Source organism: Nonomuraea sp. NPDC050783 (genome assembly GCF_040802095.1).
Lineage (GTDB): Bacteria > Actinomycetota > Actinomycetes > Streptosporangiales > Streptosporangiaceae > Nonomuraea.
This window is the reverse complement of sequence record NZ_JBFAHK010000008.1, coordinates 1-55625: the sequence shown is the minus strand read 5'-3', so window position 1 is coordinate 55625 and position 55625 is coordinate 1. Positions and strand designations below refer to the sequence as shown.

At 70.8% G+C, this 55625-nt stretch carries 56 protein-coding genes, 1 tRNA gene and 4 pseudogenes (1 of these 61 running past the window's edge); 33 read left to right on the top strand and 28 right to left on the bottom strand.

Annotated features, from left to right (window positions below):
- The 4 genes from AB0H75_RS22850 to AB0H75_RS22835 form a co-directional block, all read left to right on the top strand.
- On the top strand, positions 1-372 hold the 3' portion of the coding sequence (locus tag AB0H75_RS22850) for a hypothetical protein (RefSeq protein ID WP_367799725.1). 246 nt of this gene lie to the left of the window's left edge; only the last 372 of its 618 coding nucleotides appear in the window; its start codon lies beyond the left edge, outside the window; the stop codon is at positions 370-372.
- Positions 369-1343, top strand: a complete 975-nt coding sequence (locus tag AB0H75_RS22845; protein ID WP_367799133.1) for an inositol-3-phosphate synthase — start codon at positions 369-371, stop codon at positions 1341-1343. Before AB0H75_RS22850 ends, AB0H75_RS22845 begins: the two co-directional genes overlap by 4 nt.
- Before the next feature lie 25 nt (positions 1344-1368).
- Positions 1369-2181, top strand: coding sequence for an exodeoxyribonuclease III (locus AB0H75_RS22840; protein WP_367799131.1), 813 nt, complete (start codon positions 1369-1371; stop codon positions 2179-2181).
- A gap of 129 nt (positions 2182-2310) precedes the next feature.
- Entirely contained in the window at positions 2311-2499 is a 189-nt protein-coding gene (locus tag AB0H75_RS22835; protein ID WP_367799129.1) for a hypothetical protein, read from the top strand.
- A 134-nt stretch (positions 2500-2633) separates the two neighbouring features.
- Here AB0H75_RS22835 and AB0H75_RS22830 read toward each other — a convergent pair whose 3' ends face one another.
- Positions 2634-3605: a cobalamin biosynthesis protein gene (locus AB0H75_RS22830; RefSeq protein WP_367799127.1), complete on the bottom strand. Its 972-nt coding sequence runs from the start codon at positions 3603-3605 to the stop codon at positions 2634-2636.
- Between the two features lie 154 nt (positions 3606-3759).
- Positions 3760-4542, bottom strand: a complete 783-nt coding sequence (locus AB0H75_RS22825) for a phosphotransferase (RefSeq protein ID WP_367799125.1) — start codon at positions 4540-4542, stop codon at positions 3760-3762.
- 163 nt (positions 4543-4705) lie between these two features.
- On the opposite strand from AB0H75_RS22825, the gene AB0H75_RS22820 reads away from it, so the two are divergent.
- A tRNA-Arg gene (locus AB0H75_RS22820) sits at positions 4706-4779 on the top strand.
- A 222-nt stretch (positions 4780-5001) separates the two neighbouring features.
- Here AB0H75_RS22820 and AB0H75_RS22815 read toward each other — a convergent pair.
- The 8 genes from AB0H75_RS22815 to AB0H75_RS22780 form a co-directional block, all read right to left on the bottom strand.
- Positions 5002-6384, bottom strand: coding sequence for a tyrosine-type recombinase/integrase (locus AB0H75_RS22815; RefSeq protein WP_367799123.1), 1383 nt, complete (start codon positions 6382-6384; stop codon positions 5002-5004).
- A complete protein-coding gene (locus AB0H75_RS22810) occupies positions 6381-6572 on the bottom strand; it encodes a helix-turn-helix domain-containing protein (RefSeq protein ID WP_357629188.1) in 192 nt (63 codons plus the stop codon). The genes AB0H75_RS22815 and AB0H75_RS22810 overlap by 4 nt, the downstream gene beginning before the upstream one ends.
- Positions 6569-8182, bottom strand: coding sequence for a replication initiator (locus AB0H75_RS22805; protein WP_367799121.1), 1614 nt, complete (start codon positions 8180-8182; stop codon positions 6569-6571). The genes AB0H75_RS22810 and AB0H75_RS22805 overlap by 4 nt, the downstream gene beginning before the upstream one ends.
- A complete protein-coding gene (locus AB0H75_RS22800; RefSeq protein ID WP_367799119.1) occupies positions 8179-8382 on the bottom strand; it encodes a hypothetical protein in 204 nt (67 codons plus the stop codon). Before AB0H75_RS22800 ends, AB0H75_RS22805 begins: the two co-directional genes overlap by 4 nt.
- Positions 8379-9806: an FtsK/SpoIIIE domain-containing protein gene (locus AB0H75_RS22795; protein ID WP_367799117.1), complete on the bottom strand. Its 1428-nt coding sequence runs from the start codon at positions 9804-9806 to the stop codon at positions 8379-8381. Before AB0H75_RS22795 ends, AB0H75_RS22800 begins: the two co-directional genes overlap by 4 nt.
- An 89-nt stretch (positions 9807-9895) precedes the next feature.
- Entirely contained in the window at positions 9896-10225 is a 330-nt protein-coding gene (locus tag AB0H75_RS22790) for a hypothetical protein (protein ID WP_367799116.1), read from the bottom strand.
- On the bottom strand, positions 10222-10488 hold the full coding sequence (locus AB0H75_RS22785) for a hypothetical protein (protein WP_367799114.1): 267 nt from the start codon (positions 10486-10488) through the stop codon (positions 10222-10224). The genes AB0H75_RS22790 and AB0H75_RS22785 overlap by 4 nt, the downstream gene beginning before the upstream one ends.
- A complete protein-coding gene (locus AB0H75_RS22780) occupies positions 10488-10910 on the bottom strand; it encodes a plasmid replication, integration and excision activator (protein WP_367799112.1) in 423 nt (140 codons plus the stop codon). The genes AB0H75_RS22785 and AB0H75_RS22780 overlap by 1 nt, the downstream gene beginning before the upstream one ends.
- Positions 10911-11111: 201 nt before the next feature.
- Between AB0H75_RS22780 and AB0H75_RS22775 the strand changes: the two genes are divergently transcribed.
- Positions 11112-11930, top strand: a complete 819-nt coding sequence (locus AB0H75_RS22775; protein ID WP_367799110.1) for a hypothetical protein — start codon at positions 11112-11114, stop codon at positions 11928-11930.
- Between the two features lie 47 nt (positions 11931-11977).
- Here AB0H75_RS22775 and AB0H75_RS22770 read toward each other — a convergent pair whose 3' ends face one another.
- Together AB0H75_RS22770 and AB0H75_RS22765 are read right to left on the bottom strand one after the other, a co-directional pair.
- Positions 11978-12694 (bottom strand): GntR family transcriptional regulator, encoded by a 717-nt coding sequence (locus AB0H75_RS22770; protein ID WP_367799108.1) that lies wholly within the window; start codon positions 12692-12694, stop codon positions 11978-11980.
- Between the two features lie 258 nt (positions 12695-12952).
- Entirely contained in the window at positions 12953-13234 is a 282-nt protein-coding gene (locus AB0H75_RS22765) for a hypothetical protein (RefSeq protein WP_367799106.1), read from the bottom strand.
- Positions 13235-13583: 349 nt separating this feature from the next.
- Here AB0H75_RS22765 and AB0H75_RS22760 point away from each other — a divergent pair, with 349 nt between their 5' ends.
- The 3 genes from AB0H75_RS22760 (at position 13584) to AB0H75_RS22750 (ending at position 16355) form a co-directional block, all read left to right on the top strand.
- Complete coding sequence (locus AB0H75_RS22760; protein ID WP_367799105.1) at positions 13584-14963, top strand: helix-turn-helix domain-containing protein; 1380 nt, start codon at positions 13584-13586, stop codon at positions 14961-14963.
- Positions 14960-15493, top strand: coding sequence for a flavoprotein (locus AB0H75_RS22755; protein WP_367799103.1), 534 nt, complete (start codon positions 14960-14962; stop codon positions 15491-15493). The genes AB0H75_RS22760 and AB0H75_RS22755 overlap by 4 nt, the downstream gene beginning before the upstream one ends.
- A gap of 412 nt (positions 15494-15905) precedes the next feature.
- A complete protein-coding gene (locus AB0H75_RS22750) occupies positions 15906-16355 on the top strand; it encodes a hypothetical protein (protein ID WP_367799101.1) in 450 nt (149 codons plus the stop codon).
- A 312-nt stretch (positions 16356-16667) separates the two neighbouring features.
- Here AB0H75_RS22750 and AB0H75_RS22745 read toward each other — a convergent pair whose 3' ends face one another.
- The 5 genes and pseudogenes from AB0H75_RS22745 to AB0H75_RS22725 all read right to left on the bottom strand — a co-directional run bounded on the left by AB0H75_RS22745 (position 16668) and on the right by AB0H75_RS22725 (position 21317).
- Positions 16668-17162, bottom strand: coding sequence for a hypothetical protein (locus AB0H75_RS22745; protein ID WP_367799099.1), 495 nt, complete (start codon positions 17160-17162; stop codon positions 16668-16670).
- A 294-nt stretch (positions 17163-17456) separates the two neighbouring features.
- Positions 17457-18362, bottom strand: a complete 906-nt coding sequence (locus AB0H75_RS22740) for an ADP-ribosylglycohydrolase family protein (protein ID WP_367799097.1) — start codon at positions 18360-18362, stop codon at positions 17457-17459.
- 290 nt (positions 18363-18652) lie between these two features.
- Positions 18653-19642: pseudogene (locus tag AB0H75_RS22735) on the bottom strand (transposase); the annotation flags it as partial.
- A gap of 14 nt (positions 19643-19656) precedes the next feature.
- Positions 19657-20022, bottom strand: coding sequence for a hypothetical protein (locus AB0H75_RS22730; protein ID WP_367799096.1), 366 nt, complete (start codon positions 20020-20022; stop codon positions 19657-19659).
- Positions 20023-20273: 251 nt separating this feature from the next.
- Positions 20274-21317, bottom strand: a complete 1044-nt coding sequence (locus AB0H75_RS22725) for a hypothetical protein (protein WP_367799095.1) — start codon at positions 21315-21317, stop codon at positions 20274-20276.
- A gap of 310 nt (positions 21318-21627) precedes the next feature.
- On the opposite strand from AB0H75_RS22725, the gene AB0H75_RS22720 reads away from it, so the two are divergent.
- Positions 21628-21756, top strand: coding sequence for a hypothetical protein (locus AB0H75_RS22720; protein WP_367799094.1), 129 nt, complete (start codon positions 21628-21630; stop codon positions 21754-21756).
- Between the two features lie 94 nt (positions 21757-21850).
- Positions 21851-22516, top strand: a pseudogene (locus tag AB0H75_RS22715) (transposase); the annotation flags it as partial.
- 101 nt (positions 22517-22617) lie between these two features.
- Here AB0H75_RS22715 and idi read toward each other — a convergent pair.
- The 5 genes from idi to AB0H75_RS22690 are packed head-to-tail and all read right to left on the bottom strand — an operon-like array spanning position 22618 to position 27305.
- The gene (gene idi / locus AB0H75_RS22710; RefSeq protein ID WP_367799093.1) at positions 22618-23292 is read right to left on the bottom strand and encodes an isopentenyl-diphosphate Delta-isomerase; all 675 of its coding nucleotides are present in this window, start codon (positions 23290-23292) and stop codon (positions 22618-22620) included.
- A gap of 43 nt (positions 23293-23335) precedes the next feature.
- Positions 23336-24259 (bottom strand): UbiA family prenyltransferase, encoded by a 924-nt coding sequence (locus tag AB0H75_RS22705; RefSeq protein ID WP_367799092.1) that lies wholly within the window; start codon positions 24257-24259, stop codon positions 23336-23338.
- A 33-nt stretch (positions 24260-24292) separates the two neighbouring features.
- Positions 24293-25357, bottom strand: coding sequence for a polyprenyl synthetase family protein (locus AB0H75_RS22700; protein ID WP_367799091.1), 1065 nt, complete (start codon positions 25355-25357; stop codon positions 24293-24295).
- On the bottom strand, positions 25347-26234 hold the full coding sequence (locus AB0H75_RS22695) for a cyclopropane-fatty-acyl-phospholipid synthase family protein (protein WP_367799090.1): 888 nt from the start codon (positions 26232-26234) through the stop codon (positions 25347-25349). The genes AB0H75_RS22700 and AB0H75_RS22695 overlap by 11 nt, the downstream gene beginning before the upstream one ends.
- Positions 26235-26273: 39 nt before the next feature.
- Positions 26274-27305 carry a polyprenyl synthetase family protein gene (locus tag AB0H75_RS22690; RefSeq protein WP_367799089.1) on the bottom strand — a complete coding sequence of 344 codons (1032 nt, stop codon included), beginning with the start codon at positions 27303-27305 and terminating at the stop codon, positions 26274-26276.
- Positions 27306-28323: 1018 nt separating this feature from the next.
- Here AB0H75_RS22690 and AB0H75_RS22685 point away from each other — a divergent pair.
- Positions 28324-29445, top strand: a complete 1122-nt coding sequence (locus AB0H75_RS22685; RefSeq protein WP_367799088.1) for a Rieske 2Fe-2S domain-containing protein — start codon at positions 28324-28326, stop codon at positions 29443-29445.
- A gap of 210 nt (positions 29446-29655) precedes the next feature.
- Here AB0H75_RS22685 and AB0H75_RS22680 read toward each other — a convergent pair whose 3' ends face one another.
- Positions 29656-29853 carry a hypothetical protein gene (locus AB0H75_RS22680; protein WP_367799087.1) on the bottom strand — a complete coding sequence of 66 codons (198 nt, stop codon included), beginning with the start codon at positions 29851-29853 and terminating at the stop codon, positions 29656-29658.
- 100 nt (positions 29854-29953) lie between these two features.
- Here AB0H75_RS22680 and AB0H75_RS22675 point away from each other — a divergent pair, with 100 nt between their 5' ends.
- The 11 genes from AB0H75_RS22675 to AB0H75_RS22625 all read left to right on the top strand — a co-directional run bounded on the left by AB0H75_RS22675 (position 29954) and on the right by AB0H75_RS22625 (position 39409).
- Positions 29954-31231 carry an NAD(P)/FAD-dependent oxidoreductase gene (locus AB0H75_RS22675; RefSeq protein ID WP_367799086.1) on the top strand — a complete coding sequence of 426 codons (1278 nt, stop codon included), beginning with the start codon at positions 29954-29956 and terminating at the stop codon, positions 31229-31231.
- Positions 31232-31830: 599 nt separating this feature from the next.
- Entirely contained in the window at positions 31831-31956 is a 126-nt protein-coding gene (locus AB0H75_RS22670; RefSeq protein WP_367799085.1) for a hypothetical protein, read from the top strand.
- 24 nt (positions 31957-31980) lie between these two features.
- Positions 31981-32106, top strand: coding sequence for an ALQxL family class IV lanthipeptide (locus tag AB0H75_RS22665; RefSeq protein ID WP_367799083.1), 126 nt, complete (start codon positions 31981-31983; stop codon positions 32104-32106).
- Positions 32107-32217: 111 nt separating this feature from the next.
- Positions 32218-33300, top strand: coding sequence for a class V lanthionine synthetase subunit LxmK (lxmK, locus tag AB0H75_RS22660; protein ID WP_367799081.1), 1083 nt, complete (start codon positions 32218-32220; stop codon positions 33298-33300).
- Positions 33297-34214, top strand: a complete 918-nt coding sequence (locus AB0H75_RS22655; protein WP_367799080.1) for a T3SS effector HopA1 family protein — start codon at positions 33297-33299, stop codon at positions 34212-34214. The genes lxmK and AB0H75_RS22655 overlap by 4 nt, the downstream gene beginning before the upstream one ends.
- Before the next feature lie 59 nt (positions 34215-34273).
- Positions 34274-34432: an LxmA leader domain family RiPP gene (locus AB0H75_RS22650; protein ID WP_367799079.1), complete on the top strand. Its 159-nt coding sequence runs from the start codon at positions 34274-34276 to the stop codon at positions 34430-34432.
- A gap of 122 nt (positions 34433-34554) precedes the next feature.
- Complete coding sequence (locus tag AB0H75_RS22645; protein ID WP_367799078.1) at positions 34555-35466, top strand: LLM class flavin-dependent oxidoreductase; 912 nt, start codon at positions 34555-34557, stop codon at positions 35464-35466.
- A complete protein-coding gene (locus AB0H75_RS22640) occupies positions 35459-36058 on the top strand; it encodes a flavoprotein (RefSeq protein ID WP_367799077.1) in 600 nt (199 codons plus the stop codon). Before AB0H75_RS22645 ends, AB0H75_RS22640 begins: the two co-directional genes overlap by 8 nt.
- Positions 36055-36966, top strand: coding sequence for a hypothetical protein (locus AB0H75_RS22635; protein WP_367799076.1), 912 nt, complete (start codon positions 36055-36057; stop codon positions 36964-36966). Before AB0H75_RS22640 ends, AB0H75_RS22635 begins: the two co-directional genes overlap by 4 nt.
- The gene (locus AB0H75_RS22630; RefSeq protein ID WP_367799075.1) at positions 36963-38219 is read left to right on the top strand and encodes a M16 family metallopeptidase; all 1257 of its coding nucleotides are present in this window, start codon (positions 36963-36965) and stop codon (positions 38217-38219) included. The genes AB0H75_RS22635 and AB0H75_RS22630 overlap by 4 nt, the downstream gene beginning before the upstream one ends.
- Complete coding sequence (locus tag AB0H75_RS22625) at positions 38216-39409, top strand: M16 family metallopeptidase (protein ID WP_367799074.1); 1194 nt, start codon at positions 38216-38218, stop codon at positions 39407-39409. The genes AB0H75_RS22630 and AB0H75_RS22625 overlap by 4 nt, the downstream gene beginning before the upstream one ends.
- On the opposite strand, the gene AB0H75_RS22620 is transcribed toward AB0H75_RS22625, so the two are convergent.
- Positions 39384-39512: a hypothetical protein gene (locus AB0H75_RS22620; protein ID WP_367799072.1), complete on the bottom strand. Its 129-nt coding sequence runs from the start codon at positions 39510-39512 to the stop codon at positions 39384-39386. The two genes, AB0H75_RS22625 and AB0H75_RS22620, sit on opposite strands and share 26 nt — an antisense overlap.
- 13 nt (positions 39513-39525) lie before the next feature.
- Positions 39526-39654, bottom strand: a complete 129-nt coding sequence (locus tag AB0H75_RS22615) for a hypothetical protein (protein ID WP_367799070.1) — start codon at positions 39652-39654, stop codon at positions 39526-39528.
- 193 nt (positions 39655-39847) lie between these two features.
- On the opposite strand from AB0H75_RS22615, the gene lanL reads away from it, so the two are divergent.
- Genes lanL through AB0H75_RS22585 form a run of 6 tightly spaced genes read left to right on the top strand, consistent with a single transcriptional unit; the run spans position 39848 to position 48990 of the window.
- Positions 39848-42607 carry a class IV lanthionine synthetase LanL gene (gene lanL, locus AB0H75_RS22610; RefSeq protein ID WP_367799069.1) on the top strand — a complete coding sequence of 920 codons (2760 nt, stop codon included), beginning with the start codon at positions 39848-39850 and terminating at the stop codon, positions 42605-42607.
- Positions 42604-44337: an alpha/beta hydrolase family protein gene (locus tag AB0H75_RS22605; RefSeq protein ID WP_367799067.1), complete on the top strand. Its 1734-nt coding sequence runs from the start codon at positions 42604-42606 to the stop codon at positions 44335-44337. Before lanL ends, AB0H75_RS22605 begins: the two co-directional genes overlap by 4 nt.
- Positions 44338-44349: 12 nt before the next feature.
- Positions 44350-44481, top strand: a complete 132-nt coding sequence (locus AB0H75_RS22600; RefSeq protein WP_367799065.1) for a hypothetical protein — start codon at positions 44350-44352, stop codon at positions 44479-44481.
- Entirely contained in the window at positions 44481-46220 is a 1740-nt protein-coding gene (locus AB0H75_RS22595) for an ABC transporter ATP-binding protein (RefSeq protein WP_367799063.1), read from the top strand. The genes AB0H75_RS22600 and AB0H75_RS22595 overlap by 1 nt, the downstream gene beginning before the upstream one ends.
- Complete coding sequence (locus AB0H75_RS22590) at positions 46217-47971, top strand: ATP-binding cassette domain-containing protein (RefSeq protein WP_367799062.1); 1755 nt, start codon at positions 46217-46219, stop codon at positions 47969-47971. Before AB0H75_RS22595 ends, AB0H75_RS22590 begins: the two co-directional genes overlap by 4 nt.
- A complete protein-coding gene (locus AB0H75_RS22585) occupies positions 47968-48990 on the top strand; it encodes a radical SAM protein (protein WP_367799061.1) in 1023 nt (340 codons plus the stop codon). The genes AB0H75_RS22590 and AB0H75_RS22585 overlap by 4 nt, the downstream gene beginning before the upstream one ends.
- 10 nt (positions 48991-49000) lie before the next feature.
- Here AB0H75_RS22585 and AB0H75_RS22580 read toward each other — a convergent pair whose 3' ends face one another.
- The 3 genes and pseudogenes from AB0H75_RS22580 to AB0H75_RS22570 all read right to left on the bottom strand — a co-directional run.
- Positions 49001-52258 carry a BTAD domain-containing putative transcriptional regulator gene (locus tag AB0H75_RS22580; protein WP_367799060.1) on the bottom strand — a complete coding sequence of 1086 codons (3258 nt, stop codon included), beginning with the start codon at positions 52256-52258 and terminating at the stop codon, positions 49001-49003.
- A gap of 258 nt (positions 52259-52516) precedes the next feature.
- Complete coding sequence (locus AB0H75_RS22575) at positions 52517-52879, bottom strand: LamG-like jellyroll fold domain-containing protein (RefSeq protein ID WP_367799059.1); 363 nt, start codon at positions 52877-52879, stop codon at positions 52517-52519.
- A 38-nt stretch (positions 52880-52917) separates the two neighbouring features.
- Positions 52918-53115 (bottom strand): annotated as a pseudogene (locus AB0H75_RS22570) (IS3 family transposase); the annotation flags it as partial.
- Between the two features lie 200 nt (positions 53116-53315).
- On the opposite strand from AB0H75_RS22570, the gene AB0H75_RS22565 reads away from it, so the two are divergent.
- The 4 genes and pseudogenes from AB0H75_RS22565 to AB0H75_RS22550 all read left to right on the top strand — a co-directional run.
- Positions 53316-53489, top strand: a complete 174-nt coding sequence (locus AB0H75_RS22565) for a hypothetical protein (protein ID WP_367799057.1) — start codon at positions 53316-53318, stop codon at positions 53487-53489.
- Positions 53490-53510: 21 nt separating this feature from the next.
- Positions 53511-54350: pseudogene (locus tag AB0H75_RS22560) on the top strand (hypothetical protein); the annotation flags it as partial.
- A gap of 65 nt (positions 54351-54415) precedes the next feature.
- Positions 54416-55330 (top strand): zinc-binding dehydrogenase, encoded by a 915-nt coding sequence (locus tag AB0H75_RS22555; protein WP_367799056.1) that lies wholly within the window; start codon positions 54416-54418, stop codon positions 55328-55330.
- Positions 55331-55497: 167 nt separating this feature from the next.
- Positions 55498-55625: LysR family transcriptional regulator (locus AB0H75_RS22550; RefSeq protein WP_367799723.1), on the top strand; the 128-nt coding region annotated here is incomplete at its 3' end.

Here is a 55625-nt window from a genome sequence, read left to right as displayed (position 1 = left end):
ACGGTGTGGGCCAACAAGTACGGCCAGCGCGCCTGGCTGCGCCAGCTCGAACCCGAGGCCACGCCGGAGATGGAGGACGCCGCCCTGCGCGCGGTCGCCCGGCTGGACGGCACCCCGTTCCCCTCGACCGCCCGGCTGGCCGGCCGCTGGCTGCGCGGACGCGTCCCGTGGCGGGCCCGCACGGGGGCGGCGCTGGAGCGCGCGTACTGCGCGGAGGTCGTGGCGGTCACGTACGAGGAGATGGGCCTGCTGCCCACCGGCCGCCGCCCCAACTGGTACGACCCCGGACGTTTCTGGAGCGGCGACGACCTGGCGCTGCTGACCGGCCGCCGCCTCGGCGGAGAGATCACCATCGGGGTGGAGCGGGCATGAGCACCGTCAACGTGGCCCTCGTCGGCGTGGGCAACTGCGCGTCCTCCCTCGTGCAGGGCGTCGAGTACTACCGCGACGGCGACGCCCCCGGCCTGCCCCACCCCGTGTGCGCCGGCTACGCCGTCTCCCAGGTACGCTTCACCGCCGCCTTCGACGTCAACGCCGCCAAGCTCGGCCGCGACCTGTCCGAGGCCATCTGGACACCGCCCAACAACGCCCGCAGGTTCGCCGACGTGCCGCACCTCGGGGTCCCGGTCGTGGACGGCGTCCTGGCCGACGGCGTGGGCCCCGGCTCGGCCGGCCCCGTGGACCCGCGCGGCGCGGCCACCGCCGGGCAGGTCGCCGCCCACCTGGCCGCGACCGGCACCCACGTCGTGCTCAACTTCCTGCCCACGGGCGCGCAACGCGCCGCCGAGCTGTACGCGCGGGCCGCCCTGGACGCCGGGTGCGCGTTCGTCAACTGCATGCCCGCCGTGCTCGCCCGCTCGCCCGAGTGGCGCTCCCGCTTCGAGGCCGCCGGGCTGCCGCTGATCGGCGACGACCTGAAGAGCACGTTCGGCGCGACGCTGCTGCACCGGGCGCTGGTGGACGCCCTCGCCGGCAGCGGCGTGCGCCTGTCCGGCGGGCACCAGCTCCTCGGCGGCGGCAATATGGACTTCGTCAACCTCTCCGACGGCGAGCGCCTGGCGAGCAAGCGGGCCACCAAGTCCGCCGGGGCGGGCGCGGGCGCGCTGCACGTGGGGGCCCAGTACGTCCCCTTCCTGGAGGACCGCAAGGTCGCCTACATCCGGCTGGACGGCGAGGGCTTCGGCGGCTCGCCGCTGGAGGTGGAGCTGCGCATGGTCGTCGAGGACTCCCCGAGCGCCGCCGGCAACGCCCTGGACGCCGCCCGCCACGCCAAGGCCGCTCTGGACCAGGGGATCGGCGGCCTGCTCCGCGAGCCGTCGGCCGCGTTGATGAAGGCCGTCTGACCACCGTCGATGGCAGGCTAGGAGGATGCGCCTCGCAACCTGGAACGTGAACTCGGTCAGGGCCCGCCTGCCCCGCCTCCTCGACTGGCTGGCCGGCACCGGGCCCGACATCGTCTGCCTGCAGGAGACCAAGTGCTCAGCGGAGGCGTTCCCCGTCGCGGAGCTGCGCGAGCTGGGCTACGACGTGGCCGCCCACGGCGACGGCCGCTGGAACGGCGTCGCCGTCCTGTCCCGGATCGGCCTGGAGGAGGTGACCCTGAGCTTCCCCGGCGAGCCCGGCTTCGGCGAGCTGGACGGCGTGGGCGCCGCCCGCCCCGAGGCCCGCGCGATCGGCGCCACCTGCGGCGGCCTGCGCGTCTGGTCCCTGTACGCCCCGAACGGCCGCGCCCTCGACTCGCCCCACTACCGCTACAAGCTGGAGTGGTTCGCGGCCCTGCGCGAGGCCCTGGCCGCCGAGCTGCCGGCCGGCCCGCTGGCGGCCTGCGGCGACTACAACGTGGCGCCCACCGACGACGACGTATGGGACCCGGCCCTGTTCGCCGGCTCCACGCACGTCACCCCCGCCGAGCGCGACGCGCTCGCCGCCCTGCGCGACCTCGGCCTGCGCGACGTGGTGCCGACCCCGATGAAAGGCCCGCATCCGTACACGTACTGGGACTACCGGGCGGGCATGTTCCACCAGAACAAGGGCATGCGCATCGACCTCGTCTACGCGAGCGCCGACGTGGCCGGGCAGGTGCGGGCGGCGTACGTGGACCGCGAAGCCCGCAAGTCCCTCCAGGGGAAAGGCCCCTCCGATCACGCCCCGATCGTGGTCGACCTCGACCCGATATGGTGATTACAAATCGCTGCCGTCCGAGTATTCTGTGTTTTCACCTGAGTTGGGGGCTCCACGATCGTCGAGGTCCACAGGGGGATCTCCGTGCAGACATCAGACGGCCGCGTCATCTTGTTCATCCTCCTCGGGGTGGCACTCTTCGCCCTGGGCCGCCGCTACCAGAACATGCTCACCATGCGCCAGGTCTGGAAGCAGAGCGCCAAGCAGGTCACCGCCCGGAAGGTCACCGCCCACCAGGCCGCGAGGGCGATGATCGGGATCACGGTGCTCGCGGCGTTCGTGATCTGGCTGGTCTTCAACCTGAACCGCGTCATGTGAACGACCCCGTGCCCGAGCCCGTGCCCGAGCCCGTGCCCGGCACCGACGACCAGGGCACCGCGTCCGCGAACCGGCGGCGCGGCGGCGCGGCCGGGGGCCGAGACCCACGTCCACGTTCACGTCCGCGTCCGCGTTCATGTCCGCGTCTGCGTCCTCGTTCGCGCGGGCCGCGACCACGCGTACGACGCCACCACCGCCGACACAGCGGCGGCCAGGCTCACCCGCCGCGTCAGCCGAACCGCCCGGCGGATGTCCGGCACGCCGGGCCCGGGCCCGTCGCCCATGACCGGCCGGTGCTCGACCCTGCTCCCGTACACGTTGGTGCCCCCCAGCGTGACCCCGAGCGCGCCGGCGAACGCGGCCTCGCACCGCCCGGCGTTGGGGCTGGGATGCCGGTGCCCGTCGCGCCGCAACACCGTCCACGCCCCCCGCCGATCGGGCCCGGCCAGCACCGCCAACAACCCCGTCAACCGCGCCGGGACGTAGTTGGCGACGTCGTCCAGCCGCGCCGCCGCCCACCCGAACCGCCGGTAACGCGGCGACTTGTGCCCCACCATCGCATCCAGCGTGTTGACCACCCGGTACGCCAGCAGCCCCGGCACCCCCGCCACCGCCCCCCAGAACAGCGGCGCCACGACCGCGTCGGAGGTGTTCTCCGCCAGCGACTCCACGGTCGCCCGCGCCAGCTCCTCCGCCCCCAGCCCGGACGGATCCCGCCCGCACAGGTGCGGCAGCCGCGCCCGCGCCCGCTCCAGATCCCCTTCCTCAAGCGCCTCGGCCATGTACGCGCCCTCCCGCGCCAGCGTCGTCCCGCCCAGCACGGCCCACGTGGCCAGCGTCGCAGCCACCCCCCGTACCACCGGCACCCCGGACCCCCCGGCCCGCCCCGGCTCCACCGCCCGCTGCCCCGCCCGCGCCATCACCCTGCCAAGAGCCAGGGCACCTCCGAGGCACACGACCACATGAACAACCCCGGCCGCCCTGCCATCCCGATAGAGCAGACTCTCCAGCCGCCCCGCCACCCGCCCGAACACCGCGACCGGATGCGCCGCACTCTGCGGATCCCCGACCACCCGATCAAGCACGATCCCAGCGGCCAGCCCCACCCAGAACTCACGTCCACGATCACGACCACCGAAACGGAGACCACGACCACCGAAACGGAGACCACGACCACCGAAACGGAGACCACGACCACCGAAACGGAGACCACGACCACCGAAACGGAGACCACCCCGACTACCGGAGCGAAGACCACCATCACACCAAATGGGCATGAAGCTCATCTTCGTGCACATCCAGCCATGCCACCGCACGCCGAATGCGCTCCCCGGCTCCCCCCGCCCACATCCGAGCCCAACTCCCGCCCAGGGCAGCCCGGCTCCGCATCACCTCGTAAGACCGCTGGAAGCGCACCCGCGCCACCTCGACCAGCAGCCGCCGCTCCCGCGCCGTCACCCCGTACGCGTCGCAGAAGCTCCTGACCCGCCCTCCCACGTCGACGTTCCGCAACAACGGATGTCGGTCGACCGGGTCGGCGAGCGGCGCCCAGTGCCGCAACGTGGTCACCACATCGAACAACCGCGTGGTGGGCCGGGCCAGATCGAAGTCGATCAGCCCGTACGGAACCCCCGCCCGGAACACCACGTTGCCCGGGGACAGATCACAGTGCCCCACGACCTCCGGCGCCCGGTCCTCGTTGGACCCCCCTTCCCACCCCTCCATCCGGAGCGGAAACCCCAGGGTCGCGTCGTGGTACTCCCGCAGCAGCCCGCCCAACCGCCCGAGCGCCTCGTCCCGTACGCTCTCCAGCCGCACCCCGGTGCTCCCCGGCAGAAAACTCAGCACCTGCCGCCCCAGCCCGTCCATCCCGATCACCCTGGGCGCCCCGTCGAACCCCACCGCCTCCAGGTGCCTGAGCAGGGCGTGAACGGCGGGCGTCGACGTACTGACCGGTCTCCGCACGGTGTCACCGACCCGCACCACTCCGTCAGTCACGTCCCCACCCTGCAGCGGAATCTCATGCAGGAGCGTCGCGACCATGCCACGACAGCTTAGACCCTCCCACCCCACCCCGCCTGGCCTTTTCCACCCCGTGATCGGACTTCCCACTCACCCCCTCCCACCACCCCCGCAACCACCATGTCGCTGACACAACGAAAACATGTGCGTGACAAGTCGCCGGATCATGCACAATAAGGCGGGAGCGCCCTTAGCTCAGCTGGATAGAGCACCGGACTTCTAATCCGACGGTCGCAGGTTCGAATCCTGCAGGGCGCGCAACCAAGACCAGGCAATCCACGGGTTGACCTGGTCTTTTGCATGATCGGCCCGGTTGCCCCGTAGGCAGCAGGAGGCGGCCCGAAGCAGCCCTGTGCCACTCTTCGCGGAACATACGCGGAATGCCCGCAGTCACGTTTTCGCAGGTCGGTGTGGGAGTTTCGAGGCCCGGAACGGCGAAAGGACCCCGAGGCGTCCCGAGGTCCTGCCGTGGCTCCTGTGTCACGCCGCGAGCGCTTCAAGAATGCGCTGGTTGGCGATCTCCTGTTGGCCGTCGATGCACTTGGCGTAGACGCGCAGCATCACGTCCACACCGTGTCCCGCTCTCTCCGCTGCTTCCGGGGCGTGCACACCCGCGTTGAGCCAGAGTGACACGGCCGCGTGCCGGAGGTCGTACGGCCGGCCCGCCAGGGGAGAGGCGACCTGGTCAGGGGTGAAGGCGTACGTCCGGGCTTCCTGCCAGACCTTCGCGTACGCCGAGCCCGAGATCACGCCGCCCGTGCGCGTACGGAAGAGCCGGCCGTCCTCGCCGACACCGAACGTGGCGACATGGTCCCGAAGAATCGCCACCAGCTCAGGCGGGACGGGCACGGTACGCGTGTGCTTCACGTCCCGATGCTTCAGCCCGCGCTCGTCGTGAGCCTGCCCGGAGTCGGTGAACCGCCTGTTGCTCTGCGGCCGGGTCTTCTCCAGCGTCAGCAGCCCCCAGCCCTGGTCTGGGAGCCGGCAGTCCTTCTGCCGCAGTCCCGCCGCTTCTGCCGGGCGAAGGCCGCCGAAGTACATGCAGGCGAACATGGCGGCCAGCATAGGACCTCGCGACCGCCCCACGTAGGTCACCGCGGTGAGCAGTTCACGCGCCTGCCTGGGGCTGACCACCGAGCGCCGATCGATCTCGCCGCTCACCTTGGCCTTGCGGAACTTGACCTTGTGCAGCGGATTCGCCGACAGCTCTTCCAGCTCCACGGCGTATTCGAGCGCGTGATGGAAGACGGCCCGTTTACGGCGGTACGTCGAGGTGGCCGCAGGCGTGCCGTCCAGGCACAGCGCGAGGGCTTCCAGCGCCACACGGGCGTGCTTGGTCTCTTCCAGAGCGCTGAGCGGGAGCGAAGCACCTTCCAACCAGCGGACAGCGCGGGTGACGTCCGGTGTCGGCTCCCGTCGGCGGTCCTCGGGCAGGAAGGAGTACTCGCGCAGTGCCCGTCTGATCATCTCGTCAGACGGGCGGCCCGGTACGTCGCCGACCAGAACGCGGGTGACGGTGGCGAGGGTATCGGTCATGCCTTCACGGGACTTCGCCGCCGCGTGAGGCCACCAGGTGCGAACGTACGTGACGGCGAAGGCATACCAGGTCCGGGCATCTTTGGCCTTGACCATCGAAGTGGGAAGACCGCTGTCCACGTCGAAGGCTTCGCCCTTCTTGGCCGCCTGCCGCAGGTCGGACAGGAAGCTCTCGGCCAGGCCCTTGGTCTTGAAGGTCTGCGACTTCTCACGGTTGCCGACCGTCCACCGCACGGTGTGGGAGACGATCCGGGGCTTCTTGCCGGGCTTGTCCGCTCTGGTGTTGGTACGGATGTCCCAGAACTTGACCTTGTAGGAGGTAGTCATGCTGCGCTCCTGAGGGATTCGAGCCAGGCGTCGAGGTCGCTGCGGTAGATGCGAAGTTCGCCGTTGGGCAGGCGGATGCCCTTCGGTGCCTTGCCGATCTCGCGCCAGCGGTAGAAGGTGCGGCGGGAGACTCCGCCGAGTTCGTCGAGGACTTGAGCGACGGTGAGGAGTTCGTCCCGCCTGCTCATGCCGCCCTCCCTGTCTGCTCAGTTGCCGAAAGATCCTGTCCGGCCGCTCTGGCTTCCAGCTCTCTGAGGTGGGCTCGCCAGCGCTGCCGTTCGGCGACGGTGCGCAGGAGGCGTACGGCGAGGGGAGGCACGTTGGCGTCGCCGGCCGGGACGGGCCGCCAGATGTAGCGGTGCGGGTCGGTGGGCTGGTCGGCCTGGCCGAGGGCTTCCAGGACCCATGTCCGGCGGTCCTGCTTGTGTTCGGCGAGGGTCTTGTTGGACCACTTGCGGGAGACCAGGACGCGGCGTCCGGCGTAGCCGAGGTGTTCGGGCTTGTGCGCCTTGGACCGGCACCGGCCTGTAGCCATCCCCGCTTTGGCGTTCTTGGGCTGGACGCCGTAGCGCAGCCAGTTCGGGCAGGTGGGCGAGCAGGGTTCGTAGCGGAGGGCGTTGACCATGCGCGCGGCGTGCTCGCGTTGGGCCTGGCCGCCGTCGAGGGCGTCGCCGAGGGACTTGGTCAGGTACTTGGACAGGTAGCGGATGCACTGGTCGGCGTCCGGCGTACCGGCGAGAATGCCTTGCACGTCCACCTGTTCGCCGAAGCGCAGCACGTGAAGGGGTTCGGCGTCCTCGTCCAGGGCGTCGAGGGCTTCGTCCCAGGTGGGCAGGACCTCACCGGTGGCCGGGTCGAGGTAGCCGGCCTGCTCGTCCCAGACGGGCAGGTGGTCACCGTCGAAACGCACTTCGTCGGCCTGCGGCCACCAGACCTGATGGTAGGTGGCGGCGGCTATCTGCTTGATCTCCGCGCGCGGGAGGGTGCCGCGGATGGCCAGGTGCAGGTGCGGGGCGAGCCGCTTTTGAGGTTCGACGGCGGCGAAGTACTGCACGTCATAGCCCGCGACCCGGCGCAGGTTCTGCACGAAGCGGTCCACGAGCTTGGAGAAGTGCAGTGCGTCCCGAGCCGCGCGCCGGTAGTCGTAGGCGTCCGGGTCGATCGGGACGCCGTCGCGTACCTTGCCGTAGCTGGGCAGGGTGAGCGTCACGAACAGCGACGGCCGGTAGACCTTGCCATCGGACGCGTGGAAGGTGCGTCCCAGGGTGGTTCTGGTCATCTTGCGCTTGGGCAGGTCCGGGGCGTCCTGCCGCCGCCGAGTGGAGCGGGAGCGCTTGGCGGTCCCACGGCCGAGGACATTACCCCGCATTCCGGCGGCGTTGATCTCCTCGTCCAGGCCAGCGAGGACGGCGTCCAGGTCGGTGGTGTCGTCGCCGGCCTGTGCGGCGACGTCGCGCTTGGCCTGCATGTCGGCGCGGAACTCGACCAGCCAGCGTTGTTCCTCGTTCGGTTCGTCCGGCGTGATGGCGGGTTCGGTGTCGAGGTGCCAGCCTTCGCGGCATTGGGCCATGCGGAGCTGCCGGTTGCGCTTGGCGCACGGCGGGCACTTGCTGTCCAGAGTGGAGCCGCACGGCACGTCGATGATCTCGGCCTTGCCAGTGACGACGTCCAGCCGCCGCAGCGCGAGGGGCCTGATGCAGACGCCGTGCTGCTTGGCGACCTCTACGAGCACATCCCGGGCCATCGGCATGGCCTGACGTACGGCCCGGGGGAGCGCACGGTCGTGCGGATGAGTCATAGGTTCCTCCCTTCGTCGGTGGTCTCGGACAGCCGCGCGCAGAGGCGGTAGCGCTCGTGAGAGGGGTAGGCATGGACGCGAGAGTGATACAGCTCGAAGACCCGCATGCGGGGCAGGTCACGCGTGGTCAGCAGGACCAGCAGCGGGCGCCCCGCAACGAGGCTGATCTCGTCGGCGGTGCCGTGGAAGCAGATCTTCACGGGGCCTCCCCGTGCGATGCGTAGGTGTCGGCCATGGCGCGGATGTCGGTGTCGGAGACGTAGGCGGCGCGGACGCGGACGGGTTCGGGGCTGGTTTCCAGCCGGACGTAGCCGACGCCTGCGCCCAGCTCCGGAACCGGCGAGATGTGGTCGGCGAGCGCGCCTCGGTCGCGGGCGCCGTCGCCGAGGACCATGTCCACCTGTTCCGACTCGTCTAGCCGCAGGGCGATCTTGTCGGGGAACAGGTTGCGGATGTTCATGACCTCTTTGCGCGGGTCCTGCAACGCGGCCAGGACGCCCACGCCGACCGCGCGGCCTTGGGTGGTGAGCGTGGCCAGCGCGGCGCAGATGCGCTGCCGCAGTTGCCGGTCGGACTGGTAGGCGGTCAGGAACGCCACCTCATCGACCACGACCAGGACGAACGGGTCCTCGACGGTGGGAGTGTGGGAGCGCTGGAGCCCGGCGAAGCGAGCCGCCCGCTTCTGCATGACGCTCACGGCCTCGTCCAGCAGGTCGGCACACTCTTCCGGAGTTGCCGCATAGCGCGGGCCGAACAAGTCGCGCCCGTAGGACAGCTCCATCAGCTTGGGATCCAGCGCCCACAGCTCGACCAGGCCCGCACGCGCGGCGGGGAGCAGCGCGCGGATGACGGACCAGATGATCGATCCCTTGCCGGCCCCGGTCGCACCCGCGACGAGGACATGGGTGCCGTGCACCTTCAGCCGCCACGGCCGCCCGTCCTCTTGCTTGCCGATCTCGACCGGCCCCACGGTCGGGACTTCCGGTATGGGCAGCGCCGGCAGGGGCGAGGCGAGTGGATCGCTGCGCGGGAAGGTGAGGGTGAGCCGACCGGCCGCGGACAGTGCCACCTGGCAGGAATTCGCGCCGAAGCCTTGGGCCAGGTGGTCGGTTCGGTCGGACCAGTCCTTGACCGCCTGGCCCTTGAGCATGCGCACGGTGACCAGATCGGCCCACGAGGTGCAGGTGACCTTGCCCAGGCGCGGGAGGTAGTCGCGGCCCCGGAGGTGACGACCGAGACCGGAGACGACCATGACGGGTTGCCAGTGACGGCGGTAGATCCAGACGAGCCGCCACCAGGCCAGCAGCCGCAAGCCGACCAGGCGGGCGAACGACGGCCGGTCGAGGAACGCCCACGAGGCCAGAGCCAGGACGACCACGCCGAGCAGGCACGCTGCCGAGGGCCAGCCGTAGACGTAGCAGAGAGCGCCGAGGGCCATCGGGACGATGGCCGCGATGGGGTGACGCCAGATCGTACGGACGAGCCCGGCGAGCATGCGCCAGGCGAGGATGACGAGGGTGAGGATGGCGGGAGTGGTGACGACGGCCGGGCGGAAGACGACGGCCGTGTCGGGCGTGGTGGAGACGAGGTTGCGCGCCTCGTCGCCAGGCAGCCGCTTGAACATAAGCTGGGAACCTCTCGTGATTGAGCAAGTCGTGGGAGAACCGAGGGGCCGCCGGAAGTTGCCGCTTCCAGCGGCCCCGCCTTCTTGTGTCAGGCCGCCGGGCCGGTGGCGTGCGGGGTGGCGTCCTTGTCGTCGGCCGTCTGTTCGGCGTGCAACTGCTCGCAGTCGGCCAGGTAGCGAGCGGCGGCGGTGAAGATCTCGCGGGCGGTGGCCAGGTCGGCGTCGGTGACCGGCCCGGCCCCGGTGGTGGAGATGTGCACGTTCGCCTCGTGGGAGGTGAACTCCAGGTACGGGCGCGGGTCGCTGAGCAGCAGTCCGGCGCGGACCGTCAGGTGCGGCGTGTGGAAGGAGACGCCGAGGTGCGGCGTGGACTCCGGCCGCATGGACAGGGTCAGGTAGGTGTAGGGGCCGAGCGTCACGCCGCGACCCCCTTGCCGTCGGGCAGCCCATAGAAGCTGCGCTCCAAGGACCGCGCGAAGCGGTGAGCCTCACGGGTGAGCTGGCGCGCGAACTCCAGGTCCTCCACCGTGACCGGCCCGCTGGTGGCGACCAGGACGCAGGTGGCGCCGAAGTCGAGCGCCAGAACGGGCTCACGGCGCGGGAACGGGTGGTTGAGGGTGCGGGCGGCGTGCCCGGTGGTCAGCCGGATCACGCTGTTGCGCGGGGTACGGCGTCGGGTCATTAGGCGGCTTCCTTTCCGGTCTTGGCCGTCGAGGTGGTCTGAGCGGTCTGGCGGGGAGCGTGCATCTCCTGAACCTTGATCGAGAAGGCGAGACGGCCCGCTGCGTTGACGTAGGGCGTGACCGTGATGCCGTCGAACTCGACGGGCGTGAACGGCAGCCCCGGCATCGGCTGCGGCGGCACTGGCTGCACCGGCGCGAGGAGTTTGACCGCCACCGTCTTCTGGGCGGGCTTGAGGGTCGGGTCACCGTCCATGACCGCGACCTGCCAGACCAGCTCTTGGGTCTGCTTGTCGCGGGCCTGCACGAACCGGCCGCCGGCGGAGGCGTCGAAGTCCTTGACGGGCTCGACCTCGCCGACGACGTAGCAGCCGTGCGGGAAGACCATGGCGAAGGTGACGGGGATGGGACCTTGCAGAGCCATAGTGGCTCTCCTTTCTTGACTGACTGGCACTTGACCTATCAAGTGATGCTCCGAGAGTAGGCAGCTCAAACTTGCTAGGTCAAGTGGCTTTCTCGAAGTCCCGCGGTAAAGAGTTGCGTACCACGACGCTTCGAACGCATTTGTCAGCCCTTCGCCCCTTCAACGCTCAGAAAGCGATCACGCTGATGAAGGTGCGGATGCGTGCTGCATCCGTCGGATGGCGTTGGGATGATCGTGGGCATGTCGACGGATTGGTCACGCCTTGAGCACGCCTACGGCGCTGCGACCGACCTCCCGCAACTCTTGCAAGAGATCGGAGATCCTGAACTGGCGCCCAACGCCTGGCACGAACTCTGGTCCAGCCTCTGCCACCAGGGAACCGTGTACCCGGCGAGCTTTGCCGCCCTGCCTGTCCTGGCGGACGTCGCCAGCGGTCGCCTGCCGGGCGATAAGCGGTCAGCGAGTGCGTTGGCCGCCCGTATCGTCGCCGGGGAAACGCAGCTTCACCAGTCGAGATACTGCCGTGAGCGCTACCCGGCCGAGATCGACGAGCTGCATCGGATCGTTCAGCACCACCTGACGGAGGAGCCGTTCGACGGCGACGAGCACGACTACCTCTACCCGCTGGAGGACCTCCTGGCCTTCGAGGGAGTGCCGGTGTGGAGCGAATGCCTACTTCCGAATCTCCACGATGTGATCTGCCCGTCATGCTCGGAGTGTCTGGAGATCGACCTCTACCACAGCCCCCACCCCGGCACTCGCCATCGTGACCCACACGAAAGCGTGCGAAAGCTCAACTTCAAGGGGCCGTCACTGACCGGTATCCGTCCGGCCGATCCTGCCGACCTCCAGCCGCTGGCCTCCCGGCTGTATGACATGGCCGTCCAGGCCGGGCAAACCGCGGCCGCCGAGCATTTGACCTACCTGTTCGGGCGGACGACGTGCCCGGCCTGCGCCACGGACTTCTCTGTGCCGGAGCAGATCGAAGCCTCCTTCCTTGACCGCCCGCAAACCGCCTGACGCTGCATGGCCTGCTTGCGGCGGTCCGCAGAGCGCCGGTGACGCCCTCACGCGACAGGGTAGGCATCCTCCAACTCATGACGGTCCGCCGGAAGCAGCACCTCCACCACGACCAGCGGACGACCGGAGGCGTCACGGACCGCGCCGAACACCGCGAGAAGCGGCACGTTCTTCGGCATGCCGAGCTGCTTGGCCTCTTGAGCGGTGGGCATGCGCGCGGTGATCTGCTCCACGATGTGATCGAAGCGCACGCCCTTGCGCGACCGCAGATGCTCGCGGATGCCCTCACGCAACGGTTCACCACTGGTCAGGCTGGTCCCCTCCGACAACTCCAGAGGCAACCACAGCGACACTTGCTCGGTCGGCTCGCCATCACGAATCACCACCCGCCGGCGCAGGAACGCCTTGCTCTTGGGCGGCGCCTCCAGCAACGCCGCCACCCGATTAGGCAACGCGACGGCCCCGGCCTCGATCAACTCACTGGGAGTGCTGGTCTCCGGGTTGGTCAGGTACGCCTGTCCCGGCCGATTGGGCTCCACCGCCGCCATTGCGGGACGTCCACGTACGAACCGGCCCTTGCCCTGCTGAGACTCGATCCACCCCTGTTCGCGCAGCACCCGAAGCGCGGCGACCACGGTAGGCCGCGACACGCTGAACTCCTGGATGAGCTGGTGTTCACTCGGGAGGAGAGAGCCGGGCGGATAGGTTCCCGACTCGATACGCCGCTGAAGGGCCTGCACAAGCTGCGCATACTTCGGCGGCACGGACTCTAGCGACATTTTGACCGTCCAACACCCGACAGGTTGTTTTACCAAGTTTGAGCGTAGCCTGGGCTCAGCCCACTCGTCCACACCTTCCACAGGGGCGCAGAAGAACGCCCGACAGGCAGCCGACGGAGGGAACGGGGGCACCCTCCTATGAGCATGGACTGGACCGCCTGCCGGACGATGAGGCGCGGCAAGGCGAGGGACCCGCCCCGATCCCCTCGAACAGGGCAGACGCCACCTTGCCGCGCCCGTCTGCTACTTGGCGATGTACTCCGCCAAGACGTCCGCCGCCCCCTCAACATCGATGATCGGATGCCGCTTCTCGGCGCTCTGCCAGGAGTAGTAAGCGCCGCCGTACCCGACGAACACCCACACAGGAAGACCCGGCTCCGGCCTGTGCACCATGAGCGCGCAGTTGTTGTCCCGAAGCTCCGCGTTCACGCCCCGACTGACGAGCCGGTCACGCAGCCGGATCAGGGCGCTCGCCTCGTCCAACTGCCCGAAGCGGTGCAACGTCGCTTGCATGATCGAACTCATTTCCCGTTCCCTCCGGCCCGGCCGCTTGCGAGGCAGTCGAGACACGTCCGCTCTCCCATCGCTTCCGCCTCCTCCCCGCCGGCGCCGATCAGGAGAGCGTGGCGCGAGCTCTTGAGCTTGTAACCACGCCCACGGCACGCGGGACAGGGGCTGGTCTCGCAGTTCTCGTCTGGCCGGGTCACCGTCGCCATCTCCTCGCGAGTCGTTTTCGGTGCTCCCTGCGGCGGAAGCCCGCTTCGCTTACCTTGTTGCTTGATGGCAAGTCCACCGGCGAAGCAGAATGAAGGGACCCGCCGATAGGCCCCCCTCATAACCCCTTTTCGATCCCCGCTCGGAAAGAAGGCCAGATATGCCCGACGCCGCACCGAATGAGCGACTTCGGAACTGGCGACAGCAGGCCGATTTGACCCGCGCCGAAATGGCCAAAAAGGTCAACCTCACCAAGAGCGGGATCAAGTATCGCCTGAGCTGCGACGAGGAACGGATACGCCGGTGGGAAGCCGGAGAGGTCATCTGGCCCCGCGAGCCGTACCGGCTGGCCCTGGCCGAGGTCACCCACCTTGACCCCGAAGACCTGGGCTTCGCCCCCACCAGACGCGGACGAACCCCCGAAAAGCCCTTTACAACGGCCGACAACACCAGAAATACATTGCCCGCCGTCACTCTTCCCGGACCCGAAAGCGAAGAAAGAGACGTACGGCGCCGTGAATTCGTCGGCCTCACAGGGGCAGCCCTCTTCAGCGCCGTACTCGGAAAACCAGCCCAGGACGCGAACACGGACATCGAAAAGCTGGCCGCCGTACTGATCGACCACACCACCCCGGCCAAGGGACCCGCCAGCCTCGATTCCCTGGCGCATGCGGTCGCCATCGCCAAACGCAACTACCAGGCATGCCGGTACACCGAGGTGACCGCCAAGCTCCCCACTCTCCTCCACGAGCTTCGCGCCGCCTGCGCCTTCACCGAGGGTGACGAGCGCCTACGGGCGCAAGCCCTGTCCGCCGAGGCGTACCACGTCACCGCCTCCATCCTGCTCAAGCAGGAGGACAAGGGCCTGGCCTGGCTCGCAGCCGACCGCAGCGTCCAAGCCGCACACGCCAGCCAGAGCCCCCTCATGATCGGCTCAAGCTCCCGCATCATCACCCACGCCCTCATGGACGGCGGCCACCACCACGCAGCCACGGGTGCGGCCCGCAGCGCAGCCGAACGCATGGTCGCCGACCTCACCGAGCCCACCCCCGACGACCTCTCGATCTACGGATCGCTGCTGCTGCGCGGAGCCATCGCCGCCGCCGACACGGGCAGCCGCCACAACACCGCCGAACTCCTGGACGAGGCAGCCGAGGCCGGCCACCGCCTCGGCCAGGACGCCAACCACATGTGGACCGCGTTCGGCCCCAACAACGTCCTGTGCCACCGGGTCAACGTCGCCCTCCGCTTCGGCGACGCGGGCACCGCCGTCGACTACGCCCGCCAAGTCGACCTGGACCAGCTCCCCATCAACGAACGCAAGGCCACCCTCCTCCTGGACACCTCCCGCGCCTTCCTCATGTGGAACCGGCACGACAAGGCCCTGCACATCCTGCGCGCCGCAGGCGAGATCGCCCCGGAGGAAATCGCCGGCCGCCCCGCGGCCCTCCGGCTGGTACGTGACATCCTGGCAACCGCCCCGATCAGCGTCCGCCGAGAGGCCCGCGAATACGCGACAACCCTGGGAGTCATCGCGTGACCCAACCCGGCAAGGTCCTGTACATCATCGCCTGTGCCGCAGGACCGGCCCCCCACGTCGGCCGTCTCGTCACCCTCGCCCAAGACGCCGGCTGGACCGTCCAGATCATCGCCACCCCACCAGCACTCGACTTCATCGACATTGCCGAACTGGAGAAGCAGACCGGCCGCCCTGTCCGCAACCAGTACCGCAAACCCGGCGAGCCCAGATCGCCCCGCGCCGACGCCATCATCGTCGCCCCGGCCACCTACAACACGATCAACAAATTCGCCCAGGGCATCGCCGACACCTACGCACTCGGCGTCCTGTCCGAAGCCCCAGGACTCGGCATCCCCGTCGTCATCCTGCCCTTCGTCAACACCGCCCTGGCCGCACGCGCCCCCTTCCAGCACAGCGTTGACCAGCTCCGCGCCGAAGGCGTACACATCCTGCTCGGCCCCGGCCAGTTCGAACCACACCCACCCAACTCAGGAGCAGAACGCATCGACAGCTACCCGTGGTCACTGACGTTGCAGAACTTGCCGAATTAATCTCTTGAGGATCAAGCGGCGGCGCGGCGCGCCGCCGTACCCCCGGCCCTCCGCCCGCCCGCCGTCCGGGCGTGCGGCCTGGGGGCCGGTCCCGGACGGCGGCGGGACACCGGGCCGGCCGCCGCACGCCAGCCCCGCCGTACTTGCCGAACGCGCCGGCCAGGGTTGCCGCGCCCCCGCACAGATGCAGCCCTACGATCGCCACTGCATGGCTGGTCACCGTGCATGGTCGGGGGCGATCGAAGGTCCAGGGCTTCGTTCCTCAGCCCTGGCCCACCGAGCAATGTGGTTGCGGCCTGCACGATTGGTGAGGCCGTCGGCAAGTAGGTCGCATCGCGGCGGGAGGGTGGTAGCGAGCGGGAACGGGAGATGCTCTGTGGAAGGCATTGATCTCCTCGGACAGAATGACTGCATGGATCATGCAGAGATCGTCGTCGGCCGAGGCGAGCAGTCCGATCATGTGCTCATCCAGGTGCACGGTCGTATGCATCCTGGCTCTACCGATCTCTGGGACGGAAACTGGCTGGTCTCTCCCATTCAGGTGCGGGTCGGCGGGTTTACGGCCAGAATCGATGCGGGGCTTCGGGCCGATGAGCTCCGTGACTTTCGAGTGGCTTTGGAACGTGTCTACGCTGAGGTCAGCGGAAGGGCCACCCTGTCCTCCATGGAGCATTGGATCGAGCTCACTGCCGAATGCCATCCCACCGGCTCTCTGTCGATCTCCGGGACTGTGGCTGACGATCCTGCGATGTGGAACACCCTTAACTTCGTGATCGAGGGCTTGGACCAGACGGACATCCCGCCGCTCGTGGAGGCGCTCGTTGCTGTTGAGGAGCGATTCCCCGTCGTGGGCCGCGAATGACGGCGTCTGCCTCTGGCTCGCGGGATATGCGCGGGATGATCTTCTCCAGTAGCGGACAACGGAGAGCCATATCCTGAGGCCGGGGGCCTGGTGCGGCTAGGGACGTCGACCCGCTGTAAAACCGTCGCCAGTGGGCGCGCGTGCCCGTTGCATGCCCGATAGGGAGGTTATCAAGGGCGGATAGTGGGGACTTACGGGCAAGGCCGCACGGCGCCTGGCCAGCGCTGGAGCACGTCAGGCGATCAAGAGCCGAAATCTTCCAAACTGGCTATGACGAATGGCGACGGTCAGGGGACCAGAGCCCGCTCTCTTTCATTTCATACGTCGTAGTCGCGCCGCCTTCGCAATCTTTCCAGCTTGGCATCGGAGCTCATCATCAGTTGGCGGCGTGCTTCGTAAGGCTTCCCCATCATCGATGAGGATCATGAGCTCTGTGATCTCGGGCGGGTGGCCGCATAGAGATGAGAGTTCAGTGATCAGGAAATCGGCACCAGCCGAGATGGGTAGCGTGCCGTCCTGCATGGCTAGTGAGATATCGTGCGCGACATCCCACGGCTCCTGCTGGATATCCACTGGGGGCATTCCGCAATCGGCAAGCACCTGACGAAGCAACGGTTCAATCTCCGAAAGGGAGCCAACGGAGAGGGCGTATCCGGCTAGTTCGAGCGTGCTGGGCGTGTCGATTCCGGCTCCGATCAGGTCGCAGGCCATCCAACCTGCGTCTGCAACACGACCGACGAGCCGTTGGCGGAGCAGGTCACCGCGAAGCTCGACAAGGTACTCGTGCAGTTCCGCCGAGAGTTTCATGAGACCAGTATTGTCGTGGCAGCATGATCCGGAACATGCCCGGAATGATCAACGATGCTAGCCTCGCGGCCAACTGACTATCCGCAGCTCAGTAACGGTGCGGTGCGCCATGAAGGCGATCCACTTCTAATCCGACGGTCGCAGGTTCGAATCCTGCAGGGCGCGCTTCACCGGGCCAGCACAAAGAGCCTCTGACCGCAGTAACGCGGGTCAGGGGCTCTCTTCATGTGTCCGGCGGTGTACGGCTGTCGCCAGCCATCACCGGGTGATCTTTCCCCATGCCTTCCCAGGGGATCAGGCGGGCTCATGGTCGAGTGGTGGGGCGCCTGCCCAGCCCGGTAGCGGCTCGCATCTTCCTCTCCACTGTGGGGGGAGGTGAGTGCTCTCGGAAGCGGCGATGATGCCGCCGACGATGGCGCACGTGGTGTCGACGTCCCCGCCCGCCGCCGCCGTGGTCCACATGGCCGCCTCGAAGTCGTGGCGTTGGCGAGCTGCCACCCAGAGGGTGAACGGGACCGTGTCGTGAGCGCTGACCTGTCGCCCGTTGCCGAGCATTCGGGCGGCCAGCGTGGGGTCGCTGATGGTGAGAAGTTGCCGGGCCTCGGTGATGCCGTCGTGGACCATGCTCGCGGGCACGTGCTCACTGATTCGGTCGAGGAAATGCCCGGCAGGCAGGTTGGGATCGCTGACGGTCAGGGCTGTGGCTACTGCGATGGCTACGGCGCCGGCCACCGCTTCGGTGTGGGTGTGGGTGACCTGTGCTGAGAGGGTGGCCTGATGGACGGCCGCGGCCAGGTCGTCGGCGAACCAGGCGCCGAGTGGCGCTACCCGCATCGCGGCACCATTGCCCCACGAGCCTTTTCCGTCGAAAAGCTCCGCGGCAAGCGTGCGCCAGTCGCCGCCTTCACGTACCAGCCGGAGCATCCGGTTCGTCGTCGGGCCATACCCGCGATCGAAGTCGTGATGGGTGGCGAAACTCGTGGCGAGTTCGTCTTGGCCGATGGTGCCGTGATCGGCCAGGACACGGTAGATGGAGCACGCCATTTCAGTGTCATCCGTCCACTGCCACGGGGCGGGCGGAAGGAGGCGAGAGGAGAGGGCGTGACGATTGTCTGGAACGAAGAATTGGGAACCGAAGGCGTCGCCGAGAGCCAAGCCATGGAGAGAGGCTGCGGCCCGCGCAGGGAGATGAGGTGACATCGTTTTCATTGTGAGGTACGTCGGCTGTTGCCGACGTACCTCACTACGGCTTTCGCTGCTGAAAGCCTTTGTTGGTCGGGTCGGTTAAGCTCTCAACGCTCAGATCATCCAGCGGTGCCCTCATCGCTGACCTCGATCTTTCTCGACCTTGAGCTGGTCGGCTGAGGTCTTCGGCTGGAGCTCGACTGGCCCGCCGTGGTCAGCGTGGCTGCCCGGCTGTCGCGCCGGGTAAGCGGGGTTCCACGGGCCCGAGGATTCCTTCCTGGTTCGCTGGGATGGTTTGATGCTGGTCAGGTCGGCGCCGGAAGGGCTTGGAGTCGTGCCAGGGCGGTCAGGAGTGTGTCGGCCCAGGGCCATCGCGCGGGGATGCGGAGATGCAGGCGTCGGCCTCCGTGCGCCAGGCGTCCGGCGACCGCGAACAGACGCAACCGCAGGCGTTTGGGCTCGTAGCGGCGGGCGTCCGTGTCGTGCAGGGCGAGCATCCGCGTCCAGGCGAGCAGTTCACAGGCCAGGGCGACGATCTCGCACCAGATCTGGTTCTGGGCGGAGTCGTGCAGGGGCAGGTCGCGCAGGCCGGTGTCCTTGGCGGCGCGGATGCGGTTTTCGGCGCGGGCGCGGGCGCGGGCGCGGTGGCGGTGGCGTAGTTCCAGATCGGCGAGCCGGCCGCCGGGGGTGCCGGTGACGAAGCAGGTGAAGCGGTGTCCGTCCAGATCGGTGAAGCGCAGCTGGGCTCCGGGGTGCGGGCGTTCCTTGCGGATGATGACCCGCATGCCCTTGGGCCAGCCGGTCAGCTTCAGCAGGCGGGTGAGCTCGGCGACCCAGGCGCCTGGGCGTGGCCGGCGGTCAGCGTCGTATGCCGGGGTCCAGGCGGTGGCCGGGAGTTCGCTGATCGCCTGCGTGATGTCGTCGGTGAGGATGAAGCCGATGGAGTACTTCAGCCAGCGTCCGGGCCGGGTGAGCCAGGTGAGGAACTCTCGGGTGCCGCCGCTGGAGCCGGTGCGGATCAGCACGTTGCGCCGCGGGTGCTTGGGGAGTTGGGCCAGGGCGAGGCGGGTGGATCCGTAGCTTTTCTTCCAGGTCGGGGCCGCGTGCTGCTTGCCGGAGTGGGAGAGGGCGATGGTGGCGTCGAGGTCGACGATGACGGGCCGGCCGTCGGCTCCGGGGGCGTGGTCGCCGGCCAGGTGCCAGGCGCGTTGGCGTGCGGTGGCGCGGGCGGCGCGGATGGCCTTGAGCGCGCGGACCGGATCGGCGGCGAGCCGGTCGATCAGGCGTGAGACGGTCGTCGTATCGACCGTCACGCCGGTCGCAGTCCCGTCACGCCGGTCGCGGTCTCGGTGCCGGTGTTCCGAGGAGAGGCGGCGAACTGCGACTCACGCGTCACCTCCCATGCGACCGTCAGCTGCATCTCCCGCATTGCCTCGATCTCGGCGGCCTGCTCGGCAGCGAGCGCCGAGCGCTCCGCTGCATCCGCGACCACCCCCTTCGCGGATTGGCGATTGTTGAGCGGCGGGACGATGTCAGCGGTCCGCGACGCTAAGGTCGGTAGCAGAGTGTGATCAGGCAGGCGGGCGGCGAGAATCCGATGAACAGCGGCACCGAGGGCATCACTTCGGGCTGACTGGGCGGCCAGGGTAGGCTGCTCGGAAAAGTACGTCCGCAATTTCTGGCGTCCCCAGGACGGCTTTCCCGCCCTGATCGGGCAGGCCCAAGACGCAGGCCGCCGAGGCGACCGCGCCGGCGAGTAAGGCGCGTCGGCTGCCTGAGAGGCTGAAGCTTCCCGGCAGCGTCCGCACCGGGCTCGATGCCATCATGGACATGGAAAGACCATGACGACGATCAGCACCGACACGGACCCGCTCGCCGGCTCGGCCGCCCGGCGTCAGCCAGGCCATCTCGGTAGTGAGGCAAGGATCACTGCTTGACCGCAAGCAGGCCGTACAGTTTGCTGATCTTCTCCTGGTCGGCAATGAGCGGCAGCGTGTCGAACGTCAGGTTCCAGTCGGTGACCTTGCCGTTTCGGTGGCCGAAGCGCTCGATGATGCCGTAGGTGATGTCCCGACCCTGACTGCGGACCGTGCCGTACCACTCCTGATAGGTGGCGTTCTTGGTGCGGACTGTCTGCCCTGGTTCGAGCTTGCCGGCGAGGGTGCCGTCCTGGTCGTCCTCGAATTTGCCGACCAGCTTGTTGATGTAGGCGAGCTGGGCAGATCGGGTGTGCAGCGTGCGCTCGCCGAGCCCGATACCCGACAGCGGTGCCGAGCCGACGCCGTTCACCAGCGCCTCGGCGTTCTTGCCGTTCCAAGCGGCGGCGCGGGCGAGAAGGTTCTTGGTCAGCCGGCTCACGTGCACTGGCCTGGAGGACGCGGGTTCGTCGGAGTCGGTGATACCGCCGAACATGTCCTCCAGGCGCAGCTCCTCGGGAGCGATCGGGTTGAACCAGGCGAACCTGTCGTAGTAGCGCCGTCCTTGCACCACGTCGCCGTCCTTGTTCACCACGACACGGTAGATGGCGGGGTAGTCGATGGTGTGGCCGTGCACCACGACCCGGTTGGCGGCGCCGTACATGACAGTGTTGTCGCCGATGGCGATGCGAGTCGGGCGCATGTTGAAGGACGGGAGGAGCGTGAGGCTGTTGGAGATGGCCTTCTTGATGTTCTCCCTGCCCTGCGTGATCGGGCTGGCCGCCTCCCAGAGCGTGGCGTCCTGCGACCAGATCTTCTCGTATGCCGCCACCCGCTCGTCGAAGCCGTCCTCGGTGAGCATGGCGCCGAAGGTGGTCTGCCGTCCGATGAAGGTGCCGGCCTGCGGGGTCATCCGCCCCTCGATCACCGGCTGCGCCGGTTCGTTGGCCTGGGCCGGTTCCTGGGCCTGAGCTGGAGTGGCCACGACACCGAAGGCAAGAGCGCCGGTCATAAGGACAAGGTTGAGGTTTCGCTTCATGTTCATGGCCATCATTTAGTCTTGAATCGCCCTTACCTGTCGATTACCTACCAGGTAGGTGGATTCCGGGCGGTGACCCTCACGGTGCAGAGTGCTCTCCTGCTCCATGAGCAATCATGTGACGATAAGACAGGGCGAGTGGTTTCCGAAAACGGCCCGAGACGGGCGATCGCGAGCAGGCGGATGGCACCGATTTCTAGATGACCTCCGTTATCTGGCAAGACGGCGATCACCGGGGTAGCGCGAGCTGGACCGGCGCCGCCCGGCGCAAGCACTTCGTTTCCCGGTTATCCGGCAACCTGGCGGATGGTGGAGGCTCACCCGCATGGATCCGGTCATCGTCGAGCAGCTCGGCCGCTCCCATCCGCTCGCCCGGCATCTCGACGACTTCCTCACCGACCTGGCCAACGCCGGGAAGTCGCCGCCCACCACGGCGAGGAGCTCGCCGAGCTGAGCGCCGCCCCGGTCCGCGCCTGCCTGGCCGGGCTCGCCGATGCGGTGCCCGCGCCTCGGAGGTGTGCGGGCTGTACGTCGAAGACCTCGACCTGCGGCTGGACGACGAGCACGTCCGTATCCACGGCAAGGGCGGCAGCGTCCGCACCGTCCTGCTCGACGACCGCGGCTACGTCGCCCTGCTCGAGCTCTACCTGGCCCGCGCCGGCTACACCGCCGGGCCGCTGTTTCGCGCCTCCATCAACGGCCGCGGCGGACCCCTGTCCTACGACGCCGCCCACCACCGCTGGCAGACCTACTGCGCGCAGGCCGGCGTCGAGATCGACATCCACCCGCTGCGCCACGCCCACGCCACCCAACTCATCAACCCCGAGATCGGCACGCCTGGCAAGAACCGGCAGGTGACAGTGCTCGGCGCGCTGGAGGTGGTCACCGGGGAGGTGGTCACCGGGCGGTGGGTGTATCGGCTGAGCCGCCGCCGTGCCGCCGATTTCATCGCCCTGCTGGAACAGATCCGCCTGGCCGGCCCGACCGCCCCGGCGATCGTGGTGATCTGTGACAACGACAGCATCCACCACGCCAAAGCCGTCACCGCCTACCTGGCCGAGCACCCCACCATGGAGCTGCTGTTCGGCGCGCGCTACAGCCCGCACGACAACCCGGTGGAACGCGTCTGGGCCGCACTCAAGGCGTTCATCGCCAACACCGCCGTGCCTTGGACCAGCCTCTGGCTGCCTGCGAGTTACAAGCAGAACTTCTGGGCGTTACCACGGGAATCTTGGCAGAGCCCAGAGCCCAGAGCCCAGAGCCCCTGGAGTGATACCCCCGCCGTACGGCTTCCGCAGTGGGGCCGGGCGCTGGTTCACGTGTGGACGCGTGCTCCCGAGGGGAGTTCGGATTCGGCGGCCGGTTCCCACGCCAGCGGGTCGACGCCGAGGGAGCTCAGCAGCGGCACCTGATCGCGGCACCAGGGCGAGATGGCCAGCAGCCCGCTCAGCACCCCCTTGGTGAATTCCTGCCACGGCATCCAGTGCGCTTCGTCCACCTCGTCCGGGTTGAGGGTGAGGCGTCCGGAGGTGACGGCCCGGTAGACGGGGCACAGCTCGTGCTCCACCACACCGTTGGGCATGACCGCCCGGTAGGAGAAGCGGGGCAGCATCAGCTCGACCCGCTCGGCGGTCAGTCCCAGCTCGAACCGCAGCCGCCGCGCCACCGCCTGCTCCAGCCGTTCGCCGGGCAGCGGGTGGCCGCAGCAGCTGTTGGTCCACACACCCGGCCAGGTGAGTTTGTGGGAGGCGCGGCGGGTGAGCAGCAGCCGGCCTTCCCTGTCGAAGACGTAGCTGGAGAAGGCCAGGTGCAGGGGGGTGTTCGTGCCGTGTATCGACAGTTTGGGGGCGGTGCCGACCGCGTTGCCCGCCTCGTCGATCAACACGACGTACTCGTGGGGTGTCGCGTCGCGCAGCGTGCGTTTCTGGGGACTCTCTGGAGATGGGCGGGCTTCGTGTCGTTTGCCGCCGACCTCGGTGTGGTCGTGCACTGCTCCTCCTTCGGGCGTCCGCGAGTTCTCCGCGCCATCCCCTTCAGGACCAGAGGATGAGGCCGGAGATGAGGACGGTGGGATAGCACCCGGTAATGAACATTTGGTAAGTGATGCGATCAGCTGCCGCGTGTCGGAAGAGCAGGGCTCGTGCACCGGTGGCCCAGCACATGGCGGCGTACAGACTGTCAACCAGGACGATGCGCCAGAAAGGCGCGCCGGTCGGGGCGAACAGCAACAGGTGCCCCAGTACCGGGAAAATCCCCATGAGTACGGCAAACCAGACGCGAACCGGCCAGGCGCCGAGAACGAGGGCAGGGGTGCGGCGTCCGACCGCGCGGTCGCCTTCCACGTCCCGCAAGTCCTCGAAGATGATCGCGAGCGGATAGGTGGCTCCGATGGTGAGGAACCATCGCCAGGCGGTGCCGTCCAAGGGGCTGACGACTTGCCAGGACACGGCGAGCTGAGCCACACCGGCGGCCATGTTGAACGGCGTCTTGCACCACAGATACAGGCGCGGCGTGCACACCATGTTCATCAGGATCACGCCGGCCTGGAACAGCAGAACCCACTCGACGACTCCGAGACGCCAGCCCAGAAGGGTGTAGAGCGGCATCACGCACCAGAACCGACGCCAGGCGCCGAGAGGGGTCAGCAACCCGGCGGGTATCGGCCGGTACGGCTTGTTCAGGCGATCCTCGTCCCCGCTACGGGCCTGATTCGAGGAGTCGAAGACGTAGATGTAACAGAAGGACAGGATCACGATCTCCGCTTCATGCCACAGGATCCGCGAAAGCGGGAGATCGTCACGCAGGCAGACCGCGAGCGCGATGACGAGCGGCGGGACAACGGCTCCAGGCAGGTTGTCGGCGACCATGCGCCAGGTCACCTGGAGTTCGTGATGGAGGGCTCGGAGCAACCGCGATGCCGGTGTGGTCCCGGCGGCAGAAGAGTCGGGCTGGCGCACGAGGTCCTCCCCGTTCCGATCAGTCGGCGCCGGTCATGCCGTGCGCCGGGTGGCGGCTTCGGCCAGTTGCCGCAGGGCCGAGATGACGGGAGGCGGGAATCCCGACCCGGTGAGGGTGCGGACGGCCTGCTGCCGTTTGATGTCGATGAGACGCTCGACTTCCCGGCGGGCGCCGGTCTGGACGAGGATCTCGCGGACCGTACCGGCGCTCTCCTCATCGAGGTGAGGGTCCCCGATCAGGGAGCGCAGGCGTTGGCCCTGGATGGGGGTGGCGTTCCTGAGAGCGAGCGTCAGAAGCACGGTGGGCTTGCCTTCCCGCAGGTCGTCGAGAGCGGGCTTGCCCGTGTGCGGCACGTGGCCGAAAACGCCGAGGAGCTCGTCACGGAGCTGGAACGCCTCTCCCAGCGGAATGCCGTACGCCGTGCAGGCTTTCAGGACGGCGGGCTCGGCCCCGCCCAGCGCGGCGCCGAGATGAAGGGGGCGTTCGACGGTGTATTTCGCGGACTTGAGCCGGTTGATCTCCATGGCGAGCTCGATGTCGGTGCCGTACTGACCGGTGGCCAGGAGTTCGACGTAGGCGCCGGTGAGCGCCTCCGCCCGCAGGGCGTTCAGCGGCGGGAACGCGTCCCGCAGCCGGGACATGTCGGGTTGCCCGCGATATGCCAGCTCATCGGACCACGACAGCGCCAGGTCTCCGAGGATGAGGGCGGCGCTGACGCCGAACCACCAGGCGGTCTCACTGCCGGCGGGGGCCGGGCAATGGGCACGTAAGGCGTGGTAGGCGCTGGGCGCACCCCGGCGGGTGGCCGAGCGGTCGATGATGTCGTCGTGGATCATCGCGGCGGCGTGGAACATTTCCACCGCGGCCGCCAAGTGCAGGATCTCTTCGGACACGCCGGTCCGGCCCGCGGCGTGCCAGCCGACGACGCACAGGACGGGACGCAGACGTTTGCCGCCCGCGTCGAGGAGACCGCGCAGGTGCTCCACCAGCGGCCGGGCTCGCGGATGCGGAATGGCTCGGTGCTTCTCGTCGAGGAACGAGCGCAGAACGCCCTCGACGTCCCGGCGGATACCGGCGAGATCCACCTCATCCTTCATGGCTCACCCGCGGGGGAGACTGGGCCAGTTCGGCGGCCACGAGCAGGTAGTTGAGCCGGTTGGAGCGGTATCCCTGGAGGAAAGCGCTCTCGACGCCGGTGCGGAGTTCGGAATGCGAGCGCAGTTCCCAGTACGGGATGGCCTCGGCAGTCAGGTCACGGACCTTCGAAGGGACCAGGCCGTTGGCCGCCAGCGCGCGCATATAGGTGCTGCGCGGGTGGATACGGCAGACGTAGTGATCGTTGATGGCGTCGATCTCGGGACTCGCGCCGGAGGCGGCGACGGCGTCGTTGGCACACCATGTCACCAGGACGTATCTGCCGCCGGGCTCGAGCAGCCGGGCGAACTCGTGGAACGCCTCGAAGAGATCGACGTACATGGTCGTCTCGTTGGAGACCACGTACTGGTAGGAGGCGTCGGGGAATCCCGTGGCGGTCATGTTCGCGTAGTGGAAGCGGACACTGTCGCCGCAGCCCCTGGCTTCGGCCAGCTTGCGGGAGAAGGCGATGTGATGCTCGCAGAAGTTCACGCCGTCCACCCGGCATCCCAGGCGGTCGTGCAGGATGAATGAGGTGCCGCCCCGGCCGGAGCCGGCGTCCAAAACGCGTGCGTTCGCGGGCACTGCGCCCAGGCCGTCGAGAATCAGCTCCACCTGTTCGCTCTCCATGCGGTGCATCTCCCGCAGGATGAGCTGCTGCCGCTGGTCGGCCGGGACCGTCAGCACCGTGCGGTCGAAGTCCCCGACGGCGTAGTGGTGGTGGTACAGGCCGTCCATCGCGCCCAGCAGCAGGTTGATGTCATCGTGCTGCTTGGCCGCCCAGTGGCTGTGGAGCTGCTGCTCGTACTCGTTTCGGATGATCTCGTACTCGGCTGTCATGGCTCCTCATCGGTGCGCCCGAGGTGCGGCAGTGGAAGGTCACGCCTGGCGCGTGACCGCGAACCGGAACAGGCTCGCCAGCGCCTGGCGCGAACTGACCGGCGCGGCGAGGTGGTCAAGGCGGGCGAGGGCCGCGGCCAGCTTGTCCCGTGCGAGGCGTTCGGCGACGGCGCGCCCCCCGGCACGGACGATGAGCTCAGCGATACGCTCCAGGGTTTCGTCATCGCGACTGCCCTGGACAGCGCGGAGCGCGGCCAGCTCTCGTCCGGCCGCCGTGTTCGACAGCAGGGCGGCCAGGACGGGCAGCGTCGTCTTGCCCTGCCGTAGATCGCTCAGTGGCGGCTTGCCGGTCACAGCGGGGGGACCCCAGATGTCCTCCACGTCGTTGGCGGCCTGCCAGGCAAGGCCCAGGTCGTGGCAGGCGTCCTGCAGGCACTGGACGGTCGCCTCGTCGGCCTCCGCCAGAACCGCTCCGATGCCGGCCGCGGCGGCCAGGAGAGCGCTCGTCTTGTCCGCGGCCATGCGCAGGTAGTCCTCGACCGTGAACGCCGTGCCCTCCTCCAGCTCCACGTCAGCGGCCTGTCCATCGCAGAGACGACGCAGGCCGTCGGCGAGCAGTTGGAGGGCGCGTCGGCCGGGATCCGTACCGATGGCCGCGAGCTGGACGATCGCCGCTGCGGCCAGCGCGTCGCCGGCCAGTATGGCCGTGCCGGTTCCGTACGCCAGCCACGCGGTCCGGCGCCCGCGGCGCAGATCGTCGGCGTCGATCACGTCGTCGTGCAACATCGAGTGGTTGTGTATCAGTTCCACCGCGACGGCGCCGGGCACGGCCGCCTCGGCACGCCCGCCCGCCGCCTCAGCGGACAGCAGGACCAGCGTGGCCCGGACGAACTTGCCCTGTGCCGTGCCGGTGGCCGGTGTACCGTCCGCCGCGCACCAACCGAGGTGATAGCCGCAGGCGGTGGCCAGACGGGGGTGCAACGCATCGACCGCGGCGCGCAGGCCAGGCAGAATGAGTTCCCTCGTGCGTTTCAAGGCCGCGCTCGACGGTGACGTGAAGGTTCCGGTCATGGTGGCACCCCGGCCCTGTCAGACAGAATTGTCAAGGGGTAGCTAAGCGAAATGCTAACAACGAGCTCTTTGTGCGAATAGCCCCGCATGTATGGATATGGGGTAATAGGGTTAGTACCATGCGGTGGATTGCCGAAGCGCGCGCGGTTATCTCCGATCACGCCCGTAAATACGGAGCCTTGTCGCGGGCGCCACCAGATCTGCTTTGTGTGGCACCTGACAGAAGGAGACGTCGTCCAGTGCTCAACGATGTGTGGCTTCTCCCGATGCCGGCTCGCGTGGGCAGGCTCAGCACGCAGCCGCATTTCGGCCCGGGCGGTGGAAGCCAGGTTCCTTCTGTCGGGAACTGCTGAGTCCGCCGCGCTCAGGCGGTCCACGATCAGGTCCCCGTCGAGGGGCTCGGCATCGACAACGCGTCCCTGGAGTCCACGGTCGGCCTTTTCGAACCGGAGCGGATCAAGCTTCGGCGGTCGTAGAAGAGCTCTCCCGGGTCACCGCCGACAGAGATCTCCACCGAATCCGAGGCGATTCACCCGCCGCCTCGTCTTTCCGTGGCAGTTTGCCTTGTTCGCCTCCGGGAATGGATTGACACTGGAATGCCGGCTGCGAACCACGGCAGGCCGGGGTGGCGGCCCGAAAAGCCCGCCGGGCACGATCCTGAATAGAGGTGATGTGGCGGCGCCGGGCTGTGTGAACGGCTGGCCCTCAGTGGGATGATCAGCAGCTGACATTGATCGCGAGGCACCTGTGATTCGTGCGAAGTGTCGAGCACGACGGGCCGATCGGGGCATTCCAGCCTCGGGCCAGAACCTTCCGTGCCGACGCCTGAACTACCCCCATTTCTCCTGCTGATTGATGGCCGACAGGCTGTCCGACGAAGAAATGCTGCTCCCCATGCCATCGTCCCGGGAAGCCTCGGAACGGCAAACAGTCCGCCGTCATCCTCGCCCTCGAATGCACCCGGCCCATCTGGATGCCCGCCCCTCATTCGAATCCAGCGCATGAAGGAGCCTCTCGCATGGTCAAGCGCAAGGTCAGACTCTCCGTATTCTCAGGCCCCAGGAATATCTCGCCATGCTATGCAGACGGCATCGCGCCGTTGCCCACTCCTGCCGGATGGTTCTGCGTGGGGTTCTCGGACGAGGTCCCCGCCGGCGCCGTCGTCACCAGACCCCTGGGAGGGCAGGATGTGGTCCTCTACCGCACGCGCGACGGCCTGTTGCGGGCTATCCGGCCATACTGCCCCCACCTGGGGGCACACCTGGGGGCAGGGGGCCGTGTGGAGGGCGAGGAGATCGTATGCCCCTTCCACGGCTTCGCTTTCGCACCCGAGGGCGCATGCACGCGTACCGGGTACGGGACACGCCCGCCGAAAGTCTCGCTGACGCTGCTGCCGGTACGGCTCAGGCACGGAATGATCATGGTGTGGCATCACCCCGCCGGCCTCCCGCCCGACTGGGAGATCCCCGAGACCCCACCCGCGGAGCCCGCCTCCATGGCCCGCCGCCTCGTCGAATGTGCCGGGCACCCCCAAGAGGTCTTCGAAAACGTCCCGGACACCGGCCACTTCACGGCAGTCCACGGCAAATACTGCACCGGAATCCGAGTCGTCTCACCGTTCAAGGCGAACGGCACCAGGGGACATGCGGCCATCGACGCGACGATCCGCGTCCCCGGTGTGGGGAAGACCGTACGGGTCGGCTACAGCGCCACCATCCACGGCCTGGGCTGGTCAGAGATCGACATCACCCTGCCCAACGGCAGTCCTCTCCGCGCCTGGCTGCTGCCCACCCCCATCGCACCCTGGCGCGTGCATCTCCGGTTCTGCATGTCATTGCCGCTGTCTTCCCCCAAGTGGCTGCTGCCCGCAGTGCGCCCCGCCTACCAGAACGTCGCCTCCCGGCTGCTCGCGGAGATCCTGCTGTGGTTCCACCATGAAAAGCTCGTGGTCTCGGAGACATCCGGCGACGTGCCCGTCTGGGACGCCAAGGCATATCTCCACAGGCCGGCCCTGGCTGAAGGCGACGGCCCCTTCGGGCGTTACCGGAACTGGGCGCGCCAGTTCTACGTGGACGGAACTCCCCGGCGGACCAGAGTGCCCGCGGAGGCCCAACCGCTGCCTGAGACAGCGCGGGACTGACCGCGCCAAGGTCGTGGACGGTTGAGGGGGTAGGACGTTGGCCGCCCGACCACGCATGACGTGCCGCGCGGATGGATGTGGCAGGGCACGCTGACGGCTTTGCACAGATCGGGCAGGGTGCGCTACCGATGCCTCCGCAAGCCGATTCTGGCCGGAGCGACATTGTCGCGGAAGGTGTGAATACATAACGTGGAGGCACCGTCGCGTCCGTCACTCGAGCGCCACCGCCTCACGACGAAACAGACGGGTCTCTTCCCCCTGTAACGGAAGTGTGCTTTCCTGAGGCGGGCGCGCCTTTTGCGAGGTGCTCATGCGGCAGACGCGCAGCACCTCCGGTGACGCGAGGGATAATGCGACGGCCGGACAGGAATCGTATTCGGCAAATTCCTGCACGCCAGTGGTTGACATGAATGTCCCGTGCCGCTGCCGAGGGATTTGGTGGTGCGCGTCCTTCACGAAGTGGCAGTGCCGCGCGTGCTAGCGCTCACCTTCAGTGAAGGGAAGTGGGATGCCCAGGCAGACAGCAGTGGCGGTGATCGGAGCCGGTGTCGCCGGCCTCACCGCGGCGTACCTTCTGCAGAAGCACTTCGACGTCACGCTCTTCGAGGCTCGCGACCGGCTAGGAGGCAACGCTCACACCTACCTCGCTGATACCGGAGCGGAGGGGGAGATCCCAGTCGACCTCGCCTTCGTCACGTACAGCGAGACCACCTATCCGTATCTGGTCCGCCTGTTCAATGAACTCGGCGTGTCCGGCCTCCAGGTGGACAGGTCCATGGCGATGGACGTGGTGTGCGGCGACTGCGGGTTCACGCAACTGGGCGGAACCCCGCTCGGCGAGGGAGCCACGCTCACGTCGGCCACCGCGGACTCCCCTGATCGGGAGCGTTTCACCGTCGATCTGGCCCGCTTCCAGCAGTCCTTGGTGCGGATGTTCATGGAGGGCGGCGGCACGACGAAGACCCTCGGTGAACTCATCGAAGAGGACGGTTATTCGGACTACTTCACGCGGCACTTCCTCTATCCCCGCACCGCTCCATGGTTCCTGATTCGCGCCGACGAACTGGCGCAGATGCCCCTCCAGTACATCATGAATGTCCTGGGCCGGTACGACGTGCTGAGCCCGGAGGTGTTCGCGTCCTGGCGGGTCATCGAAGGCGGCAGCCGGGAGTACATCGGGAAGATCGCTCAGCGCCTGACGGCGGTACGCACGTCGACCCCCGTGACAGCCGTCCGACGGGTTGGCGAGGCTATCGAGGTCCAGGACGCGGCAGGCCGGACCCACCAGTTCGACAAAGCCGTCATCGCGACTCCCGCGCACCGGGCCCTGGCATTGCTCACCGAGCCAACCCCGCTCGAAGAACGCGTTCTGAGCGCCTTCCGTTACTCAACCATGGATGTCGCCCTGCACAGCGACTCTGGAGTTGCCTACCGACACGACGGCAAGCACAACATCATCACGCTGGGAGTATCGTGCGGCGCTCCTCTGACGTCGTTCACCGAAGTCCACGTCGACGCTCGCGCCCTGCACCGGCTTGACGTGGCAGTCCCGTACTTCATCACCTATGCTCCGTCCGAAGGTATTGACGCCGGCAAAGTGGCATTTCGCGCTTCCTACGAGCATCCGATCATCGATACGGCCGCCTACGAGGCTCAGCAACACCTGCCTGAGATATCCGGCTCCACGCTGGCGTTCGCCGGCGCGTACCACGGCGGCGGATATCACGAAGACGGCTGCCGCTCAGGGGCGGAGGCCGCCGCCAAGCTCGGAGCCCCCTGGGATTAGCACGAGCTCGTTCGGAAGGCCGTTGCCGGTCAGGGGCATCACTCCAACCGGGACAGAGCCTCGGCGTACCCGAGGGTCGATCAGAAGGTCGCCACCAAGGAGCCGCCCCCGCTCGACCTCCCGCACACGAGAACCTGCTGGTTTTTCCGCGAGGCCGCCAAGCCCGCGTGCTGCGCACGAGCCGAAGGATGTGCCGACGCCAGCACCACCCCGGTCCGGCCTCAGCCGTCAAGACGGCTGTGAGCTGAACTGACGCGAGGCTCGCCGCGTCCTGGCTCGGCCTCGTCACCCGGATCGGGCTGGAGGACACGCTGGTGCCCCCGGACGGCGGACGGGCCGAGGGCAACGCCGATCTCGTCCGCCTCGTGCTCGCCGGGGAACGGTCCGGACGACAGCCGGTCTCACGATGCGAGACGGTCTTTAGGTCGCGGACCGCCGTGACCAGCGGAAGGTGTCCGCCGCTTGCCCTCTGACAGGTCGCCGCGACAAGAGTCGGCGCGGTCTCGTCAGCTCCGCCGAAAGTGATCCCTAAGCGCTCATCGCGATGCTCTCTTCCGTACGGCGCCCCGCCGTGCCCGCCCCGAGAAAGGACGCGCGTGATGGAACTCGACATCAAGGCTCTGGACCTGCTTCCGGCCCAGTCGGCCGCCCATCTGGCCGCCTGCGAGATCACCTGCCCTCCGAAGGGCACCTGCGCCTACACCTGCAAGGTCACCCAGCAGTAGGTCTCGGAAGAGAGGAACGAACCCATGGAACTGGACGTCAAGGCTCTGGACCTGCTGCCCGCCCGTACGGAGAGCAGCCTGGCCGCGTGTGAGATCACCTGCGGTCACACGTGCAGGACGAACAACACCTGCAACGAGACCGTCCGCTGACGACAGGTGGACGGGCAGGCCGTGCCGGGCCCGTCCCCGGCCGTGCACAGGTACTCGAAAGAGAAACACACATGCTGACGCAATGCCGGCGCCCGGGGGGTGGTGACGGTCGTGGGTGAGGCGCTCAAGCCGGTACCCGTGCCGCTCGGCCAGGTGCCCGAGGTCGCCGCGCTCCTCACGCGGCTCGGCCTGGGAGCTCTGCGCCAGGACGCGGTGTCCGCGTTCTTCGGCCGCAACGACACGTGGGCGGGCGTGACCGACACGGGCATGCCCGTGTTCGTCAAGCGCACCCTGGGGGAGGCGGGCCAGGTACGGCGGATGGTGGGACGTACCAGGGCGATGGGGGTGGCGCTCGACGGGCACCCGGTGATCCACACGCCGCGCTTCCTGGGCGGCGACGACGACATGGGGCTGCTGGCCTTCACGCTGCTGGAGGAGGCGCGCAGCGGCGTCGACCTCGCCGAGGACGGCGACTTCACCTGGGACCTGGCGCACGCCGCGGGAACCCAGGTGGGAACGCTCCACGACCTCCCCGCGCCGGAGGCCGTCGCCGCGGACGACTCCGCGCCGCCGATGCCGCCCCGCGACCGCTTGGCCGCCCTGACGCTGGAGGAGTACACCGCGGCGGGCGGCGCCGAGCTGGAGACGTGGGCGATCCTGCACGACGATCCCGTCGTCACCCGGGCGATCGACGACCTGTGCGAACGGGAGCGGCGCGGCCCGCGCGTCCTGGCGCACGGCGACCTCCGGCTCGACCAGCTCCTCCACCACGACGGCGTCCTGTACCTGACCGACTGGGAGGAGGCCAGGCTCGCCGACGCGGCGCGGGACGTGGGCGCCTTCGCCGGTGAATGGCTCTACCGGGGCGTCCTCGGCATGGCCGGCCCCGACGACGGCCTGAACGACCGCGAGGTGATCGCCGCCGGCGCGCGCCGGTTCGAGGAGCTGCGTCCCTATGTGGAGGCGTTCTGGACGGGCTATCTCGAAGCGCGTCCCGCTGCCCGCGACGACCACGAGCTGCCGGTGCGGGCGGTGGCCTTCGCCGGCTGGCACCTGATCGACCGGATCATGGTCACCGCCCACCAGCGCGGCCGGTTGTCGGCCCTGCAACGCGCCGTGGCGGGCGTCGGGCGTACTGCGCTGCTGCGCCCGGCCGACCTCACCGCCACGCTCGGCCTGGGGGAGGGACGATGAAACACCTGCTCGACCAGGTACACGTCAGCGCGGACCGCACCTTCGCCCGCGTCGGCGACCACGAGATCAGCGCCGCGGGACCGAAGGCGCTGCGCGGCGAACTGGCCGACGCCCTGTACGACGCCTTCCACACCGGCCACCGGCGCACGGAGGAGCCGGGCAGCAGGTCGCTGCGTGACCCGGAGTTCGAGGCCGGGCTGCGCGGGCGGGTCCCGCACGGGGACACGGCGGCCCTGGTCCCGGCCGAGCCCGGCATGCCGGGCGTGGTGCGTCTGAACGGCGTGCGGGTGCGGCTCCCCGGCTCCAGGCTGGGCGACCACGTCGGCACCCCGGCGGGGCCGGCGCGCCGGGTGAGCCTGCCGGCCGTCCAGCCGTCGATCTCGCCCGGGTTCCTGCTGGTCACCGGCTCGGCGGGACACGGACTCGAGGAGGGCGCCTGCCTGCGCGTCTACCTCGGCGCCGCGACGCCGGAGGCCGCCCCCGCCCTGTGGGGCGCGGTGCTCGAACGGCTGGAGAAGGCGCGGCTGCCCTACCGGGCCAAGGTGCTCTCCGCCCGCGACCTGTATCCGCGGCGCGACAGCATCGTCGTCTACCTGGGGCGGGCCGCCTGGCACGCCGTACCGGAGATCGCCGCGGCGGCCTCCGAGACGGGTGGGCTGCGTGAGGACCTGTCCGCCTACGTCGCCGCCCTCGCCCCCGGCGTGGGCTGGGCGTGGGAGCCGGACGACCCGCGGCCGGGAATGCGCGGGCTGAGCTTCGGCGAGCACCGCTCGCACGCCGTCGCCGCCGGGCTGCTCGCCCACGCCGAGCACGGCGGCGACCGGGAGGAGTCGGTACGCGAGTCGCTGCGCGCCGCCGGGATCGACCCCGGCGCGGCGCACCGCAACCTCGCCTCCCCGGCCTCGCCCTTCTGAGACTTCCGGGCCCGAACCCGGGTCCGGCCCCGACGAGAACCAGAAAGGAGGTGACCCGCATGTCGACCGAGCTGCTGATGGAGGGCGCCGAGGCATACACCTCGCTCGCCGAGGTCGCGGCCGTGCCCGGTGGCGACGCTCCCGGCGCCTGGCCGCGCACGAGCTACCTCACCGCGCACCTGTGCGCCATCGCTTACACCATCGAGTCCGGCTGCTGACGGATTCGCACGAAGGCGACGGTGCCGCGGGCCGCGCGACCGCGGCCCGCGGCACCGGCCGAGTTCACCGGCCGCCTTCGTCGGCCGAGTTCACCGGCCGAGTTCACCGATCGAGGAGAGGAATGGCTCCCGGACTGATGTTCCCGCTCCAGCACACCGACCCGGAGAGGGTCGTGCCGTTCGGCGAGCTGGTGAGGAGCGGGCTGGCCGGCCGGCTCTGGCTCGGGCAGTCCGTACTGGCCGAGACCCACCAGACGGTCGCCTACCTCGCGGGGCGGGGGATCCGGGTGCGCTGCGGGCTGGGTGTGACGCTGATGCCGCTGCGGCACCCGATGGAGGCGGCGGCGCAGGCGCGCAGCCTGGCGCTGCTCACCGGGCGGCCCCTGGTCGCCGGGTACGGCACGGCCACCCCGGACCTGGTCCGGGCGCTGCGCGGCGCCCCGTACGCGAGACCGGCCTCGGCCGCGGCCGAGTACGCCCGCGCGGTGCGCACGTTCATCGACGCGGAGGCGGGGGCGCTGCCCCCGATGCGGCATCCGCCCGTGGAGGTGGGTTTGGGCGTCCTGCGCCCCGGCATGGCGCGGGCGGCGGGCGCGGTGGCCGACGTGGCGGTCACCTGGATGACGCCGCCCCCCTACCTGCGCGACACGCTGGTCCCGGCGCTGGCCGCCGGGGCCGAAGGGCGCGGCGGGCGGCCCAGGGTCGCGACCGTCGTGCACGTGGCCACGGCCGCCCCAGGACGCGACCCGCGCAGGCTCGCCCGCAGCGCCGCCGCCGATCACCTGCGCGCCCCGCACTACGCCGACATGCTCCGCCGCGCCGGAGTGGCCGCCAGCCCCGCCGCGCTGGTCGAGGCCGGGATCTTCGTGTACGGCACGCCGGAGGAGGTCGCCGGGCGGCTGCGTGACTACCGCGAGGCCGGGGCCGACGAGATCGTGCTCAACCTCGCGGGCGTCGCGGGGACCGAAGGGTTCCCCGCCGCGCTCGCCGACGCCGAACTCCTGCTCCACGCCATGGCGGACGCCGATGGCTGACCCCGAGGGGCCGCCGGCCTTCCCCGCGGAGCGCCTGCTCGTCCTCGTCACCGGCTCGCTGGGGGCCGCGTTCCTGCCGTTCTGGATCAACTGGCTGCGGCATTCCTACCCCGCCCTCGACGTACGGGTGGTGGTCAGCAGGGGCGCCGAACGGTTCGTCACCCGGCAGTCGATCGCCTCCCTCATCGGCAAGGACGTGCCCCTCGACGCCTGGCCGGAGGCCGCCGGGCCGGACTCGCCCCACGTGGACTACGCGACCTGGCCCGACGCGGTCCTGGTCTACCCGGCGACGTACCACTTCCTCGGCCGGTTCGCGGGCGGCCTGGCCGACAGCCCCATGCTGCTGGCGCTGCAGTGCACCTCCGCGCCGATCGGGATCGCGCCCGCCCTGCCGCCCGGGGCGACCGGCTCCTACGCCTACCGGCGGCACCGCGCGGCGATCGCGGAGCGGCCCAACGTCGTGGTCGCCGACCCCGTGCCCGCGACGAGCGCCCACACCGGGAAGCGGGACGGCACGGCCGCCGCCCCGCTGTCCCTCCTGATCGAACGGCTGGCCGGACTGTGCGCCCAACGCGCGAAGGAGGACCCGTGAGCCGGTACGCGACGGGCTACGTGCTGACCGACGTCACGCCGTCGGGCGAGGGGGACTACCGGTGGACCCGGCGTCCCGGCCCGCACCGGGGCGGTGAGCTGCGTACGCCGGATCCGGTCGTGCTGGACGCCGTCCGTACGGTGGCGGCGGGCCGGGTCGGGCTCGTGCTGCCCGAGCGGGCGCGGAGCACGGGCGTGACCTACCGGGCCGGCCAGGCCCGTTCGGTCGCCGCGATGCTCCTGGGCCCGGGGGCGGGGGAGAGCGACGCCGAGACCGGGCGCGTCGCGGCCGAGACGTTCGCCGGGACCGGCGCGGCGCTCGCGCGGCTGCACGCCGTACCGCTGCCGCCCGCCGACCTGCCGCCCCCCGACGGGCTGCTGCGCCTGCTCTCCTGGCTCCGCGAGGGGCAGGGGCCGGGCGCCGCGCCCGACCTGCACCGCCGCGCGGCCGGCCTCCTGGGCCCCGGGCGCATGACCACGGCACAGGAGTGGTGCCTCCAGCGGGCGCAGCCGCGCGTCCTGCTGCACGGCGGTCCCAGCCTGGGCATCCTGCTGCCCGTGACCCCCGCCGGGGACGGCGCCCTGCTGACCGGCGAGAACCTGGCCGCCGGAGCGCCCGAGACCGACGTGGGATGGATCGTCGGCGAGCTGGTGGAGCTGGGCGCGTCGGTCCGCCGCTTCGGCGCGAACAGGGACTTCGACTTCGACCTGTTCGTGGCCCGCGTGCTCGACGGTTACGCCGCCCCGCTCGACCTGGCCGCCGTCGGCAGGACGGCCGCGCTGCGCTTCCTGACCCACCTGCACGACTTCGCCGCCTACCTGCGGTGGCACGACGTCCTGCTGGACTACCTCAAGCTCGTCGCCGACGTCATCGACGCCGCCGGCGACGGCAGGCTGGTGAAGGCGTGAGAACGTCCCGGATCGTCCGCGTGCGGCTGGGCAACGGGCTGCGGCTGGTCGTCGAGGCCGAGCGTTCCGCCCCCGTAGCGGCCGTCGCGGTGCACTACGACGTCGGGTTCCGCGCCGAGTCCGAAGACACCTCCGGCCTTGCTCACCTGTTCGAGCACCTGATGTTCCAGGACGGCCACTTCCGGCGGGTCGAACGCGCCGGAGGGTTCTGCAACGCCTCCACCCGCCAGGACTACACCGAGTTCCACACGGTGGTCCCCGCCGACGCGGTCGCCACGGTGATCGAGCTGGAGGCGGCCCGCATGCGCGCCCCGGAGATCACCGTACGGGCCCTGCGTACCCAGGTCTCGGTGATCCGGGAGGAGATCCTGGGCAAGACGCGCGGGCCCTACGGCGGTTTCCCCTGGCCTCACCTGTCTCCCGTGCTGTTCCGCTCCTTCGCCAACGCCCACGACGGGTACGGCGACCACGAGGCGCTCCGGCGGGTGACCGTCGCCGACTGCGTGGACTTCTTCGACCGGCACTACGCGCCGGGCAACGCCGTGGTGACCGTCACGGGCGACGTCGAACCCGAGGCGGTGCTGGCGGTCGCCGAGCGCGCCTTCGGCGGCATCCCGCCGCGCCCGGTCCCTGAGCGCCGCTCGTACGCGGAGCCGGAGCCGGCCGGGCAGGTCACCGCCGGGCGCCGCGATCCGCTGGCGCCGCTGCCCGCCCTCGCCCTCGGCTACCGGGTGCCCGACCCGGCGCTCGGCCCGGGCGCCCATCTGGCGCTGTCGGCCCTGGCCGGGGTGCTGACCGGCGGCGTACGTCCCCGCCTGCGCGAACGGCTGCGCCGCGAGACCGGGCAGGATGTCACCGTCGCCGCCCGCGCCGGCCTGTTCGACCTCCTCGACGCCCGCGACCCCGATCTGTGGCTGCTCACCGCCCTCCACCCGGCGCGGTTGCCGGCCGGACGGGTGCTGGCCGCCGTGGACGCCGAGCTGGCCGCGCTGGCCGCCGACGGCCCCACGCGCGAGGAGCTGCGCCGCTGCGCCGCCGCCTGGTCGCTGACCCACTACCGCTCGATGGACGAGCCCGCCGGCCGGGCGTGCCTGCTCGGCCGCTTCGAGCTGCTGTTCGGCGACCCCGGCCTGGCCGCACGCCTGCCCGCCCTGTACGCGGACCTGGACGCGGGGGACGTGGCGGCGGCGGCCCGCGGCCTGCGCCCGGACTCCCGCGCGTTGCTGACGATCACCCCGGGGGAGAGCCGATGATAACCGACCGCATCCTGCCGAACGGCCTGCGCGTCCTCGCGGTACGCCACGGCAGGACCCCGCTGGCCGAGGCCCGCCTGATCCTCCCGGCCCCCTGCCCGACCCGGGAGGCGTTGGCGGAGTCGGTCCTGCTGGCCGCCTGCCTGTCGCAGGGCAGGGCTGCCGAGGAGGGGATGGAGCTGGACGTGGCGGCCGACGTCCACCACCTCACCGCCACCGTGACCGGCCCGCTGGAGGACCTGGACGCCCTGACCCGCGCACTGGCCGACGTGGCCTTCGGCGTGCCCGCCGGGGCCGGGGCCGCGCGCGACCGGCTGATCGCGCGGTTGAGGGTGGCCAGGGCCCATCCCGACTTCACGGTACGCGCGGAGCTGGCCCGGCACCTGTTCGGCGGCCACCCGGTGGCGTTCACGATGCCGGAGGAGGCCGAGCTGGCCGAGCCCCGCCGGCGGCCGTCGAGTCCCCGCGGCGCGGTCCTGGTGATCCTCGCGCCGGACGATCCGGAGAGGCTGGCCGACGCGGCGGGACGTACGCTGGCCGGCTGGCAGCCGCGGGACGTCCCCGCGCTGCCTCCGCCGCCCGCCGTCGAGGAGGGGAGCCTGCTGCCGCTGCCCCGGCCCGGCGCCGCGCAGTCACGCGTGCGGCTGCGCGGGCCTGCGGTCACCGTGGCGGACGAGCGTTACCCCGCGCTGTTCCTGGCCGCCAACATCCTGGGCGGCTCGCTGTCCTCCCGGCTCGTCCGCACCCTGCGCGAGGACAAGGGCTACGTGTACGGCGTCACGACGTTCTTCGACCACCACCCCGGCGCGGGCTTCCTGGCGGTCGAGGCCGACACCGCGGCCGAGACCACGGGCCCCGCCCTGGAGGCGCTGGCCGCCGAGTTGTCCGGCATGCGGACGCGCCCGCCCACCGGCGAGGAGGTGGAGGCGGCGCGTGCCTACGCCACCGGGTCGATGGCGACCCGGCTGGCCCCGGCGGACAGGCTCGCCGGAGCGCTCGCCGACCTCGCGGCCAAGGCCGTGGACCCGCTGCTGCTGCTCGACTTCCCGCGCAGGCTGGCCGCCGCGACCCCGGAGTCCGTGACGGAGGCGGCCCAGGAGTTCTTCGCACCCGAGCGCTTCTCCGGCGTGGTCGCGGCGGATCCCCGGCACCTGGCCGAGGGTGTCAGTAGGTGGTGGACCCGCAGGTGAACGTGGCGCAGGAGCGGTAGCTCTGGCACGTGATGTCACACGGGTAGAGCGGGGTCTCCGATCGGGCGGGCAGCAGGTCCAGCCCCTGGACGTCGAGTTCCATCGCCGGGACGTCCCTACTCGACCGTGGACGACACGTAGATCAGGCTGGCGGTCAGGCAGCTCAGGCAGCACCTGGCCCGGCCGTGCGGCGCGTTGCTCGTCCGGGCGGGCAGCATGTCCAGTGCCTGGATGTTGAGTTCCATCGGCTGTTTTCCTCTCGCTGGGTGAAGACCCGGTCGCGGAAGGATAGTCACGGGTCTCTTATGGGCCGCTTAGCCGCCCTAAACGCCCGTCCCGCGCGGACCTTAAGGGGCTCATTAGCCGCCGCTGGCACGCTCACGTGGATCCATCTTCGGAGAAGACGTACTCGGAGAAGACGAACGGAGATTCGGCGTCGTGAATGAACGTGGTTCCTCGGGGGAGGGCGGCGCGGACCGGCACGTGCTGGAGGACGTCGCCCGCGCGGCGGTACGCCGGTCGGCGGGCGACGCGGACTGGCGGTTCACGGTCGGCTCGCCTTGGACGTACGTGACCCCCGCCGATGCCCCGACCCGCCCGCAGGGCTGGAAGCTGCACGTGGCGGCTACGCCGCTGTCGGCCCCCGTGGTCCTGGCCCGCGTCGCGCGGGTGCTGGGCCGCCGCGGCTGCCCCTTCAAGTACGCCACCGACTTCGAGGAGCTGGGCAGGCTCGTCGCCCGCGGACAGGACCGGGGATCGGTCGGCAAGTTCGTCACGGTCTACCCGCCCGCCGACGCCGACGCCGACGCGGCCGAGATCGCCGAGGAGCTGCACGAGGCCACCTTCGGCCTGCCGGGTGCGCCGGTGCTCTCCGACCGCGTCTACCGGCCCGGCAGCCTCGTGTACTACCGCTTCGGGGTGTTCTCGGCGCCGAGCGAGCTGGACAACGACGGCTCCTACGCCTCCTGCCTGACCGCCCCCGACGGCACGCGGGTGCCCGACGAGCGCCACGCCTGGTACTCCCCGCCCGCCTGGGCCGAGTGCCCGTTCGAGTCGGGGCGGGCGCCGGTGCGTACCGAGGCGCCTCAGGCGGTGCTGCTGGCGGGCAGGTTCGTGGTGCGCGAGGCCATCAGGCACGGCGCCAAGGGCGGGGTGTTCCTCGCCGAGGACCGCGAGGGCGGCGGCCAGGTGGTGATCAAGCAGGCGCGCCCGCACCTCGGCGCCGGACTCGACGGGACCGACGAGCGGGACAGGACGCGCCACGAGGCGCGCATGCTGGAGATCTTCGGGCCGCTCGGCGTCACGGCGCGCAAGGTGCTGCTCTTCGAGCAGAACGACAACGTGTTCCTGGCGCAGGAGCACATCGAGGGCACCGCGCTGACCGGCTGGGAGCAGGGCAGGCGGGAGGAGCCCGGCGCCGTGCTGGGCCTGCTGCGTGACCTGGCCGCGCGGGTCGCCGTCGTGCACGAGCACGGTCACGTGCTGCGCGACCTGACGCCCAACAACGTCATGGTGACCGAGGACGGCGGGTGCCGGCTGATCGACCTGGAGATGGCCGCGGTGCCCGGGGCGGTGACCGGGCGGGCGTTCACGCCCGGGTACGCGGCTCCGGAGCAGGTGGCGGCGCCGGCGTACGCGCCCGCTCCCGGCGTGGAGGCCGACCTGTACGCGTTCGGCGCGATCGTGTTGTTCGCCGCCACGTCCTGCCAGCCGCCCCACCTGCGTGACCGGCCCGCCGGTGAGCGGTCCTGGGACGAGCGCGTGGAGGCGACCGTACGGGTGGCGACGGCCGGCGACGCCCTGGCCGGCGCCCTGACCCCGCTGATCCTGGGCCTGATGCGCGAGGACCCCGCGAGCCGCTGGGACCTGCCGCGCGTACGGAGGTTCCTGGACGACCTCGACCCCGCCGCCCTGGGCCCCGCCTCCGCCCACGGGGTGGGCGTCGCCGAGCAGGACCGCCTGCTCGGCGACGGGCTCGCCTACACGCTGCGGACCATGTCGCCCGGCACGGCCGGCCGGCCCGCCGCGCGTCTGTGGCCCAGCGGGGGCTTCGGCCTCACGGCCGACCCGTGCGCGGTCCAGTACGGCTCCGCCGGCGTGATCGCCCTGTGGACCACCCTGCTGGAAACCCGCACGCCGGACACCGGCACCTTCCTGGAAACCGGCTTCCCGACGAAGGCCGCCGGGGGCGCGGCGCCGGACGGTGGCCGGGCCCGGCTGGCCGACGCGTTGCGGGAGGCGGCGGGGTGGACGGTGCGGCGGCTGGCGCGGGAGCGGCGGCCGTCACCCGGCCTGTACTTCGGCCGGGCGGGCATCGCCGTGGCCCTGTACGACGCGGGCCGCGTCCTGGACGACGAGGACCTGCGCGCCGCCGGGACGGACCTGGGGCTCGGCCTGCCGGTCACCTGGCCCAACCCCGACATCTGCCACGGCGCGGCCGGGACCGGCATGGCCCTGCTGCACCTGTGGCACGCCACCGGCGACGAGCGCTTCCACGACCTGGCGGGCACGTGCGCCGACGGCCTGCTCAAGGCCGCCCGGCGGACGGCCGGCGCGGTGACGTGGCCCATCCCGGGCGACTTCGACTCCAAGCTGGCGGGCGCCGAGTCGTACGGGTTCGCGCACGGAGTCGCGGGGGTGGGCGCGTACCTGCTGGCCGCGGGGAACGCGCTCGGCCGCGACGACTGCGCGGAGATCGCCCTGCTGGCGGGGGAGACCCTGCTGGCCGCGGCCGAGTACCACGACGGCGGCGCCTGGTGGGCCGAGGGCCCGCAGGGCGGGACGAAGCTTCCGCACTGGTGCAACGGCTCATCCGGGGTCGGCACGTTCCTGGTCCGCCTGTACGCCGCGACCGGTGACCGCCGTTTCCGCGACGCCGCGCACGCCGCCGCCGTGGCCGTTCACGCCGGCAGGAACGGCTCGGGGACGGCCGCCTGCCACGGGTTGGCCGGCGACGGGCAGTTCCTGCTGGACCTGGCCGCCCTGCTCGGAGAGCCCGCCTACCGCGACCAGGCCGAGGACCTGGCGGCGGTCCTGTGGACGCGTGCCGTCCTGCGCGACGGCCTCATGGTGGTGCCCGATGAACTGGGCGGCGAGGACGTCTCCGTCGCCTGGAACACCGGCCTGGCCGGGGTGCTGGACTTCCTGCACCGCCTGCGCCACGGCGGCCCGCGCCGGTGGATGGCCGAGACCCGATGACCGCCCCTGCGACGAGCCCGGTCACCGCCGGGCCGCGGACGCCGGTCCACCGCGTGAACTTCCGCTTCTCGCCCGGCGGCCGGTACGCCGCGTGCCTGACCGCCGGCGACGATCCGGCGGCCTACCCCGAGCTGTGGGACCTGACCGGCCATGAACCCCGTCCCAGGGCGCTGCGGACCTGGGACGGGGAGAACGCGGCGACCGTGCCCCTGCCCACCGACGACGGCGACCTGCTGCTGTGCAGGTCCGGCCCGTACGGCTCCCGGCTCACCTTCGCCCCCGGCGGCGGGCCCGAGGAGGCCGAGCTGATGGCTGTGCGCAGGGGCGGCCTGCGGCTGCTCCCCGGCACCGCCCTCGTGCTGGAGATGGACGGCGACGGAGGCACCACGGTGTGGCGCCTGCCCGGCGGGGCCGCGCCCCCCGAACGGCTCACTCGCCTGCCGCACCCGGTCGGCGCGGCGGCCAGGCTCGACGAGCGGGGCGAGAGCGTCGCGCTGGGCGCGGGCGAGGCGGGCACCCTGGTCCTGGACGTGACCAGTGGCGCCGTCACCTCCCTCGGCCTGCCCGCCGATGAGCACCTGCTCCTGGCCGCCTCCGGCCTCCTGCTGACCGCCGTACCCCACGGGAGCGGCCATCGGCTCGGCCTGCGCGCGCTCGGTGACCCCGCGCCCGCGGCCGTCCTCGAAGGGCTGAACCGGATCGAGGGCAGCGTGGCCCCGCTGGCGCTGGACCCCGCGGGGCGGCTCCTGGCCCTGTCGGTCACCCGCCGCGCCCGCTCCCACCTGCTGCTCCACGACCTGACGGCCGACACGTCGAGCGAGGTCGAGCTGCCGCCGGGCAGCCTGCATCCGGTGGCCTGCTGGGCCGAGGACGGCTTGCGCCTGGTGCACAGCGGTGGCGACCGCCCGACCGGCGTCATCACGATCGTCGGCCCGTCCGCTTCCCGCGCGGGCGGGGAGCGGTCCGGCTGGGCCACCCCCCGCACACACGACTACCCCGCGCCGGAAGGCGGCACCGAGGCCGTCGTCTACGGCGAACCCGGCAGCGCCCCCGGCCTGGTGGTGGCCTTGCACGGGGGCCCCGAGGCCGGGTGGCGGCTCGGCTTCGACCCGCTGTTCCAGCGCCTGGCCGCCGAGGGGATCGCGGTCGTGGCCCCCAACCAGCGGGGCAGCACCGGCTACGGCACGGCGCACCGCGAGGCCGTCCAGGGCGCGTGGGGCGGCCCCGACCTGGCCGACATCCTGCACCTGGGCCGCCACCTCACGGCCGAGCGCGGCCCGGGACGCGCCAGGCCCATGCTCTACGGCGTCAGCTACGGCGCGTACCTGGCGCTGCTGGCCGCGGCGGCGGAGCCGGACCTGTGGGAGCGGGCCGTGGTGGTCGCGCCCTTCCTGTCCGGGCCGCTGTTGCACCAGGACGGGCCCGTCCCCGTACGCAACCTGATCGACCGGCTGGGCGGGCGCGAGGAGATCCACGACGACCTGGGGCCGCGCGACCTGCTCAGGCTGGCCGGGTGCATCCGCGTGCCGCTGCTCGTCGTGCACGGTGAGCACGACCCGGTCATCCCCGTCACGCACTCCCGCCGCCTGACCGGGCGGTTGCGGGAGACCGGCCACCCCTCCGTGACGTACGCGGAGATCCCGGACGCCGGCCACGACCCGCTCTCCGACCTCGGCGGGCAGGCGACCAGGGAGCGCGTGCTCGCCTTCCTCCGCCACCCGCCCCAGTGAAAGGAACCCCTCATGGACCTCGACGTCGTCGCCCTCGACCTGCTTCCCGCCACGCAGCGGACCGGCCTGTACCCGTGCCAGGTCACCTGCGCGTGCACCCGCGTCTGCCCGACCTGGGTCGAAGCCGGTGTCGTGACCCTCTGATGCGGGACAGAGCCACCGATTCTCCCGCGGGGAAGGAGACGCGGCGGGAGGCCGACCGCCTTCTCGCCGCGACGGCGCGCACGGTGTGGGCGCCGCTGCTGGTGACCGGGCTGGCTGTCGCCCTGTCCACCGCCGCCGCCCTGGCCCTGCCCGCCGCGCTGGCGGGCGCCGTGGACGGCGTGATCTCGGGCGAGGGCGCGCGGGCAGCCTGGCTCCTCGCGCTCGTGCTGGCCGCGGCCGTCTGCGGCGACGTCGTCAGCGGCCTGGCCGGCGCCGCCTCCACCGCGTCCGCGACGGCCTCGCTCCGCCTGCGTCTGACCTCCCACCTGCTGCGGCTCGACGCCGTACGCGCCCGCCGCTTCCCGGCGGGCGAACTGGCCAACCGGCTGGTCGGCAACACCGCCACCGCCGGACGCGTCCCGCTCACCGTGCTGCACGCGGCCGCCGAGCTCGTCAGCACGAGCGGCGGCATCGTCCTGCTGCTGGTGACCGACTGGCGCTCGGGCCTCGCCTTCCTGGCCGGGGTGCCGGTGGCCCTGGTGATCGTACGGCTGTTCGTCACCCAGCTGTCGGGCGTGTACGAGCACTACCAGGGCGCCCAGGGACGCCTGGCCGCCCGCCTGACCGACACGCTGGCCGGGATCCGCACCGTACGGGCCTCCGGAACCGAGGAGCGCGAGATCGCCCGGGTGCTGGGCCCGCTGAGCGACCTGTCGCGGGCCGGGCACGACATGTGGCGGGCCCAGGCGCGCGGCGTCTGGCGGATCAGCCTGCTGCTGCCGATCATCGAGGTGGTCGTGCTGGTCGTGGCCGGGCTCGGCGTCACCGACGGCCGCCTGCACCCCGGGGAACTGCTGGCCGTGGCCGGATACGCGGCGATGGGCGTGGGCTTCGTCGAGCAGGTCGACGCCCTGCTCGGCGTCGCCGAGGCCCGCGCCGCGGCCCGCAGGCTCCAGGAGGTCCTCGCGCTGCCGCCGCTCGTGCCGGGCACCCGCTCCCTGCCGTATGGGCCGGGCCTGCTGCAGTTGCGCGGCGTCACCGTGACCCGCGAAGGCTCCCGCCTGCTCGATGCCGTGGACCTGGACCTCGCCCCGGGCGCCCTGACCGCGCTCGTCGGCCCGTCGGGCGCGGGCAAGAGCACGCTGGCGCTGCTGGCCGGGCGGCTGCTCGACCCCGAGAGCGGCCGGGTCCTGCTCGATGGGCACGACCTCGCCGAGCTGTCCCCGCAGGCGCTGAGCGGCGCGGTCGCCTACGCCTTCGAACGTCCCGTCCTGCTGGGCGGCGACCTCGCCTCCGCCATCGCCTACGGCAGACCTGGCCTCGGCCGCGACCAGGTGCGGGCCGCAGCGTGGGCCGCGCACGTCGACGACGTCGTACGCCGCCTGCCCCAGGGCTACGAGACCCCCGCCGCGACCGCCCCGCTGTCCGGCGGGGAGTTCCAGCGGCTCGGCCTGGCCCGCGCGATGGTGCGGCGGGCGCGCCTGACCGTCCTGGACGACGCCACCTCCAGCCTGGACACCGCGACCGAGGCCCAGGTGACCCGCGCGCTGGTCGAGGGCATGCGCGGCACCACCCGCCTGGTCGTCGCCCACCGCGCGGCCACCGCCGCCCGCGCCGACCACGTGGTGTGGCTGGACGGCGGCCGGATCAGAGGGCAGGGCAGGCACGAGACGTTGTGGCGTCACCCGGCCTACCGCGCCCTGTTCGCCGCCGCTCCGCACCCGGCAGGTGAGGCATGACGCCGGGCGGGTTCCGGCTGCTCGCCGCGTTGTTGCGCCCCCGCGCCCGGCCCCTGGCGCACGCCCTGGCGTGGACGCTGGTGGAGTCCGTGCCCGGCCTGGTGTCGGGGCTGCTGGTGGCCACCGCCATGGACGACGGGTTCCTGGCCGGGCGGCCGGGCGCGGGGCTGGCCTGGCTCGGGCTGCTCGCCGCCGCGATGCTGGTCAGGACCGCGGCGACGCGGCTGATGTTCCCCCATCTGGCGGCGGTCGTCGAGCCGCTGCGCGACGATCTCGTACGCGCCGTCGTCACCGCGGCGGTGACCCGCGCCGCCCGCGGCGACCGGCCGGACACCGCCGTGGTCAGCCGGCTCACCGGGCAGGTCGAGACCCTGCGCAATCTGGTGTCCGCGCTGCTGCGCACCACCAACGGGATGGGCATCTCGCTCGTCATCGCGATGGCCGGGCTGCTGGTGCTCTCGCCCCTGGCCGCGGCCATCGTCGCCGTGCCCGTGCTGATCGCCCTGGTGGTGTTCGCCCGGCTGCTGCGGGTGTTGCTGGTCCGGCAGCGCGGGCTCATCCTCGCCGACGAGACGCTCACCGCCGAGGCGACGCCGATCCTGGAGGGCATGCGCGACGTCGCCGCCTGCGGGGCCGGCGAGCAGGCGTACGCCACCGTACGGGCGGCGGTGGACGCCCAGGCCGCGGCGGCGCGGGCCCTGGCCAGGGCGGGTGTGTACCGGCGGCTGGTCGTCACGATGGGGGCGCACGTGCCGCTGCTCGGCCTGGTCGTCGCCGCCGCGCCGCTGACCCAGCAGGGCAGGCTGAGCGTGGGCGAGGTCGTCGGGGCGGTGACGTACCTGGCGACGGGGCTGCAACCCGCCCTGCAGTCGATGACCGGCATCCTTTCGAGCTGGGGCGTGTCCCTGGCCGTCACCCTGCGCCGCATCGCCGAGACCATCACGCCGCCCCCGGCCCCGGCCGAACCCTCTTGGGCGGGTCCGCCCGCCGGTTTCGAGCTGAGGGCCAGAGGGCTGACCTTCGCCTACGCGCCGCAGGCCACGCCCGTGGTACGCGACCTCGACCTGGTGATCCCCGAGGGCGAGCACCTGGCCGTCGTCGGGCCCAGCGGCATCGGCAAGTCCACGCTCTCCCTGCTGCTCACCGGGCTGCGGCGGCCCACCCAGGGGGAGATCCTCCTGGGAGGGTTCCCCCTGGAGGCCGTACGCGAACGCCACCTGCGCGCGGCGATGGCGCTGGTGCCGCAGGAGGCGTACGTGTTCGCGGGAACGGTCAGGGAGAACCTCGGCTACCTGTCACCGCCGGGCACCCCCGACCAGTGGCTGGCCCAGGCCGCCTACCAGGTCGGCGCGTGGCCCCTGCTGGAACGCCTCGGCGGCCTCGACGCCGAGATCGGTGAACCCGGCGCGCTGTCGGCGGGGGAGCGGCAGCTGGTCGCCCTGGCCCGCACCTACGCCTGCCCGGCCCGCCTGGTCGTCCTGGACGAGGCGACCTGCCACCTCGACCCCGCCGCCGAGGAGAAGGCCGAGCGCGCGTTCGCCGCCCGCCCCGGCACCCTCGTCGTCATCGCCCACCGGATCAGCTCCGCCATCCGGGCCAGGCGCGTCCTGCTGATGGACGGCGCCACCGCCCTCACCGGGAGCCACGCCGACCTGCTCGCCCGCTCCCCCCTCTACGCCGACCTGGTCGGGCACTGGACGAACACGCCCACCCGCCCCGATCATCCACTCGCGACAAGGAGATCTCCATGACCAGCAGGCCCACCGACATCATCTGGGATGTCACCTACGCCTGCCCCCTGCGCTGCGTCCACTGCTACTCGGAGTCGGGGCGACGCCCGGCCAGGCAGCTCGGCCACGACGACATGATGCGGCTGGCCGACGCGATCATCGCCATGCGCCCGAACGCGGTCGAGTTCGCGGGCGGCGAACCCCTCATCGTCAAGGGCGTCTACGAGGCCGCCGAGCACATCGGCCGGGCGGGCATCGAGGTCAACGTCTACACCGGCGGCTGGACGCTCACGCCCGCCACCGCCGAGGAGGCCGCCAGGGTCTTCCGCCGCGTCACCGTCAGCCTCGACGGCGCCGACGCCGACGTGCACGACCGCGTACGCGGCAGGTCCGGCTCCTTCGAACGCGCCATGAACGCCCTGGCCCTGCTCGACGACCTCGCCGCCCGGGGCGCCGACATGACGTTCGGCATCGACTGCTCGGTCATGCGCGCCAACCTCCACCAGCTCCCGGACTTCTGCACCGGCATCGCGCCCAGGTTCCCGCGCATGAGCTTCCTCAACCTGGCCGCCGCGGTGCCCGCCGGTCTCGCGGGACGGCCCGGCTTTGCCGAGACCGAACTGCTCACCAACGCCGAACTCGCCGCCCTGACCAGCCAGGAGCACACCGAGCGGCTGCGCTCGCTGGCGCCCGCCTCGCTGGAGGTGACCACCTCCGACAACTTCATCCTCATGATGCACCCCGGCTTCGTGGCCGCCCACGGCTTCCCGCTGATGCAGATCGAGCCCGACGGCGAGGTACGCGCCATGCCCGTCTACGAAGGCTGCGTGGGCAACCTGCTGACCGAGGACCCGGACGTGCTCTGGCGGCGGGCCGTCGAACGGTGGAGCCACCCGTTCGTGGTCGAGACGCTGTCGCCGGTGCGTTCCATGACCGACTGGGCCGAGGCGGCCCGGCGCATCGACCGCCGGTTCGGCTCCGCCGAGGTGATCGCCCGCATCGACCGCCGCCCCCCGTGGACCGCCGCACTGCCGGTCTGAGCGGACCGCTCTACGCCTGCGGGTCCTCGCCGAGGGCGGCGGCGAGCAGGGCGAGGAAATGGTCGACGGGGCCGATGCACGACACCGCTGACCCGCCCGAGATCCGCCCCGCGTACGGCAGCAGCTTCTCCCTGGTCGCCCGGCAGGCCGGCAGGTCGCCGACGGCGGCCTGGGCCGCTCCCTGAAGGCAGGTCATCGTCAGCCACGACCAGTCCTTCGGCGGGGCGGGCCACCCTCCGCGGGTCAGCGACCTGGCCTCCTCCAGGCGGCCCCGGGCGCACAGCTCCAGGACGCGGGCGTCGTGGTCGACGCTGGGATGGATGCCGGTGATCTGGTCGATCAGCGGCCCTGCCTCGGCGATGGCGCCACGCTGGTAGCACAACATGAGACGGCCGTTGGCGACGACGGCACCGGCGTACCACATGCCGAGCCGCTGGGCCTGGTGCTCGGCCTCGTCGTAGAGCGAGCCCGCCTCGTCGTACCGGCCGGCGAGGGTGAGCCGGTTGGCCCGCCACATCGTGTGCTGGAAGATCGGCCAGGGCAGTGGCAGGTGGTCCAGCAGGGACGCGCAGCGGGCGGCTGCCGCGTCGGCGCCCTCCAGGTCGTTCAGCTCCAGCTTGTAGTGGGTGTCCATCATGTGGGCGAGCAGCTCGAACGCCGGGGCCTGCGCCCGCTGCGCCAGCTCGTGCAGCTCGGCCGCGATCCCCGTCAGCTCGGTGAGGTAGGTGGCCTGCGGCACCGACAGCGAGCGGGCGTTGAGCGCCCGCATGAGCAGGTGCGGGTCGCCGATCCTGCGCGCCATCGCGACCGCGTCGGCCGACAGCGACAGGCAGCGGGCGTCGCCGTCGCCGTACAGTTCCTGGGCCAGGCCGCCCAGCAGCAGGGCCCGCTCCGGGCTGTCGTTGTCCGGCAGCCGCCGCAGGGTGCGTTCGAACCGCTCCACCAGTCGCAGCTCCACCGGCTCGTACGGGTTGCGCAACGTCCAGATCGCCGGCGCGTCCAGCGCCGTGAGCACGCGGGCGGTCAGCTCGGGGCCGGCCTCGGCCCGGTCGGCCATGCGCAGGGCCTGGGCGCGTACCTCACGGGCGCCCATCGCGTCGCCCGCCTCCAGCAGGGCGCGTACCTGGCGAAGCTGGAGCTCCACGTGCTCGGCGGAGTCGCCGCCGCAGGCGCCGTGCGCGGCGACCGCCCGCCCCCACCAGGCGGCGGCCTCCTCGTAGGCGGCGACCTGGCTCGCCTGCGCCGCCGCGGCCCGCGCCCAGCGCGCCGCCTCCCGGTACGCCGCCGGGCCCGCCTCCACCGCGTGGTGGGCGATGCTCGTCACGTCGGCGTTCGGCCTGGCCGCCAGCGCGGCCATCACCTCCCGGTGGATCAGCGCCCTGCGCAGCGGCGGCACGTCGCCGGCCAGGGTGTCCCTGACCAGATCGTGCACGAACGTCATGCCGGCGTCCCCGGTGACGATGAGGCCGGCCTGCGCTGCCCGGTCGAGCGCTCGGTAGGCGTACTTGGGGTCCGGCGCCCACGACCTGCTCACCTCCGTGACCAGGCCGGGGTCGAAGTTCCTGCCGATCACGGCGGCGACCTCGAGCACCGGCACGGTCTCCGGCCCCAGCATGACCAGCCGCTGCCTGATCAGGTCGGCCACCCTGTCGGGCACGATGTCCAGGCCCTGCCCCTGGGCCAGCAGCCGGGCGCTCTCACAGACGAAGAACGGGTTGCCGCCCGTCCGTTCGGCCAGGCGCTCGGCCGCCGAGTCGGTCACCTTGGCGCCCAGCTCCTCGGCCAGTTCCTGGACTTCGTCGGTGCTCAGGCCGCCCAGCCTGATGCGTACCAGGTCGTACCTGGCGAGCTGGTGCAGCACCTCGTCGACCGAGAGCCTGAAGGCCTCGGCGGGGGAGCCGCGCAGGTCGCGGTGTGCCGCCTCGCGGAACGCGGTGACCAGGGTGAGCGAGACGTCCTTGGCCTGTGCGCCCGACAGCACGGTGACGTCCCTGAGGAGTTCGAGCGTGGCGGAGTCCGCCCAATGCAGGTCGTCCAGGATGATCACCAGGGGGCGGACCCGCGCGGCCTCGACGAGCCACTGCGCGATGAGCTGATTGCGGTGGCGGGCCGTCGTCCCCGGCGCGGCGGCGGGCCGTTCGTCGTCCAGCAGCCCCGCCAGCGCCTGCCGGTCGGGCGGCGGGGCGACCTCGGCCAGCGCCCGCAGCACCTGCGACCACGGCCACAGCGGCGGCACGCCGTCGCCCTGATGGCAGCGCCCGTACAACACCAGGTAGCCGAGGTCGGCGCAGTCGTCGCGGAACGCCTGCAACAGCCGCGTCTTGCCGATGCCGGGCTCACCGCTGACGGCGGCGGTCACCACGCCGTGGCGCTCCATCAGGATCGGCAGGGCGGTCAGCGCCTCGACCTGCCGGTTGCGCCCGATCAGACCGCGCCCCGGCCGGGGCGGAAGGACCTCCTCGTACGCGTACGACGAGGGCCCGGACGGCAACGCCAGCGAAGGAGCGTGATGGAGGATGTCCTTCTCCAGCGCCCGCAGCTCCGGCCCGGGATCGAGGCCGAGCTGCTCGGCCAGCACGTCACGCGCCCTGCGTAAGGTGGCCAGCGCGTCGGCCTGCCGGCCGCTGCGGTAGCGGGCCAGCGCGAGCAGCCACCACAGCCGTTCGCGCAGCGGATGCTCCCCCAGCTCCGACTCCAGCTCGTGGATCACCCCCTGGGGGCGGCCGAGCTCCAGCAGCGCCTCGGCACGGCGTTCGACAGCGGTCAGGCGCAGCTCGTACAGGCGGTTCACCTCGGGGATCGCCCACAGCTCACCGGCGAACTCGCCGTAGGGCATGCCGCGCCACAGCCGCAGCGCCTCCTCCAGCAGGGCCAGCGACTCCGCCGGCGGGCGCCGTTCGGCTTCGGCGACCATGTCGCCGAAGCGCAGCGCGTCGACGTCTGAGGTGGCCAGCAGGTAACCGGGCCGCCGGGCCACCAGGAGCGTCGGCGGCGTACGCGGAGGCCGGTTGGGTTCGATCGCCCGCCGCACGTTCGAGACGTGGACATGGATCGAGGCCAGCGCGTTCACCGGCGGCGCACCCTGGTACAGGTCGTCGATCAGCGCGTCCGCGGACACCACCGATCCCGCGGAGGCCACCAGCCGCGCCAGCAGGGCACGCTGCCGCGGACCGCTCAGGCCGACGGGAACCCCGCCGGCCAGCACCTCGAAAGGGCCCAGAACGCGGAACTCGACGGCCCCCGCGTCGTCCGGTCGCCCGTGAAGCAACGCCCCTGCTTCACTGTCCCGCACCCTGCCTCCTGACGAAGAGTGGCCCGTCCCCGTTCGCCCATGATGGCCCGTACGGCGCTGCCGCCTCGTCACCCCCGCGACGGATTCCGGCTCCACCGGGAGCGGGACGACTCAGGTACCGGAGACCAGCCGAGCCAGGTGACGCGGCGATCCGGCCGGACGCCCCGGCCCGAACGGCGGGAACTGGATGTACCTCCGCCTGAGCCCCGGCACCGCCGGCCGGTCGCCGTCTCGTCATCGCCGTCCGGAGGAACGGCGGCGTGACGGCGGAACTTCCGGCCAGAAGGGGGAGCCGGAGGGCAGCTCGGTGTAGCCGGCGAGGGTCTGGATCTGCTCCTGCGTGAGGGTTCCCGAGAAGGCCCAGACGTCGTCGAGCGCCCCGGCCCAGTACTCTCCCCACGCGCCTCCCACCTTGGTACGGCCGAGCTGCAGCGGACCGCCGGCGTCGAAGCCCAGGGTGTGCCACCGTACCGAGACCCTCTCCTCGTCCTCCTCCAGCCGGCCGTTCACATAGAGGCCACCGGGGTTTGACTTTCTGGGCCCGTGCGGGCGCCCGCCTCGGTCCAGCAGCACCAGGCCGACCTGCAGGTCAAGCACCCTGCGATGACTTCTGAAGTGGTACAGGTGGTGGCCGGCCGAAACGCTCGCGCCTGAGCCGGGACCAGGCCCTGCTCCCGCATCAGGGCGCGCACCAGTTCGGCCGAGCAGTGCTCGCCGCGGCGGGCCAGGGCGGCCAGCAGGGCCCGGCGTTGTGCGGTGGCCGAGGCCGGTCGCTCATGCCACTCGTAGAAGCCCGAGCGTGACACCTGTAGCCAGGCGCGCATCCTCACGATCGAGTGACGGGCGAGAACCGCCTGCGACGCCTTGCCACGTAACGCCCGGACCGTGATCCGCTCGGTGGTCCTCGACGCTTGGTCAAGCATGGCCAGCGGGTACAAGCTGCGACGAGATGAGCACTCCCTACGAAAGTCGTGGGTGCGGTGTGACTTTCGTCAGGGACAGTGTGGCGGAGCCGCGCGGCAGGGTTGAGCGCATGAAGAAGACCGTGGCCGCGGGTGTTCCCGCGCTCTCTGCATCACTGACCAGCCTGGGCGCGACCCCGGCTGAGGCCGCCGTGCCGGTGACCGCCCTGCCTGCGCCGACCGGTGGCCATCCGGTCGGCAGGGCGGACCTGCATCTGATCGATTCCAGCCGCCCCGACCTGTGAGTCGCGGGCCAGAACGCACGCGAGCTGATGGTCTCGATCTGGTACCCGGCGCGGAAAGGTGCGGGCAAGCCTGCGCCGTACGTCACTCCGCAGGAGTCAGAATTGATCATCAGGAGTGTGCCGCAGCTCAAGGACGTGCCAGCGGACACGCTGGCCAAGACCACGACGCATGCCCGTGTCGGCGCTCCCGCGTTGAAGCGGAAAGGCGGATGGCCCTTGGTGGTCTTGTCCTCCGGCATGACCCTGTCTCGGGCGACGATGACGTCGCCGGCCGAGGAGTTCGCCGGCCGCGGCTGTCTGGTGGCGGGGATCGAGCACACCTACGAGTCGGCGGCGACCACCTTCCCCGACGGCCGCACCGTCACCTTCGAGGCCGGAAAGTCCGGTCAGACACCGGACACAGGCGCAAAGGTGGTTCGGGTCAGGGCCGCGGACACCGAGTTCGTCCTCGACCAGTTGGGCCAAAGCAACCGCCCCGGTTGCCGCGCGGACGCGAGCGCGTCATGGACCCTGGTCGGGTGCGGGGGTGGTCATCCCTCGATGAGTTCGGCGAGCTCGGCTTCGATGTCGACGGTGACGGTCGGCGACTTGCCGCGGACCGGGAATCGGGCCTGTCCTGGAGGTCGCGATCTTCTGGGCTGCGGTACGGGCCGACCTGCGTACGGGGTGGAGGCGTCGGCGCGGCGAGGGCGGCAGCCGGCGCTGAGGTCTCATGCGGGTGAACCGCGGCGGGGGCAGGGCCATCTGGGTCGATCGACCAGCCTCGCCGCGCTCAGGCCCGCCCGGCCGCGGACATATCGCCTGGTCGAGCCGCGCGGGACGGACGAACCCTTCATCTTCAAAATGTTTCGTAGCAGATAATCTTCTACAAATATATCTGCTAGTGTCCTACTTGTTGTCTCGCCTCATACGCACAGGAGATGTCGATGCCCACACGCGCCCTGGTAGCCGACCCGTCCACCCCCGCGAGCATCGCCTTCGGCGAGGTCGCCGATCCGGTCGCCGGGCCTGGACAGGTGCTCGTCGACGTGATGCATGCCTCGCTCAACTACGCCGACCTCAACAACGCGACCTCCGGACGCCTCCCGGCCAGGGCGCCCCTGGGGCTCGACGCGGCCGGGATCGTCCTGCAAGGGGCCGCGGACGGTTCCGGCCCCGCCGCCGGCACCCGTGTCGTGCTCTTCGCGGACGGCGCGTTCGCCGAGCGAGTGGCGGTCGACGTGTCGGCGGTGGCCGAAGTCCCGGAGGGTGTCGGTCTGGCCGAGGCGGCCGCACTGCCGACGGCGGGCCTGGCCGCGCTTCGCTCCCTGCGCAGCGCCGGCATCGCGCCCGGCAGGCGTGTGCTGGTGACCGGCGCCTCGGGCGGCGTGGGACGATACGCGGTTCGGCTCGCTGCCCACGCGGGGGCGTACGTCATCGTCTCGGTCGGCTCCCCCGGACGCGGTGACGGCCTGGCCGGTCTTGGCGCCGATGAAGTGGTCGTGGGGCTGAACGACGTCAAAGAGCCCGTCGACATCGTCGTGGAGACCGTCGGCGGGCCTCATCTGGTCCGGGCATGGGAGTTGCTCGCCCCCGGCGGGAACCTTCAGTCCGTCGGATGGACCTCGGGCGAGCCGGCCGTTTTCCCGCCCTATGCGACCGTCGGGCCGCCCAAGACGCTCACCTCGTACGTCAATGACTTCAGGGCCGCCGAGGACCTGGCCGAGCTGGTACGGCTCACGGCCGATCGGATTCTGGTCCCCGAGATCGGCTGGCGTGGCTCCTGGGAACGCTTCGCCGAGGCAGTCGCCACGTTGCGCGACCGGCGCGTGAGAGGGAAGGCAGTCTTCGACCTCCAGTGACGCCGGCCCCAGAGGCGAGACCCGCCGCCTGCGGTCGATCAGGCGGCCGATGGAGCAGGAGGCGCTGCGGCCGCCGCCGGATGGCGATGGGACCTCAACTGCGGCGACACGCGTTCGTGTGGGAAGGAGCGACGCGGTTGACACCACGGTTCGTGACCGAGGGCGGGATGGAGCTGCGTGATGTGGAGATCTTCCTGACGCTCGCCGAGGAGCTGCACTTCGCCAGGACCGCCGAGCGGCTGCGGGTCAGCCCGTCCCGGATCAGCCAGGCGATCAGGAAGCAGGAAAGGCAGGT

Coding starts and splice junctions, on each gene's coding strand:
- AB0H75_RS22825 (WP_367799125.1), bottom strand. CDS start 4,542: ATGGTCGCGACGCTCCTGCATGAGATTCCGCTGCAGGGTGGGGACGTG.
- AB0H75_RS22700 (WP_367799091.1), bottom strand. CDS start 25,357: ATGAAGGATGAGGTGGATCTCGCCGGTATCCGCCGGGACGTCGAGGGC.
- AB0H75_RS22745 (WP_367799099.1), bottom strand. CDS start 17,162: ATGAAACTCTCGGCGGAACTGCACGAGTACCTTGTCGAGCTTCGCGGT.
- AB0H75_RS22615 (WP_367799070.1), bottom strand. CDS start 39,654: ATGGAACTCAACATCCAGGCACTGGACATGCTGCCCGCCCGGACGAGC.
- AB0H75_RS22680 (WP_367799087.1), bottom strand. CDS start 29,853: ATGTCAACCACTGGCGTGCAGGAATTTGCCGAATACGATTCCTGTCCG.
- AB0H75_RS22795 (WP_367799117.1), bottom strand. CDS start 9,806: ATGTTCAAGCGGCTGCCTGGCGACGAGGCGCGCAACCTCGTCTCCACC.
- AB0H75_RS22650 (WP_367799079.1), top strand. CDS start 34,274: ATGTCGACCGAGCTGCTGATGGAGGGCGCCGAGGCATACACCTCGCTC.
- AB0H75_RS22595 (WP_367799063.1), top strand. CDS start 44,481: ATGCGGGACAGAGCCACCGATTCTCCCGCGGGGAAGGAGACGCGGCGG.
- AB0H75_RS22605 (WP_367799067.1), top strand. CDS start 42,604: ATGACCGCCCCTGCGACGAGCCCGGTCACCGCCGGGCCGCGGACGCCG.
- AB0H75_RS22620 (WP_367799072.1), bottom strand. CDS start 39,512: ATGGAACTCGACGTCCAGGGGCTGGACCTGCTGCCCGCCCGATCGGAG.
- AB0H75_RS22565 (WP_367799057.1), top strand. CDS start 53,316: ATGAAGAAGACCGTGGCCGCGGGTGTTCCCGCGCTCTCTGCATCACTG.
- AB0H75_RS22665 (WP_367799083.1), top strand. CDS start 31,981: ATGGAACTGGACGTCAAGGCTCTGGACCTGCTGCCCGCCCGTACGGAG.
- AB0H75_RS22750 (WP_367799101.1), top strand. CDS start 15,906: ATGGATCATGCAGAGATCGTCGTCGGCCGAGGCGAGCAGTCCGATCAT.
- AB0H75_RS22600 (WP_367799065.1), top strand. CDS start 44,350: ATGGACCTCGACGTCGTCGCCCTCGACCTGCTTCCCGCCACGCAGCGG.
- AB0H75_RS22815 (WP_367799123.1), bottom strand. CDS start 6,384: ATGACTACCTCCTACAAGGTCAAGTTCTGGGACATCCGTACCAACACC.
- AB0H75_RS22845 (WP_367799133.1), top strand. CDS start 369: ATGAGCACCGTCAACGTGGCCCTCGTCGGCGTGGGCAACTGCGCGTCC.
- AB0H75_RS22645 (WP_367799078.1), top strand. CDS start 34,555: ATGGCTCCCGGACTGATGTTCCCGCTCCAGCACACCGACCCGGAGAGG.
- AB0H75_RS22640 (WP_367799077.1), top strand. CDS start 35,459: ATGGCTGACCCCGAGGGGCCGCCGGCCTTCCCCGCGGAGCGCCTGCTC.
- AB0H75_RS22590 (WP_367799062.1), top strand. CDS start 46,217: ATGACGCCGGGCGGGTTCCGGCTGCTCGCCGCGTTGTTGCGCCCCCGC.
- AB0H75_RS22690 (WP_367799089.1), bottom strand. CDS start 27,305: ATGACCGGAACCTTCACGTCACCGTCGAGCGCGGCCTTGAAACGCACG.
- AB0H75_RS22760 (WP_367799105.1), top strand. CDS start 13,584: ATGCCCGACGCCGCACCGAATGAGCGACTTCGGAACTGGCGACAGCAG.
- AB0H75_RS22725 (WP_367799095.1), bottom strand. CDS start 21,317: ATGATGGCCATGAACATGAAGCGAAACCTCAACCTTGTCCTTATGACC.
- AB0H75_RS22685 (WP_367799088.1), top strand. CDS start 28,324: ATGGTCAAGCGCAAGGTCAGACTCTCCGTATTCTCAGGCCCCAGGAAT.
- AB0H75_RS22805 (WP_367799121.1), bottom strand. CDS start 8,182: ATGACTCATCCGCACGACCGTGCGCTCCCCCGGGCCGTACGTCAGGCC.
- AB0H75_RS22785 (WP_367799114.1), bottom strand. CDS start 10,488: ATGACCCGACGCCGTACCCCGCGCAACAGCGTGATCCGGCTGACCACC.
- AB0H75_RS22810 (WP_357629188.1), bottom strand. CDS start 6,572: ATGAGCAGGCGGGACGAACTCCTCACCGTCGCTCAAGTCCTCGACGAA.
- AB0H75_RS22840 (WP_367799131.1), top strand. CDS start 1,369: ATGCGCCTCGCAACCTGGAACGTGAACTCGGTCAGGGCCCGCCTGCCC.
- AB0H75_RS22695 (WP_367799090.1), bottom strand. CDS start 26,234: ATGACAGCCGAGTACGAGATCATCCGAAACGAGTACGAGCAGCAGCTC.
- AB0H75_RS22625 (WP_367799074.1), top strand. CDS start 38,216: ATGATAACCGACCGCATCCTGCCGAACGGCCTGCGCGTCCTCGCGGTA.
- AB0H75_RS22720 (WP_367799094.1), top strand. CDS start 21,628: ATGGATCCGGTCATCGTCGAGCAGCTCGGCCGCTCCCATCCGCTCGCC.
- AB0H75_RS22655 (WP_367799080.1), top strand. CDS start 33,297: ATGAAACACCTGCTCGACCAGGTACACGTCAGCGCGGACCGCACCTTC.
- AB0H75_RS22765 (WP_367799106.1), bottom strand. CDS start 13,234: ATGAGTTCGATCATGCAAGCGACGTTGCACCGCTTCGGGCAGTTGGAC.
- AB0H75_RS22740 (WP_367799097.1), bottom strand. CDS start 18,362: ATGTCACCTCATCTCCCTGCGCGGGCCGCAGCCTCTCTCCATGGCTTG.
- AB0H75_RS22555 (WP_367799056.1), top strand. CDS start 54,416: ATGCCCACACGCGCCCTGGTAGCCGACCCGTCCACCCCCGCGAGCATC.
- AB0H75_RS22585 (WP_367799061.1), top strand. CDS start 47,968: ATGACCAGCAGGCCCACCGACATCATCTGGGATGTCACCTACGCCTGC.
- AB0H75_RS22780 (WP_367799112.1), bottom strand. CDS start 10,910: ATGGCTCTGCAAGGTCCCATCCCCGTCACCTTCGCCATGGTCTTCCCG.
- AB0H75_RS22675 (WP_367799086.1), top strand. CDS start 29,954: ATGCCCAGGCAGACAGCAGTGGCGGTGATCGGAGCCGGTGTCGCCGGC.
- AB0H75_RS22670 (WP_367799085.1), top strand. CDS start 31,831: ATGGAACTCGACATCAAGGCTCTGGACCTGCTTCCGGCCCAGTCGGCC.